This window comes from Glaciecola sp. SC05, assembly GCF_041380235.1.
Taxonomy (GTDB): domain Bacteria; phylum Pseudomonadota; class Gammaproteobacteria; order Enterobacterales; family Alteromonadaceae; genus Glaciecola.
In genome coordinates, this window is sequence record NZ_JBGIYY010000010.1 from 57672 (window position 1) to 115342 (window position 57671).

The following is a 57671-nucleotide window of genomic DNA, read 5'->3' on the forward strand; positions in this document are numbered from 1 at the left end:
CCTTGTTTAAATCGCGTGATAAAGCTGGTCAGGGTTTCAAGTACTAAATGTAACGCGGTTGCCTCCAGCGGCTCAATAAAGCCCTGAGCTAGGCCAACAGCCACGGTGTTTTTATACCAGTGCTGTTTTACTTGACCCACCTTCATATGAACATGACGAGCGTCTTCTGTGCTTGCGCTATTGCCAATGTGAGCTCTAAGCTCGGTCTCTGCGTGCTTGAAGTCACAATGGTTAGAGCTAAAAACGTAGCCATTACCTACGCGGTTGGTCAACGGTATTCGCCAAGCCCATCCATTATTTAAGGCTGTTGCTGTGGTTTCTGAATAAATCGGATGAGTATTGCTTGAGGGAAGCGCAATTGCACTGTCGTTCAACAGGTTATCACTAAACGACTCGAATCCAAGACCCAAAGTCCGCTGCATCAGTTGGCTGCGAAACCCGGAAGCATCCATAAACCATTCACCGTGCAGTATCTTTCCGTCTTCAAATAGCAAGCTAGCGATATCGCCATTAGGGTGTTGGGCAACTTCGGTTACCTTGTTGCTAATATGCCGAACCCCTTTTGCAACAGCAATATCTCTTAAATACTTGCCCAGCAAAGATGAGTCAAAATGATACGCATAGTTTAGCGGTATGTTGTTTGTGCCTGATTTAAGCTTTGGACTCAGATATGACTGCGACAGTGCAGCCGCCAAGAAGTAATGGTCTGGGTTAGTAGAAACCTGATTTCCTTTGAACTTCATATGGCAATGCATTAAAAACGCAGTTGCAGTTTGCCTGTCTGGAGATGATGGAAAGGGGTGAAAATAGCGGTTCTCAGCAAGATGCGATGTCCAATTAACAAAGCTGATACCGTTTTTATAGGTGGCGTTACAGGCCTGCATCCAATCCTGTTCAGCGATATTGAGCTCATCAAAAAACACTTTCAAATGCGGAGTGGAGCCTTCGCCAACGCCAATAGTGCCAATTTCAGGACTTTCCACCAAAAGCACTTCAAAACGATGTGGGTCAAGGTGATGCGCCAGCAAGTTTGCCGACATCCAACCTGCGGTTCCGCCACCTAAAATGATGAACTTTTGCATGGGCATTCTCCAAAATTCTTTTATATTTTATGTAGTTAATTCGATCTTACTTGGGATGCTACCGCTAATTATTTGTCGTGTATCAGTTGAACACTTATGCATATGCAGCATCAATTCCTTCGCCTCACAGTATGGTAAGTGATGTTTGCATTCAACCAGTTTTAGAAGATAAACCGCGCATTCTTGTTAACTAGATGTTTCGAAATGTTATGAATACGTATGCACATAATATTAAATCACCTGACAAGTATGTAACATCCTCAAACAGTATAAATCGGCGTATTTGTGCCATCAGTAGTAGCGCTGATAGACAAGTTAACGTCGCACTCAACACTAATGGGATACAGATATGACTAAATTCAGACCCAGCTTGATTACCGCAGCCATGCTCGCTAGTGGAATGATGTTTGGGAGCTTGCCGCTTTATGCACAGCAAAGTCCTGAAAGTTCCGCCGAAAATCAAGCTGAAGAACGTGATACAGACAACATTGAGAAAATCGAAGTTGTTGGCTTTAAAAGCAGCTTGATACGTTCACTTAATCAGAAAAGGTTCAGTGATACTGTATCTGAACAAATTTCGGCAGATGATTTAGGTGGCTTGCCAGACGTTTCAATGGCCGACGCGCTTACCCGTCTACCAGGTATATCTGCGGTGAGAACCGGTGGTCAGGCAGCAGAGATTAACATTCGAGGTCTTTCAGGTGATTTTGTATTCTCCACTTTGAATGGTCGCGAACAAGTTTCAACTAGCGGCAGTCGCTCCATTGAGTTTGACCAATATCCATCTGAGTTGATTAGTTCGGCAGCGGTATACAAATCGCCTAAAGCGTCACTTATAGAAGGTGGCGTTGCCGGTACGGTTGAATTAAAAACTGCGAGCCCTTTAGATAACGACCAGCAACATACCTTTAATGCGAATGTGCGCGGTATGTTTAACGATCGCGCAGATGAAGTTGCAGATGCCGATGAATTTGGTCATCGAATTAGCTTTTCTTACCAAGGTAAGTTTTTAGATGACACCCTAGGCGTGGCTTTAGGGTATGCACGATTGTTTCAGCCTAGCGTATCAACGCAGTTTATTGGACTGGCAAACAATCGCGAAAAAGACGTCGATTTTCGTGCAAATGATACCGACAACCTTGACCCTAACCGTCCGGCTATCGAGCAGTGTGGCGAATGTGAAAATATCACCGAAGGCTTTGAGATGCAGCACAAAGGTGGTGCTGAGACTCGTGACGGTTATATGGCAAGTCTTCAATGGGCGCCAGTCGACAATTTTGTCTTATCTGCCGACGCCTTCATTAGTAAATTTGAATCAGAAGAATTTGCTCGCGGCTTCCGTGTAAAACTCGAAGCGCCTAACGTCACAATTGCTAACCCGACTTTAGTTGGTAATGACCTTATCGGCGGTACTTTTAACCGAGACCGCGGAGCTAATACTCGCGTAGAATTGGTAAATGATGATAACCAAGACTTTGACGAAGTTCGCAGCTTAGGCCTTAACGGTGAATGGGAAATTAGTGACCAGTGGTCAATGTCTTTTGATATCGCGCATTCGTCTGCCAAGAGTGATTTCCGTAACGGTCTGTTATGGTCGCTTGTGGCTGAGGATGCCAATTCACCTACACCGGTGCTTGACGAAAATATTTCAATTAGCTTTTTACTTAATGGTTTAGATTTACCAGATTTAGGCTTTAATCAAGAAGGTGACTTTATCGATTTGGATAAAGTATTGGTGTCTAAATACGGTATCTACCCTTTCCAAAATTCGGATGAATTAGACGCCTATCGACTCGATTTTACTTACCAATTAGAAAATGACTGGGTACGCTCCATTGAGTTTGGTGCACGCTATTCAGATCGCGCTTATTCAAACGATCGCTCAGTGTTTGAATATGGAAGTGATTCAGGTTTCTCAAGAAGCCAACCACCATTGCGCCTAACTCAGGATATGGTAACAGTGGTAGACTGGGAGGGCGAGTTTGCATATTTCCCAAGCTATCTTGCCATTGATTTAGACGCTGCGCTCAACGCTTGGTTTCCAAGCGGCGTTCCTCAACCTGTGCAGAGCTGGGGCGGATTTAGCGGTGTATTGAATCCACCTGACGGTGATCCACTTAACGATACTTCATGGTCGGTATTGCAAAGCGGCGAGGTATTTGAAGAAGTCACTTCCGCTTACGTAATGGCTAATCTTGATATGGAGCTAGCGGGTATTCCGGTAACCGGTAACGTTGGCGTAAGAATGGTAGATACCAAACAGGCATCAACGTTCTTGCAAAATGTCGGCGGCGATCCAGCATCGGGTGCACAAATCATTGTTGATGATATTGGTTTAGCGGTAGACACTTTCCGTCCGGTCATACTTGAAGACACCTACACTGATTATTTGCCTTCACTTAACTTAAGCTTTCGCATGACCGACAATCAGATCTTGCGTTTTGCTGCAGCTAAAGTAATGGGACGCGCGCCAATCAATGAAATGTTTGCCAATACTGGTGTTCAAGTTTCTACCCCTAGCGCGATTCAAAACATCGATACTGGTGAAGTGACGGTAGTAGGTGATGCAAGATTGTCAGGACAAAGTGACAACAGCCCTTACCTACGTCCGTTCTACGCAAATCAGTATGACTTGTCTTACGAGTATTATTTTGAAGATTCCAACGGCGCATTCATTGCTGCACTCTACTACAAAGATATTCAGTCTTTTGTTGATAGAAGCACTACCGACCCATACGATTTCGCTGCCAATGGTTTCATTGTTCCTACCGAGCTAGATGTGCCGGTATTCACAGATGAAGAAATTGGACAGCCTGTGTTAGACGAATTGGGTGAGCAAGTGTTTGTCACCGTTCCCATTCTAAATGGCGCATATACGACAGCAGAGAACAATGCTCGGGGTGGTTATATCCGCGGTATTGAATTGGCTTATACCGATGTATTTAGTGAGCTACCCGACTTATGGGCTGGTTTAGGGATTACGGCTAGTTATTCTTATACAGAAACTGAAATCACCCGCCGAGCAAGCGCAAGTGATGGTATCTATTCTGCACAACTGCCGGGATTGAGTAAGCAAGTAGTAGCGGCTACCTTGTTCTGGGAATACGAAGGTTTTGAAACTCGGGTTAGTGCGCGATACAGAGACCCATTTGTATCCAAGCAGGTTGCTGTAAACGACCAAGTTGTAAACTTTGATTCAGAATTGGTGATTGATTATCAAGCCAGTTATGAGATCAACGAAAACCTTGGGATATTGTTCCAAGTTAACAACCTTACAGACTCCCCTACTAAAAGTTACTTCGGCAACGAAGCACAAACAGGAACGATTCAGTACTTCGGTACTCAGTACTTCTTTGGGGTGACATACTCATTATGAAATTAATTAATTTAGCCTCACTGCTTAAAAAAGGCCTCAAGTTAGGTCGCAACAAAAATATGACATTGGAGTATTCACCTATGTTTAGTCGTAAACGTGTTATCAGCTTTGCTGCTGTTATTCTGTCGGTATTCGTATTGGCAGGATGCGGTGGCTCAGATGTGGAATCGGGACAGGTTCTAACTACCTGTAACGTTCCTAATATACCTAATCCAAGCGGTCCTGGTTGTGTTCCACCGCCACCTATCGTTTGTCCCCCACCAACGGTGCCTAATGCAGCAAATGATGCCTGTGCCGTAGGATTTAATCCTGAACTGGATGATCCTGTATTTTTCCCAGGCACCGACCAAGCGGTTTTGTATTACAACAGAGCTGCAGTAGGGGCTGACAATAGTCCTAACGACCCGTCTTATGAGGGCTATCGCTTACATACATGGAGTAATGATGCATGTGATGCCTATGCCGACGCCGACACCCCCTGGGAAGATGGTCGAATTCACAACGGCATTGACCCTACCTATGGTGCATACTGGATCTTAGATCTTAAACCGGGCTATGCAGAAACACCGGGAGCATGTCATAACTTCATTATCCACATTGGAACAGATGACGCCGGCAAGGAAATGGGTGGTGGCGACTTTAAAGGTAAGCTTCAACAGCCTGATGACGAACGCTTTGCGCGCATGAATTTCACTTTCTCTGGCGTATCTACTATTTATGAATTCCCCATCGATTCTTTGGGAGAGCAACCAGTCTCTATTGATGGCGCTCAGGCCCACTGGTTAGATGCGACGACCTTGTTATGGAATGTTGACTTCGGTGTAGTGGATAGTGTGAAACTGCATTACTCTACAGATGCAAGCTTAGAAATAACACTCGAAACGGGTTTAAATGGCACTGTTGCTGATTTGACTGAAATTGATTTGACCGATGAGCAGCGAGCCATCGCGCCTCATTTATCCGACCTACCAGCCTTCGCCGGAAATTGGACAGAAGACGATGCAAAAGCTGTGCTTAAAACGCAAGCCGTATTAGGTGCATACAACAACGAAGGTAAGCTGGTTGCTGCCACTCGCATTCAAATTCCAAATGTCTTAGACCAGTTATACACAGTGGGTGAAAATGACGCAGATGAAGCGCAATTAGGCCCTGTTTATACAGATTCAGGTATTGAAGCAAGAGTATGGGCACCGACAGCAACGAATGTCGCGCTCAAACTTTATGGTGCAGACAAGCGCTTGCAGTCTACTAATGCAATGACTTACGACGCAACAACGGGTATCTGGACTTATGCGGGCTCAATGGATTTAGACCGTGCCTTGTATCGCTATGAAGTGACGGTGTTTCATCCTGAAGATGATCAAATAGAAGTATTAGACGTGACGGACCCTTATTCTGTCAGCCTAGCGCTAAACGGCCGTTTCTCTCAGTTTGTGAATCTACAAGATGAAGATCTCAAGCCAGAAGGCTGGGATACGCACATCATTCCTACTATTACAGACCCAGAAGATGCGGTGCTCTATGAAGGTCACATACGCGATTTTAGTGCGCTAGATGAGTCTACCTCTGAGGCAAATCGTGGTAAGTATCTTGCGTTTACTGAAAAAGATTCAGCGCCTATGCAGCATTTAGCAACCTTAGCTCAAAAAGGTTTAACGCATTTTCATATGTTGCCGGCTAACGACATCGCAACCATAAACGAAGACACCAACAGAACCGTCGATTTCTCAAGCACCGTTCAACAAGTATGTGCTTTAAAGCCTGCGGTAGAAATTTGTCGCGATAATACGCCACGCGATTTAACTATTGGTGAGCTTTATAATAGTTATGAAGTGTTAAGTGAGCCAGGCGCGGCACAAGCCTTGGCGCAGCAGCTACGTGATATTGATCAGTTTAATTGGGGCTACGATCCTAAACACTTTAATGCACCAGAGGGAAGCTACTCTTCCAACCCAGATGGTGTTGAGCGTATTATTGAAATGCGCGCGATGAATCAATCCTTGCATGAAATTGGTCTGCGAGTAGTACTTGATGTTGTATATAACCATACTAACGCATCTGGTTTGTTTGAAAATTCTGTGTTCGATAAAGTCGTACCGGGTTACTACCATCGATATGAAGTAGACAGCGGTTCAATTGTTCGTGAAACGTGCTGTGATGACACCGAACCTCGCAACCGTATGATGGAAAAATTCATGGAAGACTCTTTACTTCTATGGACTGAACATTACAAGTTCGATGGTTTCCGTTTTGATATTATGAGTCAAGCAACTAAAGATACGATGGTTGATTTGTATGCCAAAGTGCGCGAAATCGATGAAGACAACTACTTCTATGGAGAAGGTTGGACACGTCAAGACCGTGGTTACGAGCAGGCGAATCAAATCAATATGGCGGGAACTGAAATTGGTACCTTTAATGACAGAGTAAGAGAGGGTATTCGTCGCGGAAACATTTTCTATAACGGCACTAGAAACAGTCGTTTAGGTGCAGATGGCGAGGTTAGTTTGACCACCGCAATGAACGATCAGGACATTGTTAAAATGTCGATGGCCGGCACCTTGACCGACTTTATTCTAGAGACCTCTGGTGGTAATGCGACTGAAACAAGATCACTAGGCGGTTATGCTTTAGATCCAGCCGACATTATTAACTATGTATCAAAGCATGATAATGAGTCCTTGTGGGATCAATATAACTACAACCTCCCGTCTAACCTGACACTAGAAGAAAGAGTGCGCGCGCAAAACATAGGGATTGGTATTCCTATGTTGTCGCAGGGGATTCCGTTCTTACAAATGGGTGGCGACTTTTTGCGCTCTAAGTCTATGGACCGCAACACCTATGATTCTGGTGACTGGTTCAGCCGTATCGACCTTACCTTCGAAACTAACAATTGGAATGTAGGCTTACCACTAGCGGAAGACAACCAAGGTATGTGGGAGACCATTTCTACCTTTATGTTTTCTCCAGAGCGCGCGGCTAGCATGTCGCAAATTGAGTTTGCTAAAGAGGTGTTCCAAGAGTACTTAAGTATACGTCGCGACAGTAAACTGTTCCGATTGACCACTGCTGATGACATTAAAGCGCGCGTTGGTTTCCACAATATCGGCTCAAGACAGCAGCAAGGTTTAATTGTAATGAGCCTTGACGATGGCATAAATGCTGGCAGTGACGTCATGCTTGACGACCTTGACCCGATGAATGACGCGATCGTTGTCGTAGTAAACACAGGCTATGAAGAGAGAGCTATAGAAGTGCTTACTGCCACTGGATTTGAACTTCATGGTACGCTTATTGGTTCAGTTGACCCAGTTGTGCGTGATGCATTCTTCTCGGAAGGTTCTGACGATTCGGGTAATGGCACATTTACTGTTCCTGCGCTGACCATGGCGGTGTTTGTTAAGCCACAAGGTATGGATCGCGGCTACGGCTTGTCGTCTTTCGCGACTTCTGGTGCGCCTGATGTAGTGCCTTTTGGCGATATTGAAGTGTTTATACGCGGTCAGATGAATGACTGGGGCGAACTAGACCAAATGACCTATAAAGGTGATGGCGTCTACGAAGTTGCTATTCCGTTAACTGGTGCCACTACTTATGCATTTAAAGTAGCATCGAGTGATTGGTCATCGGTCGATTATGGCAACAATGGTGCTCCTGCAGTTATTGAAGCAACTGAGAAAGATGTATTCGCAGGTGAAGGCAACATGACCTTTACGCCAAGTGTGGATGCTACCTATGTGTTTAGCTTTAACGCAAGCGATACCAATGCAGCTACTTTGACCATCGTGAACGAAGAACCTTATGTAGGTAATCCTATCTTCCTTCGCGGCGGCATGAATGGCTGGGGACTTGATAATGAGTTCAACTACGATGGCGGACGTTTGTATTCAGTAGCGGTCACTCTAAATGCTGAAGAATATCAATTCAAAGTTGCCAACGAAGGTTGGGCTGCACCGAACCTAGGCGCCTTTAGTGAAGATGACGCTGATGATCTTATTGTTTTAGGTCAAGATTTACCGCTCACTGAAAATGGTGCCAATGTATTCATTGACGTAGCAGAAGCTGGCAACTATGTGTTTATTTTTGACAGCACAAACCTTGACGAACCTAAGATACGAGTCTTCAATGAGCAGTTCTTTGGTGCTAGTACGGTGTTTATCCGAGGGTCTTTAAATGGCTGGGGTGAAAATGACCCATTGGTCTATCAAGGTGCGGGTGTTTACAGTGTAAACATTAACTTAGATGGCTCTGACGTAGCGTTTAAAGTGGCAAGCTCAGATTGGGCGACTGTAAACTTAGGAGGCACGTCTGACGAAACCGCAGGCGTAACAATAGGCGAACCAAAAGTATTGTTCCAAGATGGCAATAGTGCGAACTTAAACATCGAAGCTCCTGCAGCTGGTATGTATCAGTTCACAGTACGAGGGCCAGATGCTAAGGCGCCTACCGTGACGGTGACACCGGTCAACTAAGCGCTTTGCCTATTGCTTTATTCAAAGCATGAATTAAAAAACCAGCGTAATATCGCTGGTTTTTTTTATTTACCATGTATGACTATTGCAAGACTTGCATCACTAATGCTGAGAACTAAGTGCACCTTTTAAATAACTAATATTATTATCAATCGCGCTGCCAATTGCGCCCGCGAGCTTTGCACGTTGGTAATAATGCAAGGATTCGTTTAAGCGTTGCTGTTTGAATTTAATCTCAGCGATTTGTAAATTGTATAGACCATTATGAGGGAGTGCATCGGCTAAAATTTGAATTGTCTTTGCCATCATAACTTGGTTATTTTCGCTTTTGTAACGGTTCAAACTGATTTCCATCATTTCCAACCATGACGTTCTACCAGCAAAAAAATCTTTTCCTAAGCGTTGTTGCCAATCCGATGGTGTGGGTAGGGAGGGCCTTTTCGGAGTCGCAGTAAAGGGATAATCAGAGGTTAAATTTAATATCGTCGCAAAGCCGTAATATTCTTCTTGGGGTAAGACCAGGCGTTCCGACCAAGCACGCTCAATACTATTTTTTACAAATGGTCTTACCTTTACATTTTCGGCGATGGCTTCATAAAATGCGTTCGAAATTACAAAATATCCTTGCAAAGTAGGGTGCAGGTGTTCAAGCATCATGCTGTTGCCGATAATCCCGTTTGGACTGCGCACTTCGAGCGCTTGCTGCGCGTCCACAAGCACAGCATCAAATTCTAAAGCGAGCCTTTGGATGATGTCGTTTATGGCTGAGGGTGCTCTAAAACGAAGTTGATCGTGCTCCACCGCTAAGCGGAAGTGCGTTTTTGCAATCTCAACTTGTTTGAGTTCGGTCGCTAGCTTTGCAATACGATAATGTAGATCCGCAGAAGTGGATTGCGACAAAATCGGTGATATTTTTTGTAAGTCTTGAACTACGCTACTTCTGTCTGTATTAGCGACAGATGAAAAAAAGGCATTTGTAATCGTCTGAAACTCGGCTTCTACCGGCAAGCTTGAAAACGGCGCTTGGTCTGCTTGGTTGCTCGCAATGGTGGATATATATACTTGAATACCAGCTGATTGATATTTGCCAAGCAATGCCGACATATTGTTTTCAAATTGCGCTAAACCTGCGTGGTATACACTTGAGTCTAATGGTATAGACTTGTTTTTAGCTACCTTTGCCATAAAAGTGCGTGAGCGCTGATTATTTTGCTGCACTTCAGTAATTTCTGCCTCGTTTGGCGATCCTTTCGATGCCTCAGGGCTAGACAGTGAAAAATAGAAACTTTGCAGAAGCTGAAAAACCCGCAGGTCTTTGAGGCTTAGAAACCAACGTGTGGTAATACCTGAGCCCATCGCCGTATAGTTTGAGCCAATCCCTAAAATACCTAAAAATTCATTGTGACCGGCATAGATCAGCACAGCATCTGGCTGCTGTTCTATAATTTCATCAGCAAAATCAAGCAAAGTGTAACTGTTTACAGCCGACATTGCGGTATTGAGTACTTCTACATGTTTACCTAGTAAGCTCGATTTAAGTCGTTGGTCGAGAGTGCCAGCAATGCTGGCCCCCAATCCATATGGAAAGCCTGCTGCAGTGCTTCCACCTTGCACAACTACTCGATAGCCGTTTTTCGGTTTTTCTTTGAGAATGAAGTTGGTTTCCATAGTAACGGAAGGCTTAGGGGCGTTCTCTGGAAAATACCGCGCCATCACATCAGGCCGCGGCAGTTGATAACTTGGATGGGCTGGATTTTCGATAAATAAAGGAAGGTCTTGCCCAAAGCCAATGATTCTTAGTGCTAACTCAAAGAATACAAAAAACAATACAGGAATACATGCAGTGATCACGTAGAAAATAATCGGACTCTTTGCAGCAGAGTGTTTATCGTTTTGCTTTTTAGTTTGTTTTTTCATTCATATTGCTTCTATTTATCTAAGCTAAGTACTGATTTGCTGCCTAATGCTTAGCGCCCTTTGATTATCTGGTTCGATTCTCAAGAGCGCGTCGAGTATCGCTATGGCATCAGGAAGGTTTCCTGACTTAAATACAATTTCAGCCAACGTGAGATAGTAATTAGCATTAATTTGAGTGCCCGGTTGCTGCACATATAGTGCTCGGCGAGCATAAAACTCTGCGAGGCCAAGCTCGTCTATTTGCAAATATAACAAGCTCGCAACTCTTGCCGCTTGAGCTTCATCTGGCAAAGCGTCGTGGAGTAAACCTGCTGCATTAGCCGCTTGTCGAATATCTCCTTGCTCTTGCAGAATGGTCAAAAGTGCTTGCTGAGTGTTGAGCCATGACTCCCCCTCAATGCGTCGTTTTGCAATTTTTTGCAGCGCGCTAGTATCTGCAGGTGCAGCAATGGCTTGCTTACTATCTGTAAAAGGATAATCAGAAGTCAGCGTTAAAATCTTGTAATCGCCCACCATTAAATCTACCTCAGATAGCGGCATGTTAACCCATGCTTTATCAATCGGTAGCGAGCGAGTTGCGCCATGGTTTTTACCCATCAAAGCATTAAATGCTTGATTATTAACTAGGCCATTGAAAAAAGCATTACCGATTAAAAAATAAGCTCGAGGTGTAGGGTGAAGATGCTCGAGCATGTGCTCGGCGCCTATTATCCGGCTGTCACTGTCTTTACGAATCTCGCCTTCGCTGTCGACTAGAAAGGTCAAGACATCTGTGTCTGCTGCCGCTTGAATGATTTTATTGAAAGCAGAGGGCGCTCTAAAGCGCAGAAGGTCGTAATCTCTACTCATGGCAAAATATGCCGCGGCTCGTTCATCCTTCTCACTGAGCATGGCTTGCGCCACCGCATAGGCGAGATCGGCTGAATGAATACCACCATCTAAGATGCGCAGGCCTTGTTGTATAATGCGTCGATTGGAGCGTACTTTTGTTTCATCTAGCAGGTCTATGACTTCGGGTGAATTATAAGACGAAAAAGGTGTAAGGTCTTTTTCATTAGACGCGATGGTCGATAAATACAAAGGCACTTGTGCCTGCATAAAAGCGAGCTGAATCCCTTGCAAGTTTTGTTCGAATTGCTGCACACCTCGCTGAAAAAGCGCAGAGCCATATTCAATTGATTTTTCTTTTGCAACAGAGGCCATCACCGTGCGAGAACTGTCACTATGGTCCACTGACTGTGCCACTCCTAAAAAGGACTGATACACAGTTTGTATCAACTGAAAAATTCGCCATTCTTTTAGTTTGAGAAACATCAAATTAGCAGCATGGCTACCTTTGGAAGCATAAACCGAACCTACTCCCATAATACCTAAATATTCATTGTGGCCCGCATACATGAGGACGGCGTCTGGTTCGATGGCAATGACCTCGTCCACAAAGTCTAAAAGTGCATAGCTATTTATACTGGCCATTGCTACCGAGATAATTTCAATATGACTGTTTGGAAACTGCGCTTTTACTTGCTGATTGAGCATCGCTGCCGGCGAGCCAAAACGACCATATGGGAAGCCTGCGGCACTGGAGCCGCCCATCAACACAATGCGAATACTGTTCGGATCTTTTTGTTTCTTGAATAAGAAGGTGTCAGGTCCTACTGGCGGAGCATATGCTGGTTGATGAAAAAACCGTTTTACGACATCTGGATTGGGCTGAAGGTATTCAGTCTTATAGTTTGATTCAATGAATAAGGGATAGCTATGTCCAAATCCTGAGACACGCAAGACGACCTCCAATGTCAGCAATAGCGCAAACGGTAATATCATGGCAATAACATAAAAAACAGGGCGTGTTTTAGCCGCATTATTGTGAGTATTGTTATTGTGTTGTTTTTTTGCCGGCATATTTGTTGTATTGCCTTTGATGACATAATTATTGCGTTTCTGGGACGTAGTTTATCCTAAAATTTGGGTAAAAATCATGTTAACGGATTGTTGCATACGTATGCGGTGGTAAAAATTCGTTATTTCATAGTTTTAGACTAGTTCAGTTGTAAAATATCAGTACACTAAATGCCGGTTTGTAAATAGAGCCATTGAAATGACAAAAATTTTAGGGATATCGGCTTTTTATCATGATAGCGCTGCGGCGTTAATCATCGATGGCGATATCCGATGCGCCGCACAAGAAGAGCGCTTTTCTCGTATTAAACACGACCCCAGCTTTCCCATTCAGGCCATCCAATATTGCCTGCAAAGTACGGACACCGACCTACAATCTATTGATGCTATCGTTTTTTACGATAAACCCCTACTAAAGTTCGAACGTTTGCTAGAAACCTACTTAGCAACGGCGCCCAAAGGGTTTTTGTCATTTTTACGCGCCATGCCTATTTGGTTAAAGGAAAAGCTCTACTTGAAGTCAGTACTGCGAACCCATCTGCGCAAGCTTATTCATCAACAGCGCGCAAAAGCAAACAGCAGTCTTTATTACGACGAAGTCACTAAAGAGAAAAAGCCCAAAGTCCCTCAACTGCTCTTTTGTGAGCATCATGAATCTCATGCCGCCGCAGCTTACTTTCCGAGTCCTTTTGATGATGCGGCCATACTTTGCTTGGACGGCGTTGGCGAGTGGGCAACTTCTTCCGCTTGGCGAGGTCAATCTGGTAATTTAAGCCCGCTATTTGAAATTCATTTTCCGCATTCCTTGGGTTTGCTGTATTCAGCCTTTACCCAATACTGTGGCTTTAAGGTCAATAGTGGTGAATACAAGCTAATGGGGTTGGCGCCTTATGGTGAGCCCATCTACACAGATTTAATTAAGCAAAAGCTCGTCAAAATCAGGGAAGACGGTAGTTTTTCTTTAGACATGGACTATTTCGATTACGCTGCTGGTAACACCATGACTAACGCGAAGTTTCACTCCTTGTTTGAAGGGCCTGCTCATCCTTTAGACGCAGACACCACGCAAAAACAAATGGACTTAGCGCGTTCGATTCAAGTGGTCACAGAAGAGATTGTACTAAATATTGCGCAACACCTTTATCAACAAACGGGGTGTAAAAATTTATGCTTAGCCGGCGGTGTTGCGCTTAATTGCGTATCAAATGGACGTTTAAAGAGAGAAGGTCCGTTTAAAAATATCTGGGTCCAACCTGCTGCTGGTGATGCGGGTAGTGCTATTGGCGCAGCGTTACAGGTTTGGCATAAATATTTTCAAAATCCCAAAACATCACTTGTTAGCACCGATGAAGACCCAGAATTTGGCGCCCTAGATCATATGAAAGGAGGATACCTAGGCTCGAGCTTTACGAGTCAAGACGTCATTAAAGCATGTGAAAGCAAAACTTTGGTTTTCTCAGTAGAAAGTGACGACAATTTATATACGCAAGTGGCTAGCTATCTTGACCAAGGTAAAGTGCTAGGTTGGTTTCAAGACGCTATGGAGTTTGGCCCACGTGCTTTAGGTAATCGCTCAATTCTTGGAGATGCACGCAATACACAGATGCAGTCACAAATGAACCTAAAAATTAAACAACGCGAGTCCTTTCGACCCTTCGCCCCTGCGGTTTTAAGCGAAGATGCGGGTAAATGGTTTGATTTAGACGTGCCAAGTCCTTACATGCTATTGGTAGCCAATGTGAAAGAGGAGCATTGTATTAAGCTTCAAGGAGAAAGTGCGAGTGGCTTAGAAAAGCTACATCAAATTCGCAGCAGCGTGCCTGCCATTACGCACGTAGATTACTCGGCGCGGGTGCAAACAGTTCATCGAGCGAGCAATCCCAAATTTCATCGACTTATCAGCGAATTTAAGAACCTCAGTGGCCTTGGTATGGTAATTAACACCTCGTTTAATGTGCGAGGAGAGCCGCCAGTGTGCAGTCCAGATGATGCTATTCGCTGTTTTCTTGCGACCGACATGGATGTGTTGGTAATGCAAAATGTGGTTTTGCTTAAGTCAGAGCAACCCGCTGACCAGATTGAGTTAGCTAAAACCGTCCGCTTTGAGAAGGACTAATACACATGATAAAGCTCTTACAAAAAATAATATTACCTTTGGCTAGCAAAGACGACGTAGAGGCTCTGCGCTCATTTGCACGCCTCATGTCATTGGCTTTTCCCATTATTTTTATGCTCCTCTTGCCATGGTTATTTGGCCCTAACTTGCCGTATTGGCCGCTGGCAGTTCCTATAGTATTGATGTCGCTTCATGTGTTCTATCCAAAAGGCATTTATTATCCCTATTATGCGTGGATGGTCATCGCGTCAGTTCTCGGTTGGTTTAACACCTCGCTGATTTTGGGTTTGGTGTTTTATATCATAATCACGCCAATTGGGGTTATTATGGCCATGTTGGGTAAACTGCAATATAAAAAGCGTGTTACAAGCAAAAGTAACTGGGTAAAGAAGGAAAATACAGATGCTAACAAAGACAAAAAACGTTTAGAGGAACCATTTTAGCGTGATTGAATTTTTACAAGACTTATGGCGTTTTTTGCGAGTGCGCAAAAAGCTTTGGCTTTTACCTATAATTGTCATTCTTGCGCTGTTAGGCGCGATCGTAGTAGCTACTCAGCAGTCATCGCTTGCTACATTTATTTACACCTTATTTTAGCAACTAGCATGTATCATGCTTTGAATGCCTCAAAACACTTTGCAACAAGGTCTGCAAGGTTAGGGATTTAAGTAGTAGAAAAACTCAGTTTGCACCGCATGAACGTCGAATAACTAGTTCAGGCTGCATTAAGATATCGACGACCGACTCATTATGAATCAGTTTCAGTAGGTTGGTGACCAATAATTGACCCGCTAATACTGTGTTTTGCTGCACAGTCGTAATCGCGGGAGTAGAGAAACTGCTGGCAGGAATGTTGTCATAACCCACTACCGCAAAATCCTTTGGAACTTGCATACCACGATCATTAATCGCTCTTATTGCACCTATGGCCATCAAATCAGAGGCACAAACAATAGCTTGTGGTTTTTTATCACCCACAAATTCATCTAATAATTGTAAAGTTGCCAAATAGCCATCAGATTCGGTAGAGATAGCATCAACATGTTGCAACATCGCGGAACCTAGCTTGGCTTCGTGCAATGCGCTCATACAACCCTCATATCTGGCTTTGAGCTCTGGTGCGCTGGCACCAATATCGCCAATAAAGGCAAAGCGTTTATGTCCATTAGCTAACAAATGTTGAGTGATCATGTAACCACCTTTGAAATTGTCTGAGCCAATAGAAATATTAGGGTGATTTTTGTCGGGTGCGCCCCACCTCAAAAAGTGAGTTTCTTGTTCTTCAAGCTGAGAAAGCTTGTGTTCGTAATCAGTATAATTGCCATAACCTAAAAGAATTAAACCGTCTGCTTTATTACTATCTTCATAAACCGCATGCCAATCGTCGCTTAAATTTTGAAAAGAGACTAACAAATCATAACCAGCGCTTGCAGTAGCCTTAGTAATACTGCCAAGCATACTGATAAAGAATGGGTTGATGGAGCTATCGTCAGAGGTGGGATCTTCAAACAACAAAAGGGCGAGTGTTTTACTTTTTTGCTTGCGCAAATTACTCGCGTTTTTGTCGACTTTATAGTTTAAGTCTTGCGCGATTTTCTTTATTTTCTCACGAGTTTCAGGGTTTACTAAAGGACTGTCACAAAGTGCACGCGAAACAGTTGACTGCGAAACTCCCGCAGCATATGCAATATCAAATGAAGTCGCTTTACTTTTCATGAAACACATCTAAAAACTCATAATATGTCATGTATACACCAGTAGGGCTTCTTTATTCAAGTATTAGCCATGGATTGCAACAAAAAATCTACCCTCATGGCTCAATACAGGCTGCCCATAGTGAATCACTAACTTTTACTAAAAAAGCTGCTAAACGGAGGAAGCTCAATCACGCCATTGATCAATCTACCTGAGGCGAGTTTGTGGCCGCACTGAGGCTTCATTGATTCTGCCAATACCAAATTTATGCTCTGCATCTGAGCACTTAAATTAAAACACACCAACATTTGTGAGCCATCGTACTGACGAGTAAACGCTAAAATCGGTTCAGGGCTATCAATAAATGTAATATCCCCATATAGCAATTCGGGGTATTGTTTACGCCACTGCGTGAAGTTTCTATAGCTATTTAATATTGAGTCATCCGCGTCTTCTTGCTTGCTGACCGCTAATGCCTTGTGACAATCTAGCATCGGTAACCACGGTTTTACTTGGCTAAAGCCCGCTTGCTCATCATCATGCTTCCATGGGTGCGGTGTACGGCAACCATCGCGCCCTTTAAATTGAGGCCAAAATGCAATGCCGTAAGGATCTTGAATATCTTCGTAAGCAATGTCACCTTCTGGTAAGCCGAGTTCTTCACCTTGATAACTACACACACTTCCGCGCAGTGATGCAATCATCGCAAACAACATTTTTGCAAAATCAGGAGAGCGCTCATGATTTCCTGCTTTACCCCATCGACTTACTACCCTTTGCACATCATGGTTGCTGATAGACCAGCACGGCCAGCCATCCGCCACTTTAGATTCTAGTGAGCTCACCACTTGCTTTATATACCCTGCTGTAAAGTTTTCGTTGAGTAAATCGAAGCTATACCCCATATGCAAGCGCTTATTGCCTTCGGTGTATTGTGCCATTGTCTGCAACGAGTCTTCAGATGAGATTTCACCTAGAGCAACCGTACCAGGATACTTGTTAAGCAAACTGCGAATAGACTCAATAAAGCCCAAGTTTTCATCTTGTGTGTTATTAAAATAATGATACTGGTAGGCATAAGGATTTTTTTCATCAAAACCTATGCTTTTCCTCAATGCTCTAGGTTTAGCTGGATTGTCACGAAGCTGAGCGTCATGAAAGCAAAAATTAATCGCATCTAAACGAAAGCCGTCCACGCCACGCTTTAGCCAAAACTCAACATTATCTAACACCGCTTGGCGTACATCAGGATTATGGAAGTTAAGGTCGGGCTGGCTAGTTAAGAAATTATGTAGGTAATACTGCTGACGCCGCGGCTCCCAAGTCCATCCCATGCCACCAAATATTGATAGCCAATTATTAGGTGGGGTGCCGTCTTCTTTGGCATCTGCCCACACGTACCAATCTGCTTTGTCATTTGTTTGGTCTTCGCGACTTTCAATAAACCACTGGTGTTGGTCAGAGGTATGACTGAGCACTTGGTCAATCATAATTTTTATATTTAGATGATGTGCCTTTTCAATTAAGCGATCAAAATCTTCTAAATTTCCGAAAATGGGGTCAATATCGCGATAATCACTAATATCGTAGCCAAAGTCTTTCATGGGGGATTTGAAAAATGGCGAAATCCAAATTGCATCAACGCCCAAACTAGCAATGTAATCGAGTTTATTGATGATACCGGGTAAATCACCAATACCATCATTGTTGCTGTCGTTAAAGCTGCGCGGATATACTTGATAAATTACCGCGCCACGCCACCACATTTGTTCTGTCATTGCTAAAACCTTAATTATATATTCAATCTTGATACCATCAGATATCACGCAGCTAACAATACGGAAATTAACTACTGAGGACTAGCGTCTACATACGTATTCAAAGGAGTATTTAAACAATTCGTTAACATACATTAAGCGCTACTGAATTAGCTCCCATTATAAGCGGTATGCTGCGTTACGGCTGGTTAGTCGGCGCATTTGTACTCTCTTTGGTCCTTTTTGCCATTAATCAAGCATTGACGCAAACTATGATGTCGTGGGCTTTGACGACGCAAGCTAGGCGCCTCAGCTTTCTTCGCTTTCTTTTACAAAAAATACCGAGGCGGCTGCAAAAAACATCAATACTCCAGCCAGCGCAATTATATTAATAGCTACATTATCAAAAACATATTTTAAGATTAAGCCCGCTGTGAGCGCGCTTAAAATTTGTGGCGCCGCAATAGTGAAGTTAAATATTCCCATATAAATACCGGTTTTGTCTGCCGGTAAGGAGCCTGCCAACATTGCATAGGGCATGGCCAATATGGCGGCCCAAGCAATACCAACGCCTATCATTGGAATCAGTAGATATAAGGCCCCCATTGGCACGGTGACTTGCGTAATAAACAAATTGACGTCGACCGGTGTAAAGTTTTGGAAAAACATAAAGCTGATATAGCTAATACCACCTAGTGCCAATGACGCCGAATACACAAGCTTGCGACCGAGTTTGTCGGCTAACTTAGCCAAGAAAATAGAAAATATAGCGGCGAACAAAGAATAAGCGGCAAAAATAATACCCACCCAATCTCCGGCCGCGCCTTTTGCTGCCACAATTTCTAAGGGGATACTATCAAGTGATGCCAAGTAGGCTTGATCAAACCACTTTTTATCCACACCCCAAATATGCTGGGTAATCGCGTTAGTGGTATATACCCACATAATAAATAAAGAGAACCACGAAAAGAACTGGGTTACCGCTAGGCCACGCATGGTCTTAGGCATATGAATGACTAAGCTAAAGAAGTTAGCTAAACGCTCGGTAATAGGCTTAACCTGGGCCCTTTCTTTGGCAACTGCGTCTGCATCCATCCCTTTGTAGGCATAATATTGCTTGGGAGCATACTCTTTGGTTCTAAAAACTGTCCACAGCACAGTACCCAATAATACCGTTGCACCAATATAAAACGCCCACATCACACTTTGCGCGACTTCACCGCGCTGAGCGGTGTTATCTAAACCAATAACGTTGGTCAAAATAAATGGCAATAAAGAGCCTACAACTGCCCCAACGTTGATGAGCAAGGACTGTATGGAGTAGCCTACATTGCGCTGCTTTGGCGGCACCATGTCTGAGACCAATGCCCGAAAAGGCTGAAAACACACATTAAATGATGCGTCCATAATCGCGAGCATGAGTACGCCAAATATCATTGGGGCCATAAAGGCAACAAATAAGGGCGCGTTAGGCATAAGCACCATGCCAATAGCGGCAGCAATGGCGCCGGCAAAAATGAAGGGGGTACGCCGCCCCATTCGATTCCAAGTACGGTCTGAAGCTGCACCTACAAAAGGCTGCACGATTAAGCCCATGAGCGGGGCAACAATCCAAAAGAAGGAAAGCTGATGAGGGTCTGCGCCTAGGTCAGATAATATTCGGCTAACGTTGGCGTTTTGTAGCGCAAAACCAAACTGTACCCCCAAAAATCCAAAGCTAACGTTCCATACTTGCCAGAAACTTAAGGTAGGTTGTTTGTTTGCCATTAATGCTACTCTTTTTAATTGTTAACTACTTGTAACAGATGTGATGAGTGTACCTTGACTTGTAAGCAATGACTATTTGCCTGCATACGTATTCAAGAGCTCTGCTTGTAGTTTATAAGCACAAGCAAAGCCCTCAAGAGTAAAGTATTACTGCGCTAAATCTAAGCCCACAGTCATGTCTTTTTGCAATACGCCAGACACCATCAGTTGCTGACTCTGTGTATCCCAATAAGCACCATTAGATAGCGCTAATATGCTTTGATCATCAACAGGTGAGTATGATAAATCGTTAATTTTGATAGAGGTGGGCGCACTCTGCAGGCCGTGGATGCTCAATAATATGCGGCGCTTCATAGGCGCATTATTGTATTGCCCTTGCACCGAAGCAGTAATATTCAAAGACTCAGCATTGCGTTGACTTTGAAAGCTCAAGGTCTGAAAAGCGTCATCACGAATACTGTTAGGGTCTTTGCCGTCATCCTCATACAAAGTGTAAGTGCTCGCGCCCACTGAATCATGACTATAGTGATGAACGTGCAATACTTCGGTTGAATATGCTTGGGTGTTTTGCATAGCATCCACCATTGGAATAAATGCACCAGCTTTTACCAGCACTGGAATTTCTTGGGCGGGTGTCGGCACGCTAACAATTTGTCCGCCCTGATAATATTGTGCTCGGGTTTGATTGGCATCACCAAAAAAGTTAAACCATATCCCATCGGGTAATTCAATATCTTGAGCCTTCACGCCAGCAGAAACTACCGGCGATACCAACATAGCATCTCCCCACATGTAAGCATCGCTGCGATTAATATCCGCATCTTCAAAGGCAAAAAACAGCGGACGCATCATGGGCGTACCGTACAAACTATTTTGCATGCTCAATGAATAATTATAGGGAAGCATTTGATAGCGCAACTTAACAAAAGGACGAACCAGCGCTTGGGTCGCTTCATCATGAAACACTGGCTCTGGCGGGATATGCTCCTGTGCATGGGGGCGATACACCGGCTGAAATACACCGTATTGCATCCAGCGGGTGTATAACTCTGCGTCAAATACTTCACCGCCAGCAAAACCTCCTAAATCAGAATGAATGTAGGCAAGCCCAAACAGACTCATTTGCAAGGCCAACTCAACTTGGGGTTTTAGCCCGCCCCACGAACGGTCAACATCTCCAGTCCATGGGATCATGCCATACCTTTGTGAGCCAATAAAACCCGAACGCATCATCACAAACGGACGCTCTGTGGGTCGCATTTTTAGCTGTCGTTCATAAACCATTTGCGCCCATTTATGCCCATAAGCGTTATGGATTTCATCGGCGCTTACGTATTGCTCGTTTAGCCTATGTAAGCTGTCAGCGGGGTGTACTTCTGGCTCACCTAAATCGCCCCACCACCCTGCTACGCCTTGCTCGTTTAACTTAGCATAATACTCCCAAAACCAGTCTTGAGCCTCTTCATCGAACACATCTACTAGCCCAGTATTGCCAAAATAAAAATCGAAGGTCCGTGGTTCAAATGCTAGGTTTTTTGCTAAGGCTTTATGCTCAACAGCAGAATCCCATTGCGAGGAGCTGGTTAAAATAAAAGGCTCGGTGATCAATATGGTATTTACCCCTTTGCTTTTTAGCTCCGCAATCATTTTTTCAGGCTCTGGAAAAGTAATTTTATCCCAATTCAGATTGCCCATATGTCCTTTAATGTCTGGACCAAACCAAAATAAATCCAAAATAACAGCGTCTACCGGAAAGTCTTGAGCAATAAATTTATCAATTGTATCGAGAGTTTCTTGTTGCGAGCGGTAGCCAAAACGCGAGGCGTAATTGCCCAAGGCCCAACGCGGGGGCAAGGGTTGCTTGCCAGTCACACTGACAAAATTTTGCACCACATCTTGTGCGTTATCACCGGCGCTAAATATGTAGGACGTGCGCCCTGCTGCCGCTTCAAACTGGAGTACATCTTGCTCGGTGTGCCCGATATCGAGGAAACCACTGGCGGTATTATCAAATGCAATAATGTAATGCTTGCTCGACATCACCGCAGGCAAACTGTAATACATTTGGTTTGATTCAGTGGTATAGCCATAATGTGCCTTGTTATAAAGCGGCATTCTATGACCTCGACGGTCCATACCCAGCACTCGCTGTCCGCCACCTAATATCACTTCATCATCTTGCAGAGCAAAGCGAAAGCCACGCAAAGTGTCATATACAAACAAACCCACTTCTTCTTCGGCAAGCAGTTTGTCGCCTTTCATGAAGCTGAGCTTAAAAGGCGCGCTTTGTATCAATACATCAAGCTCGGGCAACTTAAATCTATAACCCGAAGTGTGCTCTGTAAGCTCAGTCGTAAACTCGTTCTTGCTGGGCAATTGCGTATCTTCTGGAAGCGCAAAAGAAGGGAGCTGACTCAGGCCATAAGGTTGATAAAACACTTCAACCGACTCATGGTTCAAAGCGCTAATGCTGACATGACCTGCCGTGGTATCAATTTCAAGGGTATTTTCGAGCAGCTCAAGGCTGTTGATGCTAACAGCCTCGCTTGCCTGCGCGCTAAATGGCAATATGCCAAGACATAGAATAAAGCTAACAAAAGCAGAGCGTGTGTTGCTTCGCATTATTGCGGTGCTCCTAAGCTGAGTTCATACACATAGCTTCCAAGTGGCGGTAAACTTACCCTCACTGAAGCCCCACTTTGTTTTCTTGCCACCTTTAACATCGCCTGTTCGCCACCAAGTAGCTCAAGCATCGCATACTCGCCTTCATCAAGCCCCCACTTAGTAATTAAGTCTATGGGCAATTGAATATCGCTTTGAATAGCTTCATCGCTAAAATTACTCAGCACTAACAAAGCCTTATTTTGTGTATATCGAACAAAGGCAAACTGCTGTTCAGAATAAGCTGAGCCTGCATCAAGGTTAAGACGATGGAGGTTCTGATATTGCCCGCTCATGGCTGGGTGATGTGCAGAGATTCTCATTACATCAATATAAAACTGACGTAGCGCTTTTTCAGAATCACTTAACAATCCACCATCAAACTTACCGCCGTTCATCCAGCGTTGATGCGCAGGTACACCCGCATAATCAAAAATAGTGGTGCGAGTAGGCTTACCAAAGCCCATATCTTCACTGCCGTCTTCACCTAGCTCTTGACCAAAATATAGCATGGTAGGTGAACGACTTATCAATGCCGATACCACCATGGCAGGCTTACCTTTTTCAGCGCTGCCAGCAAAAGCGTCACTGGCAATACGCTGCTCATCATGGTTTTCAAGAAAATGTAGCATATGCGCTTCAATATCAGCCATATCTTGTTGAATATCTGCAATGGCAGACATAGGGCCATGGCCTTGCATTACCAATTTAAGCGAGTCGTAAAATTCGACCTTGTCATATAAATAATCCATTTTTCCAAGCTGCAAATAATCACGATACAAATGCGGTTGATACACTTCCGCTAACAGAAGAGTGTCGGCGCGTTCACTTTTTATAGACGCGTTTAAAAATGACCAGAACTCAACAGGCACCATTTCTGCCATATCAAATCTGAAACCATCCACACCTTTGTCCATCCAAAAATGCACAATAGCTTCAAACTTGTACCATGAGTCAGGCAAATCGCGCTCTGCCCAAAAGGCATGATGGGCCTTATAATCTAAGCTTCGATACTCTTCGGGCAAGCTATCAAAGTCGTAGCTTCCGTCGGGACGCACGCCATAGTTAATTCTCACCGTTTCATACCAGTCATCTATGTTCGGTTGCGCCACGCGCGCCCCATTGCCTGTCCATTTAGCGGGGCTTTCAGTAAATAAGCCATCGGCCAAGGGATGTGCTTCGCCGCCAAGTGGTGCATAGCCATCGGCTTGAGGGACTTTAAAATCTTCACCAATTACATAATAGAAATTATTATCGCGAGCATATTCAACGCTGGTGTTATCGCTTTGCCCAAAATCTTCTTGGCCTTGGGGCTTATTCAATGATTGATAATTTCGTGCAACATGATTAGGCACAATGTCAATAATGACCTTCATGCCATGTTTATGCGTGCGGGCAATTAGGGCTTCAAATTCTTCCATACGATTGTTTACGTTTACCGCAAGATCAGGGTTAACGTTGTAGTAGTCTCTCACTGCGTAAGGAGAGCCCGCGCGTCCTTTTATCACATCAGGATCGTCTAGGCTGATGCCATAGTCACTATAATCATTTATTACGCCATGATGCGGAACACCGGTGTACCATATATAAGATGTTCCAAGCTCTTTAATGCCTAACAAGGCTTGGTCTGTGAAATCGTTAAATTTACCCACGCCGTTTTGTTCAATACTGCCCCAAGGAATATTGTTTTCATTGGTATTGCCAAATAATCTGGTAAACACCTGATAAATAATAGGTTTACCTTCACCTTGAGTCGAGTGTCCGAAGGCGTTGATGTTTGATGCATTCACATTTGAGGGATTAATCATTGGCACTGTGCTTTGTTGAAGCTCTTCTGTTTTGGGCACTTGAGACGGCCCCTCTGAACAAGCGCTAATAAGTATTGTGCAGAGCACAAGGGCGAAAATACTTAATGATGTTAAAGAACTGCGTGAGCTACAGCTTGCAGGTAGTGGCGCAAACTTCAGGTTTAACACTTTATTTTGTTTCATATGCTCAAGTCTTTATAGAATATAGATTCAATTTGGCGTGAGCATAAACGTTAACAAACTGTTAATAAAGATACATACGTATTCAACAAGCTTACTTGGCTTTAAATTGACACCTTCATAACAACTTGATTTATAGTCATCATATTGTCAATTGCCGCTGTTAAAGTTTGGTATATACGTCGGGAAATATAATGAAAACCATAAACAAGCCTTTCTCCTTTGCCACAATATCGCTTGCCATGCTTGTGGCGCTTTTGATATCTGCTTGCTCACCGGCCAATAAAACAGAGCCACTCGAGCAGACTCAAACAGCGCCTGATGCAAATAACAATGGGCTTGTTGCTGAGCAAGGCCTTCCCTTTTTGAGCCGCAACATTCAAGACGAAATTTTCTATTTTGTTATGCCAGATCGCTTTCACAACGCAAAGCCTGAAAACGACAATGGCGATCCGGCCCGTCCAATTTCCTATGGCGGTCTAGACGTAAGCTCTAAATGGGCCTTTCATGGGGGCGATATTGCAGGGCTTGAAGCTAAACTCGACTACATTCAAAACCTGGGAGTGACTTCTATTTGGATGACGCCAATTTTACGCAATAGAGCCGTGCAGCCCGACGGCTTTGCTCACCATGGTTATTGGGTAGTCGATTTTACTGAAATTGACCCACATTTTGGTACTAACGACGATTTAAAAAGCTTAATTGACGCAGCGCATAAACGCGATATCAAAATTTTCTTTGACATTATTACCAACCATACCGCCGACGTCATCAAATATAAAGAATGCCACGATGCAAACGGCAAGTTTTTAAACAGCGAACAAAAAGGCTGTCCTTTTATCGCTAGCGATGAACTTGCCCAAGGTAAACAATACACCCCGTTTATTTTACCCGGTGAAGAAAATGTAAAGATGCCGGCGTGGCTTAACGACCCGAGTTTATATAACAATCAAGGTGACTCGTTTTGGCAAGGCGAAAGCGTAATAAAAGGTGACTTTGCCGGCTTAGACGATATCGATACCAGCAAGCCAGAAGTTTTAGAAGGCATGACTGAAATCTTCAAAAACCTGATCACTGAATTTAAACCCGACGGTTTTAGAATCGATACCGTAAAACACGTAGATCTTGAATTTTGGCAGTCATTTGGGCCAGATATCATTGCACATGCTAAATCTATTGGCATTCCAGAGTTCTTTATATTTGGCGAAGTTTACGACGGTAATCCAGCAGGTTTAAGTAAGTACACTAATGCAGGTAAACTTCCCTCAGTCCTCGACTTTGGCTTTGCCTTTAATGTAAAAGACGTGGTGTTTACCGACAAAAACGTAAGCCAGCTTGCAAATTTAATCGACAATGATGATTACTATCGTGACGCCGATTCCGGTCCAAACGAGTTACTTAACTTTTTAGGTAACCACGATATGGGACGTGTAGGCCAGTTTATTGCGCAAGGTCTTCCCGATATAAGCGAGCAAGAAAAGCTTGCGCGCAGTAAGCTTGCTCATGCATTTATGTACCTTTCTCGAGGAGTACCGGTGGTGTATTACGGCGACGAGCAAGGCTTTACCAGCGACAGTGGAGATGTTGACGCAAGGGAAAATATGGACCCATCTAAAGTAGACAGCTACAACGACAATAACCTAATCGGTACCAGCAAAACCACCGCCGATGATAACTTTGATACTAGCCATCCCCTTTACCAAGCAATTGCCAAATTAGCTAAATTGAGACAAGCACATAAAGCGCTGCGCAGAGGCGAACAAATCAATCGATTTATTGACGAACAAAAGCGGGTTTATGCATTTAGTCGAATTGTGCCAAACACTTTGCATGACTACATGGCGGTATTTAACTTCTCAAATGAGAGCCAAAAAGTAAGTATGCCCAAAAGTGCAGTGCCTTATTCAGTGCTAAGCGAATCGGCATCGTCCATGACTCAAACACAAGAGCAGTTTATGTTTGAATTAGCACCTTTAAGCTACATACTTGTACGTTCGCAAGACCCACTCCCAGCGAGTAATATACAAGAGATAAACATGCTTGCTAAGTATGAAGAAAATGAGCGAATATTCTTACCCATTGAATTGAGTTTTGCGCCCTCACAAGAATTTAATATTGCGCATATTAAGTTTTATGCCATTAAAAACTCAGGCAGTGGCGATGTATCAGAAACACTTATCGCTTACGACACAAGCTTTCCATACCGCGCAGTGTTAATGCCCCAGCAACTAGAAAACGTACAACAAATAAAGGTGCTTGCTACAAACTCAGCCGGTCAAGTAATGACACGTACCTTTGAACTCTAAAAGCACAAATGAGAGGTTTATAAAAAAGAGAATATGGTTAATCTGTTCATGTTTGATGTAGGCCCGCTCAATCATATGCTGGGCAGCAGTTATAAAGAGATTAAGCAACAAAACTATGATCTCTCTGTTTATAACTATGGGGGCTATGTGACAAAACACTTTGTACAACACGCGCTCACTGCCATTGGCGTTGACCCAAGGTATTCATGGAATGACGCGCGCGCCGAAATCGAATAACACCCCTCCACCTAAAACTCACGCCAGCAAGTAGCCGTTTACAACAACAACTGTGCCTGCACTGGCTGCTCTTGCTCATATAAACGCGATAATAAATCAAATATTTGATGCTGATGCAGGGGTTTACTTAACACGTGGTCGATGCCGGCCTGTATGTAGGCCTCGTCGGTGTGGGCTTCGGTATCGGCGCTAATACTGATAATTTGGCAGGGTAACTGACCTTTTAGCATCTGCATTTCGCGAATGCGTCGTGTGGCCTCAAAACCGTCCATTTCGGGCATAACTATATCCATGAAAATTACGTCTATATCATGTAATTTGGCAGCATCAATCGCTTGACGACCCGACTCTGCTACCAGTATTTCAGCCTTAGTTGCGACCAACATTTGACTCAAAATTTGATGATTAATAGCGTTATCGTCCACCACCAAAATAGTTTTACCCTTCAATTTTGGCGCAACAATTTGTTTTTCGTTACTGCTCGAAGGCTCTCGATAGTTGATGAGCTGCACTGGTAACTGTATGGTAAAGCAGCTGCCTTGGCTTATCTGGCTTTTTACGCTCAAGGTGCCCTTCATCAACTGCAACAGTTGATTAGAGATGGTTAGGCCCAATCCGGCGCCCTCAATTTGGCAAATTTGATTTGAACCCGACTGCACAAAGCCTTTGAATATTTGCTGATAGTGCTCCGGCAATATACCAATGCCCGTGTCTTTCACTTCTATTTCTAAACTGCTCTTTACACCATGGGTTTTGCAAGGCTTGCTGCTAATGTGCACAAATACGTCAACGTCACCTACTTCCGTAAATTTGATTGCATTTTCAACAAGATGATGAACAATTTGTTGCACTCTAATGCTATCGGCACTGATCCAAACTTTAGCGCTATCAGAGATATGCAGCGAAAGTTTTAACTGCTTGTCGATTGCCGCGGCTTGATTACGCTCAATGGTTTCGATAAGCATATGTGGTAAGTCAAAGGGATGCTTTGAAATCCTCAATTTATGACTTTCGATTTTCGATAAATCGAGTATATCGTTTAAAATTCGCAGCAAACCGGTTGCCGATTGTCTAATAATGTTTGCATATTTAGCTTGATAGTCGCTGAGCCTGCTTGCTACCAACAAATCCGCGGCCCCCACCACGCCGTTCATTGGCGTGCGAATTTCATGGCTCATACCTGCTAAAAATTCAGTTTTTGCGCGAGTGGCGGTTTCAGCTTCTAAACGCTCGGCTTCTAGCAGGTGTTCATGTTCAACTTGATCTGTAATATCGCTCAGTGTACCGAGCATTCGATCTGGTAATTTATTGTCATCAAGGACAATTTCTGCATGCAGCGAAAAGTGTTTTATTCGGCCATTGTCAAGTCTCACTCGATATTCGGTATTAACCGATTGTCTGCGGCCTATAGCATGCAGTAACTTGCGCTCTAACTCGATTCGATCGTCTTCATAAACTAATGTGAGCCATGTATCTAAATTAAAGCTATGCAGATTACTATGGATATTGTGATGTCTTTGCATCCACTCATTCCAATATACGTGCTTTGAGCCTAAGTCGTATTCCCAGATCCCAATTTGCGCCGACGATGTGGCTAAATCAAGACGCTCATTAATCGCCAACAAATGAGATTTAGAGCGCGTTAACTTTCTTTTTTGTTTATTTAAGACGGCATTCCAACGCAAGGTAAAAATCATCACAAAAACCAACATCAACACCACAAAAAGCGATGAAAATGATGTGAAAGTGAACATCCTAAACACGTTTTCAGGGCGATTGACTATTTGACTATCTGCAGGCAAAGTCGCTGGATCAATATTGTGTATTTCTAGGGCAGGGTAGTTATAAATATATTGGTAAATACGCCTTGAAGAAAAACGCATATTACTACCATTGATCACACTGATCCCTGCATTAGCAAGCTCCTGGGCAACGCTTTGTGCAGAAATGACGAGGCCACCCATTGCATTACCACGGATCATGGTATCCCAATGCACAAAAATAGGTACTTTAGACTGCTCCGACAGCAGTGAAACAATTTGATTTGGGTACAAATGAGTGTCGTCGAGCGAAAGATAAAAGGGTGACAACATTACAATACTGTTTTTAGGTAAGCCCTGTAACTGACTTTTTGCATCGGCCAATGAGGCAATCGGCAAAAACCTAACATCGATAGCAAAGTCATGTTGGGCGATGATTTTTTTAATCCCGGGGACGTCTATCAAGTCATTGTTACTGTCTTGATGATGCATCACATAGGCGTTACTGGCATTCGTAACTGAGGCTGCGTGCTCAATAGCCGAAATAAAGTCGGGCGCTAGGTTAAAGACTTTTCGAATGGGGGTTTCACGTAACTTTTGATCTTGTTCCCATCTAATAATAACCTTTGGCGTTCGGCCAAGAAAAGCAAAAGTTTCGCTCTCAAATTCGAGATCGGCATTACCGTCAACAACCGCAAAGTCAAAATAAATGTCTTTATATTTTATTCTCAGTTGCTCAAACTTAAGCGAGACATAAGCTGTGTCGTTAAATCGTACTGCATCGACATACTCTACAAATATATTGGCGTTCGGAAAGCTCTCTTTTACTCTAGCGATATAAGCAGTTTTAAAAGCCTGATTCCAAGGTAATTCACCATGTTCGTACAATAGCACCATCATATTAGGTGCCTGTAGACTTTTACTGTGCACATACTTAGGGCTAGCAAAACCGCAAAACAGCAAAGCAATGAGCAGCATCAATACTGCAGATTGTTTATGAGGACCGAGACTAATCATGTCGTTTCTGCCCTATGATTTAGCTGCTGATTTAAGGTGAAATAAAGCGCGTTACGGTCAATCGGTTTAGTCAAATATACATCCATACCTGCCGATAGGCATTTTTCTTTGTCGCCGTTTAAAGCATGTGCAGTCAGGCTGACAACCGGGCAATGTGGTCTATTAGTTTGCTCTTCTAGCGTACGAATCGCCTTAGTCGCCTCGTAGCCATCCATGACCGGCATCAATACATCCATCAGAATTAAGTCATAGTGTTTTTGTGCATATGCATCGACCGCTTGTTCGCCGTTATGCGCAAAGTCCAATTGGGCATTGCAGTCTTTTAGCATTTGCCCGACTATTTCGCGATTGATCTCAATATCCTCAACCACCAAAATATTCTTTTGACTAAAGTCGGGAGGTGACATTTGACGATGCGAGTGGCTGATATCTGAACTCGCCATTACCGCAATGTCAGGCAATGTAAGCGAAAACGAAGAACCTTTACCCGAGGTTGAGTCTAACTTTAGCAAGCCGTTCATTAAGGAGGCTAACTTTTTAGAAATACTGAGTCCTAGGCCTGATCCGCCATATTTGCGAACGGTTGTGTCGTCATATTGCTCAAAACTGTCAAAGATACGTGATTGGGCCTCCTCACTGATCCCGACACCGGTATCTGAAACAACAATAGAAAGTTCACCACACTCACGCTGGGCAGCGTGGTTAGGTATAAAATCGACGGTTATTTGAACATAACCCTCATCGGTAAACTTAACGGCGTTACCGACTAAGTTAAACAGCACCTGCTTGACTCTTTGACCGTCTAGTAACAGGGTGTCTGGCACGGATTCTGGATAGATAATTTTTAACTTGATGTTTTTGCGTTTAACTTCCAATGCAAAACTGGCCATCGTTTGCTGCACGATAGTACGTAACTTTGACGGGTTTTTCCGAATTTTTAGCTCTCCCAATTCTATCTTAGATAAGTCTAAAATATCGTCGAGAATATGCAACAAACCCATTGCAGAGGATTTAATCATATTCGTATATTTTGCCTGCTCTCTGTTGAGCTTCGCTTTCGACAAAATATCCGCAGCTCCAACCACGCCATTCATTGGCGTGCGTATTTCGTGGCTCATATTGGCTAAAAATGCGGTTTTAGCGTTACGCGCATGCTCTGCCTTTTCATGTTCTTGACGCAGATGCTTTTCATTTTTTACCGACTCAGAGACATCAATTACCGTGCCCGTAATCTTACGGATATTGCCTTGAGGATCTAAAATTCGCTCGCCGCGAATACGGTGTACATAAGCATTACCGACATGGTCCATACACCGATAGTCAAACGAAAAATCTGCCGAATGAGCGCCTTGTTCAGTAAGTATTCTCTTGATAAAGAGTTGGTCGTTTTTATCAATCAAGCTTAACCAAAGGTCGACATTGACTGAAATCCCCATAATATCTAGGCCATGCAAACGATACATGATCGCATCCCAGTCGAGGCGCTGCTGCTCTACGTCATACTCCCAAATACCAATATTTGCCGAACTGGTGGCAATATCAATACGCTGATTCAGTTTTTTAAGCTGGCCTTGTGAATCAAGCAATTCTTGCTTTTGCTTATTTAATAGCCGCCAGCGAGAAGTATTGACAAAAATCACTAGGGTCAGTAATAAAACGATAATAGCGGCCGCCACCACTTCAGTTAAAAACATTCCTAACAAGCTAGGAGGCTTGTTAATGACGACCGTGCTGTTTGGCAAATCAGGCAAACTTAACTTATTAAGAGACGCTGCTCGGTAATTCACCACATACTGATAAAAGTCTCGTTCATTGATTTTCATAGGGCGGCCACTTAGTAGCTCGGCACCCGCATGCGCCACTTGCTCACCCACTAATTTGGGCGATATTACATAACCACCAAATACATCCGAGCCAACCATCGAACCAAGCGGAACAAGTAAAGGCTGATGAATGAGTTTGGCTAACTGATTTGAGACTTCAGAGGGGCTGAAAAAGGTTTTATTGCTTTGTGTATAAAACGGCGTAACAAAAACTGCCGAATTGTTGTCTGCGTCTCTAAGTGACTCAACAATGTCGCTGAAGCTATTCACTTCTACTAAGGTGATATTGAACTTAAGTTGCTCTGCTTTTGCAAGTTGATTGAGTTCAGCTAAATTCACTAAAAAATTATGTTCATTGCTATCCACAACCACTTTTATATCTGAACGTCCGGTTAGCTCATATACCGCCTGCATAAGTTTCGGATAGTCAGGTGCAATCGAATAGGTATAGGTATTTGGCCCTAATGACTGCATAACCTCATTTCCTTGAAGCTGGATAATCTTTATTGTGCTATTTGAAAAAGTACGTCTGTAGTCAAGCATATTTGCGGCAAACAAGCTGTCAAATACCACCAAATCCATAGGGATATTGCTATATTTTTGATTGAGCATAAGCTTAGTTGCTGCCAGCGTGTCAGGATCATTAAACCGCTTTATATCTAAAAACTCATCGTAAATAACAGCTTCTGGGCGCTGTTCCCGCAGGGTATTGGTAAAACTACTCTTAAATACTAAATCAAACGCTTCGTCTAAATTGCCATACGATACGAACAATACGTTTGGCGTTTCGATGGGCTCTTCAGAGTCCGCATATACGGCTGCTGTGAATACCATTAGGATCAGCATGCAAAGACTGGACGTGAGCGATATCTTAAACATAAGCTAAATGGGTACTCGGTCCATGTCCAAACGGTAATGTTCAGGCAAGGTGGGTTTTACAATTTGAAATTTACAGCCTTTGACAGATAAATCGATGGTCTTGGGCTCCACATATTCACCATGGGAAATCGAGTAAAACATTTTAACTTTTGGTTTTAAGGCATCGTTTTGTTTGACCTTCGTGACAATCGCGATGTGTTTGTTGTTTAAAATTACTAAGCTCCCCACCGGATATACACCCATGCAGCGAATAAACTGCAGCGCGAGCTTTAAATCATAACCATAATCTTTGTTGGCGATTAACTTTAGTGCAGAAGCCGGACTGGTTTTCTTTTGAAAGGGTCGATTTGTCGTCATTGCATCATAACAATCAACAATCGCCAACATCCGGCTAAACTTGTGGATGTCTTCACCCTGCAGTTGATTTGGATAGCCATTGCCATCTAGACGCTCATGATGCTGCTCTATAGCTAGCAGTAGCTCATTGTCGATATTTAAGGGCTCTAGTATGTCAATTGAGTACTTTACATGCGCTTGAATAATCATCTGCTCTTCAACAGACGGCTTTTCTTGGCTATTTAATATCTCTTTAGGGACTCTTACCATACCAATATCAAAAAAGTAGCCTAACAGTGCGAGGCGTTTACAATCGGTCTCTGACATCCCTAAGTATCGCGCAAAATGACAAAGTAAAATTGCTACATGCATTGCGTGGTTACTGAGATATTCGCCCTCATTTCTGATCATACTCAGGCATAACAGTGCATCTGGATTGTGCATCAAACCATGGTGCATTTCTGAAACTAGTGATTTGGCAGCGCTCAAGTCTATTTTGACTTCATTTTCGATATCGATTCGTAAGCGCTGATGTAAATTTTTACAATCAATCACGAGTTGTTCAGCGGCCTCTAACTGTTTTGAAGAGCTCACCGCTTTGTCGAGCGCCACGGGCGGAAAGTCATCTGTGGTTTCTTCGATATGGATGGTGTCTAAACTAACCACCGTGGAGCCTACAATGCTATCGTCATTTGCAGCTTGAAGTCCGATAAAATCATCGATTTCGGGGAGCTCGGGAGCAATGGCAGGCAACACAGGTTTTGTCTTGCTCGGAAGCTTGAAAGCGCGATTAGACGATGGCAAAGGCTTTGGCATTTCAACTACCACAGTCGATACGCCACACGCTATGAGTTGGTCAATCACACCTTTGTGGCGAATTTTACCTTTACTTTTCACCATCAAACGCCCGGACTGCTGCGCAATGCTATGCACAATCATGCCCAGTTTGAGGTCTTGTACTGAAAGAGTTTTAAGTAGCGACGCCGTCATACCAATGGAAATAAGGAAACCATAGGTATAGATATCGGCAACGGTAATAAAAACTCTACTGATAATCCTGATTAAATATGTTTTTCTAAAACTAAAACGCCGAGCAATGCTCGGCGTTTTTTTATACGTTTTTTCTAAGTCAAAATTTCGACCTAGTGGATAGCAGAAAGCATCCGTGGATCAGTTACTAACTGACGCACACCGTGACCTTCTTTTTCGTCAAATTCGTTGCTCTCACACCAATTAGCAATAGTATTAATATCTACTTTCGCGCAATGTGGACGTACTGACCAGCTAACCTGAAGCGGTGAGCATTTCATCGCATCGTCAAACGAAGGACCAGTAGTTGAGCCTAAAAACTCAACTGGTGCGCCAGTCGTCATCGGAATAGATTTAGCTTGATGATAGCCGTTTACCATATTGCCATCGTAATCCATGTCATTAAAATCCATTGCATTAGAGTCGTTAACAAGTGTAAATACTTGCGTCTCAACGCGAAGGTTTGGATTAGCACACTGAGGTGATAAGCAGCTACCTAGACCTGGGCCTGGTGCAACATCACACGAAGTATGAACCCAATGCATTTCGATAGTATCGCCTGGCTTTAAATCACCGCACACTTTTCCTGATGGCGCTTTAAGTTCAGCTGCAGTCAGGTTTTGACTCATGCCACACATAAAGCCTTTGCCTTCTGTTGCTGGAACCGAAAAGTCTTTTGCTTTGTGTTCAGCATTCTTGTGGAAGTGAATGTTACAAAGGTTCATTTGCGACGCTGGTGGCGCCATAGAAAATACGACTTTGTTTGTTCCTTCGCGTGAATCAATGTCTCGACCAGTTTGTGGTCCATAGCCTTCGCAAACGTCTGCGGCAAAAACCGACACACTGGCCATTGTTAACAATCCACCAATTAATAGCTTTTTCATTTGTTGTTTTCCTTGAAGCAAAAGTTAATAAAACTTAAGTAATGTTATTACCACTATGAATTTACGCGAAATGTAAGCGAAAGTTTGCAAAGATCTATAACTATTACGCATAAATGTTCTTTATTTTTGTTGTTTTAGGTATATGGTGATTTAAAATACCACTTAATCAAAGTAGTCTGAAATCATAAATTTAGCAAATAAAAACAAGTATTTAGATTAAGTTAGCTGGTAAGAGGATGGGTATGCTTAAGTCTTTGTAAGATAAACACTGACAAGAATGTCGGATAAAGCGATCATAGTTTTGGACTGAAAACGGACTGATTTGGAATCGGATTTAACGAAACTCCCTCGTCTTATGCTAGTTTTAAAAAAATAAAAGCCAGCATATGCTGGCTTTTTTATTCTTTTATCAAACGCTTAGCTTAGCCTTTTTTCATCCAAGCAGAGCACCATCCATCGGCTGCCACTACCTTGCCGGGGAAAATACCGCATGGACGCCAGTCAGCGCCGTCTTCACCTTGAATATACATACAGTTGTGACAATATGCACCTTCAACCGCTGATTCGTGAACATATTTCAGCGCAACTGCGGTTGGATCGTCTAGCGCAAGCTTTTCTTGTGCACTAGCACGAAGTGCAACCCCACCCAAAGTAACACCAATTAAGGTACTGCCTGACAATTTTAAGAAGTCACGACGGTCAAGTTTTTTCATAGCTATTCCTTTTGATTCCAATAATAATGATAATTATTCTTTTTTACGCTAGCCCAATACGACAAAGGCCCACCGCGAGGGTGAGCCTTTGACATATTATTAGTAGTTATACTTATACACTATTCAATTAGATCTACCAAATCTGTTTTCGTTCCATTTGATCTACATTAAATTTATTATTCTTTATTCGTCTGGCCCCTTTTGCTGTTCATCATCTTCAAGAGGTAGCTTAATCAATAGCCAAACAATGCCCGCGACCACCGCAATCGCAATGCCGCAGACTATCAGTAATTGGTCTAGGTTAGGGATCATGATTGGGCTTTCCAAATTGAAGTTAAACTCGTATCCGGCTGTGCATAGCTAAATCGGTCAATACGCTGAGCGCGGTGGTAGCTGTCTAGTCCAGAAACGGCGACTGATCCAGCCATTTCAATATCTACATAGCCATCGCTGTTCACATAACCATTTTCAGTTAGTACGCTCATAATCTCGCCTATCACCAGCTCAGTTTGGTTGATTTGTAATACCTGTATTTCTCTTACCTCTACTGCAAGCTTGACCCTACTTTCGGCTACGAAGGGAGCTGCAAAGCCGCCGGAATATTGCTCGCTCAGACCGGTCTCAATAAATTCGTTTTGTTCTGGAGTGTAACGCGCTGAACATTGATGAGCGTGCGCGGCAATGTCGGCGTGCACATGATTGATGGTGTAATACCCAGTGTCCTTGATATTTTGCAAGGTATCTCGTACCACTGTGTGCGGCCGCATTATCATGCCAATAAGCGGCGGGTTTGCACCAACATGAAAAACGCTGCTAATAAGTGCTAAATTAGGTACACCGTTTGTGCCTTTGCTGCCAATAAGATTGGCGCTTTTAAATCCCGACAAGCTGTTGATGAAATTTGCTCGTTGAAACTTGTTCATCTGCGCGATAGCCTGACGGTCAAAGCAATGATTCATAGCTACTCATCATCTCGTTTAGCAATGATTTCTAGTCCAAAGCCGTTATCTGTAATGAGCACCTCTATTGGTGAACAGCAGATTTGACAATCTACTATTTGTTGTTGACCAATATCGTTGTCTTCGTCAACTTCAATGTCGTTGTAGGTCATACAATACGGACATTCAAATTTCTCAGCGCGCGTTAAGCTCATAACCGCCTCGTTTACTTCCAGTTGATAGTGATTACTGAAAAAATACCAAGGTGGTTCTTTTATTTACGAATAAAATGGAGAACTCGCAATATCAGGCGTCACTTAAAGGCAACACGCGCAATTACGTTTATGTTTGCTCATTTTTCCTACGCCAGGGTTAAAGCTATTGGTAGGGTCCAGCGTTTGATAAAATTTTTGCAGAGGCGCATCAGCTTTATACAGATGCCCTACATTATGCTCAGCTGGATATTTTGCGCCGCGTCCATCAAGCACTTCTAACATCGCAGACTTGACCGCGTGTGCGTCTGCACCTTTTTTAAGCACGTAGTCTTGATGAAAAACATGGCAAAAAAAGTGACCATAATAGAGCGACACATCAATTTGGTCTTGAATATGTTGAGGAAGTTGTTCCACCCAATTGACCTCATTGCGCTTAAGCGCAATGTCCAAGGCAAGAATGTCACCGACTTTCTTGCTATACAGCGTATGGTATCGAACGGCGGCTCCGGCAGCAGCAAAGCGATGTAAAAAAGCACTTGTTGCTTCTTCACTATTACACTCAAAGTAATCACCCTGATTCGACTCATCAGCGAAAAAGTCTTTCAAAAATGATTGAGCTTCAGCGATACCTTCATCGCTCATTTTTAGAATCAGGTGATGCTCATAGTCGCTATGATATTGCATCATTCGCTTCGGTAGATGTTGAGGAAAACACTTTGCGACAAGCTGCATGATACGATCACACATGTAGTTAGGTAGAAACCCAATTTTATTGAGTATCGCATCGGCTCTGCCTTTTATGGCGAACAATTTGGGCATTGCGTCGGTGCCTAAATGTTTGACACTTAAAAAGGTATCTTTGCCATATTTCTCTGCAATGCTAAAGATATCGCGATGCATATATTCGCCCACTTCAGGCAAATTTTTAAAATTACTGAGCATTTCTCTGCGAAGCTTGGTCAGCACCAGTGGGTCGTTGGTGCCGATATAAAATGCTTGTTCTTGCTTTGGTACATCAAATGTATCGAGCCGTACAGCGAATACTGCCACTTTACCGGCACAGCCACTGGCTTCAAATAGTCGAGTTTCATCAGCATTAAACCGACTTGGTGTATCGGCATCGACATCTCTCAATAAATCAGGATAGTCGGAGGCAGACGCCTTTGCGCTTGTACTTAAATCATTTAAGTCAAAGTTTCCGCTTTGCAAATTTTTCAGTATGGTTTCAGGGCTATCACCTAAATCAATCCCCAAGTGATTCACCAGCGACAGTTCGCCTTGTTCATTTACCCATGCATACACCGATAATTCAGTATAGGCTGGACCACGCTTAACTAACGCGCCACCTGAGTTGTTTGCCACTCCACCCACCATTGACGCGCCTAAACTAGACGAACCGATGACTGAATGAGGGGCTCTATTCAGTGGTTTTAAGGTTTTTTCGAGCTTGTGTAAGGTAGTGCCCGGAAAACCTATCACTTGCTCACCTTTACCTAGTATAACGAGATCGTCCATCGCTAAGGTGTTGATTACGACCACTTCACGGTCGTAATCATTACCACTGGGGGTTGAGCCTTCAGTGAGACCTGTATTTGCAGCCTGCATGATCATAATGCAGTCGTGTTCAACGCAAATTTCGAGTAACTGCCAAAATGCTAGCAAGGACTTAGGGAACAAAACTGCCAAGGCAGAGCCGCCGCCTGAACGCCAGCCCGTGCGATAGTACTCGGTCTTTTTAAGGCCTACCGCGACATTTTGTTTCCCTATAACATCGGCAAATTTTGCAATTAGTGCATCGCTGCTCATGTTTGTCCTCACTTCTTATGTGGTGCTAACGCAACACCATGCTGCGTGTCAATCAAAGGTACTATTAACCTACAAAACCGATTAATGGGTCTGTCAATGTCAGACCGTAACCTGCTAGCAAGGCAATAGCGCCTGCAAAAATAACATAATAAATAGTCGGTAGCGCCGTTTTACGAAGCGTGGCTCCCTCTTGTCCAAGCAGGCCAACCGTAGCCGATGCAGCAACCACATTATGAATTGCTATCATATTACCGGCTGCTGCTCCCACTGCTTGTGCAGCAACAATTAATGCCGGTGATAAGCTTAATGCCATTGCTGCTTCGAACTGGAACTGGCTAAACATCATATTAGATACTGTATTGGAGCCGGCAATAAACGCGCCTAAAGCACCAATCGTCGGACTGATCAATGGGAATGCAGTGCCAAAAACGTCAGCAAATAATGCCGCTCCTGCCATCGGCATACTGGGCACATCTGATAAATTCACACCAGAGTTAATGAATAAGCGCACCATTGGGATGGTGAATATCAACACAAAGCCAGCACCAATGATGGTTTTACTTGAGTCAACAAAGGCAGATTTAAATACCTGTGTTTTGTTGCCTGATTTAGCCTGCAGAAATAGCGCGGTCAATGCGGCGATAACTAACAAACCCCCAGGTAAGTATAGCGGGCTAAACGCAGCCGATACGCCAGCTTCACCGAGGATATTCGAAAATGACAAGGTCACCGCGTTTAATAAGGCTTTAAATTCGCCAAATACTCTTGAACACACCAACAATATCGCCACGATTAAATAGGGAACCCAAGCTACAAAAGGAGAAACCGTTGTTGGCGCATTAATATCGTCTTGCTTTATTTCAAGCGAACCCATCCATCCGGGTAACCAGCTAGATTTAGCAGGGAAATCCCAGTTAGTTTTAGGCATCAAGAACCCACGTTTTGCTGCAAACACCACAACTGCCATACTGACTAATCCACCGAGTAAAGACGGGAACTCAGGGCCTAAGAACATGCCTGTTAACGCATAAGGTATGGTAAATGAAAGTCCGGCAAAAATCGCGAAAGGCATAATTGCAAGTCCTTCTTTCCACGATTTATTCGCACCAAAGAAACGGGTCAACATCATTGCCATAATCACAGGCATAAACGTGCCGATTACAGCATGAATGATTGCGACCTGCGTTGTAATCAACTGTAAATATTCAGCCCATGTCCAACCCTGAGAAGCTAACTGAACGCCAATCGCCGTGGTATCTAAGCCGTTATTGACGCCAATGATAATAGGGGTGCCTACCGCTCCAAACGAGACCGGCGTGCTTTGGATCAACATTCCCATAAGCACTGCTGCGAGGGCTGGGAATCCAATTGCTACGAGTAGTGGTGCTGCGATGGCAGCCGGCGTTCCAAATCCAGATGCACCTTCTATAAAGGTACCGAAACACCATGCAATGATAATCGCTTGTACACGTCTATCGGGCGATACATTTGTGAAACCGCGGCGAATAGTTTGAATTGCGCCAGTGTGTTGTAAGGTATTGAGCAAAAATATCGCGCCAAATACGATCCACAGCACCGAACCGGTGATCACAACCCCTTGCAGCATGGAAGCAAGTACCCTAGTGGTAGACATGTCCCATACAAACACTGCCAACAGTGTTGTGACAATCAATACCACCGGCATTGCTCGCTTGGCTGGCCATTGCAGCCCAAGCAATAAAACACCTGCAGTTATAATCGGTAAAAGCGCTAAAACGCCCAAAACAGCAATATTCATTTGTCTACCCCATTGAATGTGAATGGTTGTTGAGTGGTTGCTATCTTGTTTTAAAAATGTAAACAGTGTGTTAGATAGCGAAGGTAAGCCACTGTACTGTGCTGGCTTTTGCTGATATATATAGAAATATAACTATATTATTTCCTTTTTTGACATAATGAGGCCTCATGGCTAAAGCTGACGATATCTTTCTTTTTGTGAATGTTGTGGAAGAAGGTTCCTTTTCTAAGGTCGCTGATAAATTAGAATTAACCAACTCTGTGGTCAGTAAACGCATCAGTCGTTTAGAAGACGCGTTAAACGTGCAGCTCCTATATCGTACTACTCGTCGACTCAATCTTACTGAGGCCGGAAGCGCGCTTTATGAGCAAGCTAAGCTAGCAAAAACCATGTTAGAAAACGCCCAAAGCAATGTCACATCTTACTCAAATGAAATCAAGGGCAAGCTAAAAATCACCGCGCCTGCGGTTTCTGTAAGATTGGTCTTAAGTGCCGCCCTTGCTGAGTTTTGCAAGATATATCCCGATGTAGAAATCGAGCTTTCGGTTAGTAATCGCTTTGTGGATTTAGTTGCTGATGGTTTTGATTTAGCGATCCGCACAGCCGACTTAGCTGACTCATCTTTAGTCGCAAGACGACTGATAGATTCTCAATGGATTGTTTGTGCAACGCCGAAATATTTGCATGATCATGGTGCGATTTTGACGCCTAAAGACCTTCAACAACATCAATGTTTAATTTATAAAAATGAAGGGAGCGGACCTGAAACATGGAAATTTCACACCAAGGGGTTTGAAACAAATGTACAGGTTAAGGGACGTTTTCACACCAATAATTTGGATTCTCTGCGCCAAGCGGCTCTATCAGACTTTGGTATTGCTTACGTGCCTAGAGCACTCGTTCATGATGAATTGGTGAATGGAAAGTTAATAAATTTGCTGCAAAATTATGTTTCTAAGCATTTGGGGATCTATGCTGTGTACCCTAAATCTAAACAACCAGATAAAAAGCTTAAATGCCTCATCGAGCACTTAAAAGAGGCGTTTGAAGATAAGAAAGAATACTTCTATTAGCGTAGCGTGTGTATGCGGCGCAAGTGGGCCTAATTAGGCATATGGGACTTATGATATTAACACAACACTCACAACTGCTGCGTGCCCTGCCTTGCGACATCCTTCAGTAATATCATATATATCGCACTGTTAACGACAACTAGTAACCTAAGCTTGCCAATAAAGAAAGGACTAAACAAACCAGAGCTAGCTGACCAATTTTTGTGGCAAAGTCAGTCACTATGTCCATGATTTCTATAGATGTTTTATTAGATTGCTGCATATTCATCTCCGTAGTAATGATTCATTCCATGTGCTCCTTACATGGATACTTCATCGGCAATACTAATGATAAGTGAATCTAAGGCAATGGCTTTTTACGACCAAAATATGCAAGCAATTGTCTAGTAAAGGAATTTAATAATTGCACCATCTTTTTAACAACTATTTTTTTAATTGAAGGAGTTTTATACATCTTGCTTAATGTTAAGCAAAAAAAAGCCAGCAAAACGCTGGCTTCAAGTTACGACTGAAAATAACATCTAACAACTCATTTAGAAGGTCATTTTGGCTGAAAATTGTAGATAGTTTGAGTCGATTGCATCAAGTGCTGCGTCATCAATCGCATAATTACCAAACTCTAGCCCAACTTCTAAGTCTTCGTTAATATTCTCTAAGATATTAACCCCCCAATGAGAGCGATCACGATCTAAAATATCGGTCTGTGCAGCACCATAAAACACAGTAGAGCGCATGGTATCTGTCCAAAAATGACGATAGGAAACGGCATAGGCAATGGTACTTTCTACTTCGACTTCATCATTATCAGGGTTGGTTACAATATCAGGCGTCATGCCTGCTGCGACGTAGCGACCAGGGTCACCTACCGATACTTGGAAACGGAAGTCATCTTTACCCGATAGTTTTATTTTTGCAGCAATATTCCCAGCAATCGCCATTTCGTCTAAGCCGCCTTGGTCGACTTTACGCACTAATACACCCGCTGAAGCGACACCCCAGTCTCCACTTGCATTGTAACGAACAACAAAATCTGGAACAGATTCATCAGGATCCGCTTCTGCCCCGCTTAAACCGACTGCGCTAGCAGGTGTGCCACTATCGCCATCACCGTTAGTTTCTGGGTTTTCAATAGCAAACTGCCAGTTGCCGTACGTGTAGCGAATCTGCACATCACGCACGAACACTTCACCAACATGCGGTCCACCAAAATCTAGGGCCTCTGGAAGGGCATGAAGGGGCATAAATGTGCTCCAATTTTGACCAACCATCCAGTTTTTGTATTGAATATAGAATAAGCGTAAGCGGGGGTTAGAGGAGTTACTGATAACTTCGTTACCGCCGCCGCCGTACATATCTAATTCAAAAAAACCGCTCACGTCGCCGTGCGTAATTTTAAAGTTTAGACGCGACTCACGTATGTTAAAGCCCGTTTTATTAGTTTCAATAGCCTGCCCACCAGGTAAGTTGGCTACCCAATAGTCTTGATAACCAATGTCCCCATTTACATGTCTTACATCGACTTTTACATACCCGCCAATAGCAACCTTAGTGGTTTTATCGTCAACGGTAGAAGAAAAGATTTCTACTGCTTGCGCGCTTGTCGCACCCAAGCCAGAGATTACTGCTAGTGCGGCAATTGTTTTGCGAAATGTGTTGTTCATATGTCGTCCTATGTGTGTTGTGTGGAACTAAGCAATTGCGACTCAATGTAAAGAGGAGGACTGGCTTAATGAATAGGAGAAATAGAAAGAGTGTTTTTCCAAATCTCGTATGAGATTTTAGTATTACAACCATCGTCTAAGCATTTAAATTTAATTAAATTCATATATTTCAGATAGTTAAATTAATTAAAGATAAAAATCAGCGGTTTTTCTTTGAATGCAAACAAGATGTAAATTCCTTTTTACAGAATTGTTGATCGACCAAAGTCTCAGAGCTAAATGCCTGAAACCAAGCCAATTTCACGGAAACTAAACGACTTTCGACAGTATAAAGTGGGAATTAATCGTTTGTAGCATGTATCAATCTTCGCTGATCTCGTGCTTTGCGACCATCGTTTAATACCCTATGAACAGCGAAAAGCCGTACACAAAAAACTATCCTCGCAGACCCCGCCAAGGTTGCTGCGATTTTTGCAGGCGAACGATAGATTTGACCTTTCATCATCTGATCCCAAAAAAGATGCATCGGCGCACTTTTTTTAAGAAAAACTTTAATAAAGAAATCCTCGCTCAGGGCATCGACATTTGTCGCCTATGCCATGATGGCATTCATAGCACCTATACAGAAATGGAGCTGGCTAAACATTTTTGTACATTTGATCAACTCCAAAATGATCCAAAGCTTCGCTGTCATTTTGAGTGGGTTAGCAAGCAAAGAGTAAGCAAGTAGGCACTAATATAACAATGTTGCTCATTGCGCGAAATAAGTACTCGATTCAAGAAAAATTTAGACAACACGACTATTAACAAGCGTTTTTGCAAATATAACGAGCCGCCAATTTAATACTGTATTTTTAAACAGCAATTTCATACACTAAGCCGACTAAATTATTCACCTTTAAAAAGGTCAGCCGATGCGAAAGCTGCCTACATTTTACTATTTAACGCACTTTTACGAGTTTTTAGAATTTGTTGAGGGCCCTTGTGCGTCGCTATTGCACCCTCAACATCACGCTTTTTTAAATGCTTTTCATCAGGCAACGAAAGCACAACAGTGCACGCTGGTTAGATGCATCAATCGAAAAACCTCGGCAGTAAAAATTAGCTCCTTACGCTTTGCCGAATTACCCAACATTGCTGAGCTTATCGAGCAGTTAATTGACTTGGGCTGGCTAGCACACCCTGCGATAGAAGACATGCCTGACTGGTTGAACTGCCTGACGAAAGATGAACTTTACGAGGTATATTGCGAATCTGCGCAGACAGATACTCCCACGATCAACAAAAGCGCAGCCAAATCGACACTGCTTAGAGCATTTGATCATCTTCCGGAAGACGCATATGCACAATCAATGGCGGTGAATAGCTTCGTGATGCGCAAAGTCGATCCAATCATCGATTATTTTTTGTTCCTATATTTTGGCAATACAAAATCTCGATTAAATCAGTTCTCGCTGCGCGATCTTGGGGTAATGAATACACGCGAAGAGCAGGCCCAAATGCAAGCTAGGTTTGATTGTAAAGATGCGGCATTAAGCAGTTTTATGCTTTCTAAGTATTTATCGAAAGTCCGGCGTCAACCCCTCGATTCCTATCACATAGTCGAAGGTTTGCTTGCTCAACTTCCAAAAGCCCAAGGCGCAGCAGCACAAGAAAAACACAATGCAGCAGTTTACGAACTAGCCACCGGCATGTTGGACTTTAATCAAACAAAAGCGCTCAGTTTGTTAAAAGAAACGGAGTCTGAACAAGCGCAAGAAAAATGGTGTCGAGAAGCCTATAAAGTTCTCGATCCGAAGCTTGTGCAAACCCATTTAGAAAAAATTATCGACAATCCCATCAGTGACCGCCTGCTGGCCTTTGCTGAAGACTTTTTGGCGCGTAAATACCAACAAAAACGCACGAGTATACTCACCGATATGCTAAGAGAGGGAAATCAACATCTGCAACTAGATGAGGTACATAAAGGCGGGGTTGAGCGCGGCGTAATAGCATACTATGCACAACAAGAGATCACTGCTTACCGAACCGAGAATACGCTCTGGCGAAGCTTATTCGGCCTGGTCTTTTGGCAGGAACTTTTTGAGACCCCAGGCCTAGGACTCGCCACAGAGTTTGACGTCATGCCGATGTGTCTAAAGAAAAATAACTTTTATCAAGCTGCAGGCGAGGCAATACATCTCAAGCTAGATAGTCTCAAACAACCCAATGCATTGATGCGCTTGCTTCACAAAAACGCGACCCAATACTACGGCAAAAGACAGGGAATATTCCACTGGCGCAGTGACATGTTAGCGCAGCTGTCGATATTGGTTGAGCACCTTTCACCGAGTGCCATAATGGCTCAACTGCTGCGTATGAGCCAAGATTGGCAGGCCAGTCATGACGGGTTTCCAGATATCATGGTACTTGAAGCGGGCAAATTGCGGTTTGAAGAAATCAAGGGTGAAGGCGATGTACTGAGGCGAAATCAGCTAAGCTGCATCAAATCTTTACGCGACTGCGGATTTGATGTTCGTATCACCACCGTCGATTTTATTATTGACCCTAATCAGCCTTATGTTGTTGTAGACATTGAGACGACTGGCGGCCGAGCAGGTAATCATAAAATTACCGAAATTGGCATGGTAAAGATGCAGGCGGGCAAAATTATAGAGCGCTGGCAAAGCTTGATTAACCCTCAGCGCCGCATACCCTCAAATATTACGGCACTAACCGGCATCGATAATGACATGGTCAAAGATGCACCCATATTTGCTGACGTTGCTGATGAGGTAGAGAAGTTCACTCAAGACTGCATTTTTGTGGCTCATAATGTGAACTTTGATTACGGCTTTATCAAACAAGAGTTTGCGCAGCTAGAACGCTTTTGGAGGCGTCCAAAGCTGTGTACGGTTCAGCAAATGCGAAAATATTATAAAGGCATTAAATCATATTCATTAGCCAACCTTACACGGCATTTTGAGATTGATATGGAGCGTCATCATCGAGCTATGTCAGATGCAGTAGCCGCCAGCGAGCTTCTAAATTTAATTAACGAAAAACGATTTAGCCACATCAATCAAGCAAACATGAAAGGCTCTGTAAAGCAGGCTGTATAAGATCAAATACATAAATTGACCTTATGGGTAATCTGAATACGGCCGTTTGCGTAACAACTATTGATATCACTAATCAACAATAACTTGCACACCCTGAGGAAGCATGACAGACAAGCTCGCATTAAGCGAAACAGACAAATCTCGTGTGATTGAGATGGCTTGGGAAGACAGAACGCCCTTTGAAGCAATCGAGAGACTATATGGTTTGAGCGAGCCTCAGGTAATAGCGTTAATGCGCTCAAGTATAAAGCGCAAAACCTTCAACAACTGGCGCGAACGCGTCTCTGGCCGCAAAACAAAACACGGTAAACTTCGCAGCCCCGATGTATCTAGAGGCTATTGCTCTACTCAGTACAAGCCCGCACGAAAGCGCTAAACAGCAGCTACTTTATCCACCTGTAGCAATTATTTTCCAAAACACATATTAAAAAAAATTCTTTTGATCCCTTGCATTACATTTTAATGTAAATGACAATGATTGTTATTCGCATATATATTCAATAAGGGAGAATTAGATGTTTACACATACAACTATCGCAACGAGCATTGCGGCGGTCTTACTTATCAACTCGTTTTACACTAGCGCCGCAGTGCAGGCTGATCCTCAGCAAAGCGATATAGAGCGTATCGAAATTAAGGGCGACTCGGTCGCTAATCAGCCCTTTCCGTTCAATATCAGCGCCATCGAAGACGGAAAGATTTTAGCTGGTAAAAAAGTATCGGTAATTGATTTGCAACTGCAGCCTACTTTTGTTGAGCCTAACCTGCGTCAGGTTTTTTCTCGCTTGCCCGGCTTGTTTGTCTCCGACCAAAAAATTCCTAGTATCTACAATGTCAACTATCGTGGTTTAGGCAATCCACACGAGTCCGAGTTTGTCGCGTTTTACCAAAATGGCATTCCATTAGCGTCAGATATGTTCGGTTATGCAACTATTTATTACTTACCGCCTGCTCAGCGCATTCAAAGAGCGGAGTTTGTCAGAGGCGGTGCTGGCCTGCTTTATGGCCCGCAAATTGGACCAACTATTAACTTAGTCACCACCCGCGCGAGCGCCGACATTACAAACAGTGCATCGACTGAACACAGCATTGGTAGTGAGGGGTTTTACAGCACCTATAATGAAGTACGTTTTGCTCAAGGCGACTTTGGCTTTATGGCAAGTTTCGATCATCGCTCAGCAGATGGACCGCGCACCAATGAGGACTATGAAGTTAACTCAGGCTATATCGGTCTCGCTTACAAAGGATTTGAAGATGTCCGTATAGGCTTTGATTTGGACATTTATCAATCTGATTCAGGTGAAGCTGGTCGTCTAAGCTCTGCAGAATTTGCTGCAAATCGCAATTTGGTCAATACACCTTTTAACCGCATAGAAATAGATCGCGTCATCGCATCATTAACTTATGACCAGCAGCTAAGCCGCGATGCAACGTTAAATGGCAAGCTATGGTATTCATACCAAGACCGCTTCAGCCGACGCTCCGCTGAATTTATCGACCCGGCTGATGAGCCCACATCCACCAATATTGATCAGCAAGAATTTACCACGGTAGGCTTTGATCTTAGATATGCGCAAGCATGGGGTGCTGACCATATATTTACCCTTGGCACAACTTTGTATCGTGACGACAGTCCGCGTACTCGCTACGTAAGCAATACCATTCGTTCAAATGAACAACGACCGCAAGACTTGTTGTTTGACCAAGACAGGGTCATGACCTACTCAGCTATTTTTGTCGAAAACTTGTTTCGATTTGGCGATTTCAGCATTGCGCCCACCTTGCGATACGAGCGTGTCAATTATGACTTATTCGAACCACTCAAACGCGCTAGTTTGCAGCGCGACGCCATTGATATTGACCAAACAAACAATGAACTTTTATACGGTATTGGTGCCACCTATCGTCTGAATAGCTCAACTGAACTGTATGCCAACGTTTCAGAGTCTTATCGACCGCAGCGTTTTGATGATCTGGCTAATCCAAATGCGGAGCTTACCGGTGATAATGGTCCCGATATCTCAAGAGCACAAAATATCGAGGTTGGCTTTCGCTCAATGGTCATAGAAGGGCTCAATCTTGACCTCAGTTTATTTAGAATCGACTTTGAAGATAAAGTAGAGCAGATTCAGGTCAATATTGCAGACGTGCAGCGCATTAACACGGGTAATTCGCGTCATCAAGGCATCGAATTTAGCGCAGAATACGACTTCTTTCATCAGCAGGATAACGGCAACAGCTTCATCGCATTTGTAAATGGCTCACTGCTCGACGCTAGCATCACGCAAAGTAGCAACGCCACCCTCGTTGGCAACACACCAGGCTTTGCCCCCGACTACTTGCTGCGTGCAGGCTTTATTTATAATCAAGATAAGGTAAACGTGGCTTTAACGGCGACCTTGGTTGATGAGCAATTTTGGCAAGATTCGAATCTGTCGCGCGGCACAGGTTTTGAGCAAATCGATGCTGAAATACCGGCCTACCAAGTACTCGATTTGAGTGCCGATTATGCAATTAATCAATCATGGTCAATACAGGCTGGAATAAACAATCTTTTAGATGACAACTATTTTAGCCGGATCAGAAATGACGGGATTGAGCCGGCGGCAGAGCGCACGATTTATTTGGGCTTCAGGTACCAAATGTAACTGTGATTTAGCTGGATAAACACAATAAAAACTGAAGGCACAGAGCTTTGCGCTGTGCCTTCAGTGGCTTTGTCACCATCCAGTTTTAAGCGAATACAATTTTCTTATATTCCGCCAACCATCGTGCTTCGCTAACATAAGTTTTTGTTTAAGCGCAAGCGTTTACTTAACTAATTCGTCTAGGATCCCAATAAGCAGTTTTGTTCCGGTACCAGAAGCAATCGCATCAAACACGTCTTCTTCGTTTTGCCCATGTTGACCACCGGCAAGGTCACTGACTGAACGAATGATCAACCAGTCAACCTCGTTAACAAAACATACCATTGCCACTGCCGCAGACTCCATTTCTGTCACCTGCGCGCTATACACAGCTTCCAACCAAAGTCGATATTGTGCGTTATCTGCAAACACCGAACCGGTGACGCCATTTCCACCAATGGCAACCTTAATCGCTTTTCCCGAAGGCATTTGAATGGGTGGCATGTTCTTTACAGCATTGCGAGCATGCCTCAGCAAAGGCTCTGATGCGGTAAAATAGGGGGTTTTTCTTGGCTTGTCCCAGCCCTTCTTTACAATAGAAACTTCGTCTGGAAACAACCATCCAAAATTTTGATATTTAGGCGCATGAGGATCTATTCTCTCTCTTGCTTTATATCTTTCTAGGGCAGCAATATAATCGCCCGGCAATACATATTGATTATTTTCGCTAAGAATAGGCTGCGCTGGCCCAGACTTATTATTTGCTGGGTTCGGGGCCGGATTAACATACACAGACTCGTCATGAAAATACCATCGCTCTGGGATAGCAATATCGCCTGGTTCGAATATAGGGTTTATTGCGCCTGCAACCCCCATCATTAAGACCGTGTCGATCGGAAAGTAATCCAGTGCCATCTGCATTGTCATAGCCGCATTGGGCACACTAATGCCCGTGGTAAAAATGATGATGGGCTTGTCTTTGTATGTACCAAGCTGATAGCGAATACCTTTAATATTCATTACTCTATCAATACTGGCATCGGGCATCGCAGAAAACGCGCTATCAATTGCCTTAATTTCAGGCTCATAAGCGGTGACGATTGCCGTCCATTTTTTTTGACCTGTAAAATCTCTGGGGCCGAAATCCTGCGCGCTGGCCTGATAAGTGCTGAATAAAAGACTCAGACATACGCCAAATATTAAAGCAAAGCGCCAAAAAAGAGCGGGTACTCGATGCATTTTCAGTTATCCTTGTGCATTAAAATATCTACGCCGTTAAGCATATCACTACTGAAAGCAAAAATACTTAGGACTGAGCATGATAGAGCGCTTCTTAGAACGCACATTTTCCCTCTCGCTTCACAACACCACTATCAAAACAGAGGTGATTGCTGGCTTAACCACCTTCGCGGCAATGTCGTATATCTTAATTGTTAACCCCAGTATTTTAGGTTTGAGCGGCATGCCCGTCGCTGGCCTAATTACCGTAACTGCACTTGCAGCCTGTTTAGGCACTTTATTAATGGCCTGGCGCACGAACTATCCCATCGCAATGGCACCCGGTATGGGCCTAAACGCCTTTTTCGCATTTACCATTTGCATGGCAAGAGAAATCCCTTGGGAAGCAGCGTTAGGCATTGTGTTTTACAATGGTGTGTTGTTTTTACTGTTGACGCTCTCTGGCCTGCGACAAAAAATTGCAGGTGCCATTCCAGCGGCCTTAAAAATCGGCGTACAGTGTGGAATAGGTTTGTTCATTGCTTTTATTGGCTTAAAAAATGCAGGCTTAATTGTGGCCAACCCTGCTACGTTTGTGGCACTCGGTGATTTGTCTGAGCCCGCCGTATTACTTGCGTTCATAGGCATTATTGTCACTTTGGTATTGGTGTCAAAAAACGTGACCGGGGCTGTCCTCATTTCTATTGTACTGCTCAGTGTAGCGGGTATTTTTATAAGTACTGAGAGCGGACAGCTTACGCCGATCCCCAGCGCTATTGTTGGTCTTCCTGCACCTATATCAGAGACCTTTTTTGCTATGGATTTGCTCTATCCCATTGTTAACTTTGCTACCACGTGGGATCTTATTTTTGCACTAATGTTCGTGAATATGTTCGATACGATTGGCACGCTGATTGGGGTGTCTAAGCGCGCTAATTTGGTTGACGATAAGGGCAACCTACCTAAGCTCGGGCAAGCAATGAGTGCTGACGCGTCTGCTGGTGTGATTGGCGCAGCACTGGGAACCTCACCTGTGACTAGCTACGTAGAATCTGCCGCAGGCGTTGCTGCCGGCGGGCGTACTGGATTAACCGCGGTGGTCGTGGCGATATGCTTTTTACTTGCACTGTTTTTATCGCCATTGATGCAAGCGGTGCCGCTAATGGCCACTACTCCGGCACTGGTCATGGTGGGTATTTTTATGATGGATGCAATCAAAGAACTCGATTTTGATGACTTCCCCAGCGTTGCCACGGCTACGGTTGCATTAATTGCGATGCCGCTTACCTTTAGTATTAGCGAAGGGATCGCTTTGGGCTTTATCGTCTATGTTGGGATGCGTGTTGGCATAGGAGAATATAAAAAGGTCAGCATGCTCACGTACTTAATGGCCTTTGTGTTTCTCGCTCGTTATTTATTTGATTTAAAATAAAATTACCGAGGTCAAATCTACTCGCCAATTATTACTTTACGTAATAATGAATAGTACCTTGAGCCCGTTTGAGCACTACTCTAAAGACCGGCACCATAAATAAATGGTTCGGATGCTATGAACAGCTTAAAACTGCAAATTGTGAGACCGATATCAAGACGAAGAAGTGTTAGGCAAGATACTATAGACAGCAATACTATCGTCGACATAAAAAAGGGATGCGCATTAGAATGGCATCCCTTTTTTATTATTGTACGCTTACTCGATACTAGAAACGATAGCTAGCACCTAGGGTAATACGACGGTCTGGAAGACCTACAAAACATAGTAAGGTATTATCAGCAACGCAGTATTGGTCAATGCGCTCTTCGGTTAGGTTGACCGCTTCAATACCAATATTTAACTGCTCATTTACGTCATAATTAATACTTGCGTTAAGTTGCCCTCTGTCGGCTGTAACCGCAGGGAAACTAAGCGTACTACTTCCACTGGTGTTAGCGCCGCCTGCGAAATCTTGCGTGCGGAAGGCCTCACGCCATGTATAACGCATACGCGCTGAAATACCATATTTCTCGTAGTACAAGGTAAAGTTGTAAGCCGTTTCTGAGAAGTCTAGTAAGCCGCGCTCAATGCTAACATCGCCTAACACGGTTAGGCCGCGACCTGAGGTAGTATCAACAATCGAACCACCAGAGAAATCTTGAATAGTATAGTTTGCTACCACACCAAAACCAGATGCCCAACCTAAGTCATCTTCAAAACCTGAAAGGTCATACTGAACAGCCATTTCAATACCGGTTTGAGTCGTTGTTTCTGGGTCGTTACCCGGAGTAGACTTGTCTACACACAAACCAAGAGTATTAGGATCGCCTAATACATTTGGCACTACAATCGGATTAAAGATACCGCCGCCAGGACAATTAGGATCTGTTTCACGATTGAAACCACCCGAGCCATTAGGAGTCAATAGCGCGCCCTCAAAATCATTGCCAAAGATGTTCGTACGCTCTTTTCTAAAGTAACCAACACTGACAACTGCAGCCTCAGCAAAGTACCATTCAACACCAATGTCAAAAGAAGTCACTTCTTCTGGCTCTAAACCAGGGTTACCTAGTGCAATTGCAGAGTTTTCTTGAGTATCTCTAGTAAAGCCGGTGCCCAGCTGATTAAAACCAGGACGTCTAACATCCATGCCATAACCGATACGAACCAATACATCATCATGAGGGGTTACCACGACGTTAATTCTAGGAAGGATAAAATCGTAACTTCCACTAGTGGTTTCAAGCGCACCTTCAGGATTAAAGCCAGTCGAGTCAATGTCAGTTTCAATATAACGTACGCCAAAGTTACCGCGCACCATTTCGCCAAATTCAAAATTTGCTTGGGCATAAAGTGCAGTGGTGGTTTCGTCAATTGAACGGAAAGCCGTATCATTTGAACGCAAGTTTAAAATATCGGGGCTGTCTGGGTCATGCGCAATGACCGCATTTTGTAGTATATCGATCACGCCCTGAGGATCGCTAAATGCGCGGTCTGGATCTATAAGTAAGAAATCTGAAATAAATAAGCTTCTACCGTCTCCGTCGCCAAAGTTGTTTGGACCTCTAACAAGCAGCTCTGAAAATAGCGCGCCATTTGGGCTATCAACCATTTGACTGAACCCACCAATATTATCTGCTACATCTTGAAATTCATGTGAAGATTTGTTGTAACGCACACCGAAATCAATCGAATTAATATAATCAATTTGGTCAACGAAATATTCAAAGTCAACCCGCAATGCATTCTCTTTGTTATCGGTGGTGTCACGACCCACAATCACCTGGTCTAACACAACATTATTAGGGTTTGTTAAATCTTCTGGGGCGGGTGCAAATGGTGAATCAAAGTTGATGCCAAATGCCAGTGAATTACCCGACAAATCATATCTAAAGGGTACACAGTTATCGTTACTTGATGCGTCTAGCGGGCAACCAGGGTTGATAAAGTTTAATGTAGTACTCAGATTGGGGTTAACTGTATCAGCGCTAGAAGAAGAGATTTCAGCGCTGATCTTTAAATTGTCGCCCTGCCATTCACCACCTAGCACAAACACTTCGCTGTCTGTAACGCGTGCACCAGTATCGCTTGAGAAACGTAAATTTGGATCATCATCATCAAGGTCTAAGTCTGGCTCAATGTTGCCGATAAGGGCCGCTTGAAAAGAGCCGATATTTGTACCACCAATGGTGCCATAATTAATCGTTTCGAAAGCAGAGGGAATGCTGCCTGGAGCGTTTCGCAGCTCAGCCACACCAGATGCTTGCAGTCGGTAAGCGTCTTGGCTACGTTCTTGTTTGTTGATAATCGCATCGAAGTAAAACTTCATGTTATCGTTGGGCGCAAACTCGAAGGTGGTTGCAAGGTTAGTTGTCTCGTAGTCATTGTTTTCTTGCTCTTGTACTAAGAACTGAATGCCTTGAAATTGGCTACCATCCGGGAGCGTTGCTAGATTGTCACGGTCAGCACGAGGGCGAAATGAAACCGCTTCTTGTTCAGTATAACTTCCGCTGATAACAAAACCGAATCGACCTGCATCCGTTTCCCAGTTGTCGCCGAAAGCGCCAGAAAAACGGGGTGATGCGCTTTCAGTACTCAAGCTACTGTCTTCATATTGCACGCGAATCTTTGCAAGTGAGTCGGTCAGTTCAAGTGGGCGTATAGTACGCAAGTTGATGGTACCACCTACAGAGCCTTCAATTGTGCTAGCTTCTGGCGCTTTGGTCACTTCAACTGCAGCAATAATTGCGGGGTTAATGTCTTCAAAGCTTATGCCGTTACGACCAGCACCTGAACCTACCGTGGATACACCGTTAATTTCGACACGGTTAGCGTTTGAACCACGTATTTGCACACCCGTGCCAACACCGGCGGTACGAGTAATTTGAATACCGGTAATATTTTCAAGTACTTCTGCTAAGTTTTGGTCAGGAAGCTTACCAATATCATCTGCGATGATAATTTCGGTTAAGTTGTCAGTATTGCGTTTTTCATTAAGGGCACTTACTAATGATGAACGAATACCAGACACTTCTATAATTTCAGTGCCCGCATCTGCTGCCGGCGCTTCTTGAGCATTTACCGTGGCAGTATAGTTTATTGCCGATGCAGACAGCAGCGCCAAGGTTATTTTAGAAAGTTTGTGTCCCATTGGTTTTCCCCGTGTGTGTTGTGTTGTGTGTTCTCTCATAACCCTTTGAACATCGACGATTATCGGGTCTGTTGTGACTACAATCTCCGATTAATTGTAAAATGTTGGTAAGTTTTATGTTAAAGCCAGTAATTAATATAAACATACTACAATTTAATTGGTAATGCCACTTTGCCATATTACCAATCTATGTATCTCGAACTTTTGACCACTAAATTTAATTTTTACTAAACAAATGTGAGCAATAATTAACCTTAGTTTTACAATTAAATCGCCAGAGGTCAACCTTTTGGTTTATCAATTTACCTTAAATCTTCCACATTAAGTTATTACCAATATGTAATTCAAACTAAAACTGCCTATATAACGGCTAAAATCAATCAAGATTTTTTCTGATAATTTATAATGTTTAGGAATTTATCTATATGATATAAAAGCACTTAAAATTGGTTAACCAATATAATTTTAAATTATATACTGAAAAATAAAATTAAATGCTTGGACGAGGGATGATTAATAGAAGAAAAAATGAAAGGGGTCTTCAAACACCTACCACCATGCTCTTTTTTAAATCCATTATGAATAATTTAGTCAATCAATTTCTGGTTACGAGGCAACCACAAAATTATTTCAGATATAGAAGCGACTCGCGCGCTCATAAACCAACAGGTAAAAGTATCGGCGTAAATATCAATATCGCCGACATCATATTCATAAAGACACCCATACATAGCAAAATCAAATTGATGATTAACAAGGTAATCATTGGGCTATTGCTTATGAGTGCTTTAGTAAAAGTTTGTGAGATATTTTTTTAGTCCATGGACCAGCTTAATCTCAACTGGCTTTTGATGTGAACAACTCAGTGAAAAAGGACAGAGTGCTGAAATGACAACACTGCAAAAAGTGCCGCTAGAAGGCGGCTTAAACAGCGTTAATGCCCTAAGCGTCCAATGTTTCAATGAGTGCAAGGGGCTGCTTTATCTCACGTAATGCTGATAAGTAACGTGTTACCAAAGCAATGCAGAGGATGTTTTGTGACAAGCTCTCGTCAAAAACAGCTTGTAGTTGAAACACCTCTTTTACCCATGTACCTACGTCATGTTGATGTTGGATTGCCAAGCCTGCTAATTCAGTACTCAGCGGGTCTTTAACGGTAATCTGTTCGCCGTTTAAACCAACTCCTGAAGTATACTGAATCCAAGCAGCAATAATCACCGCTATCCGATTAATCCCCCCTGCGCCTGCTAACTGTGAGCGCAGCGGATTAAGTAATCGTTGTGGTAATTTTTGTGAACCGTCCATCGCTATTTGATAAGTTTGGTGATGTAAATGTGGATTCAAGAAACGTGCAATCAATTGTTCGCAATATACGGTTAAATCCATACCTGGAGGAACCTCTAAACTCGGGATAATCTCATCATGCATAAGGCCTCGAATGAACATCTGGTAGCTGGGCAGTCGCATTACCTCTGCGACCGTTTTTAAACCACCTAAATAGCCTAAGTAAGCAATCGCGGAATGACTACCATTGAGCAAACGTAGCTTCATGGTCTCAAATACATGCACATTGCTCACCAATAGAGCACCAACGCCTTCCCAATCAGGGCGACCATTTACAAAATCATCTTCTATCACCCACTGACTGAAACACTCAGTAAGCACTAAAGCTTGATCGCTATATCCAAGTGTCTTCGCCCAATCACTCACTACTTCATCTGTAACAGCAGGCACTATTCTATCGACCATGCTGCTTGGAAAAGAATATTGCTGTTGAATATTTGTTGCCAAAGTGGGGCTGACTTGCTCAGCAAAAGCAAGTACCAAGTGGCGTAATAGTTGCCCGTTGTTTGGCAGATTATCGCAACTCATCACAGTAAATGGGGCTAGGCGCTCACTAATTCTTTGTTGCATTGCGCTAACTAAAAAACCCAAGGCGCTGCGAGGCGAGGCGAGGTTTTGCAGATCGTGTTGAATATCAGGATGCGAAAGATTCAAACCGCCCGATGCACCGTCATGGCAATAGCCCTTCTCGGTAATCGTGAGAGACACGATACGCGTAGATTTATCGCATAGTTGCTGCAAAACCCGCTGTGGGTCTTGGGGCGCGACTAATACTTTATCTACAACACTGATAAGAGTATGTGAACTTGAGTCGGCATTTTGCTCAACGAGCGTATATAAGCCATCTTGCGGATTAAGTTGCTGAGCCACTGTTTCACTTCGCAAACTAACGCCGGTGATACGCCAATCACCACCACTTTTGAGCATCGCATTTTGTGTATACCATGCTTGATGAGCCCGATGAAACGCCCCGATACCAATATGCACAATGCCTAAACGCTTATTGTTACTATCATTGTCATCACAACAACCTAAGCTAAGTGCTAGCGGCTTATTTGCCGCGTAAGCCATGCTCAAACGCGTATCTTTTGCGCCACTCAAAGCTTGTATGCCTTTTTTGCTAAGCGATAGCTTAAGTCATGAGCAAGCTCAAATGCCTCGTCTTCTTCCAGACGGTGCTCGGCAACCAATTGAGACAGAAAATTACAATCCATTCGCCGTGCCACATCGTGACGCGCGGGGATAGATAGAAAAGCGCGAGTATCATCGTTAAAGCCCACGGTATTATAAAACCCTGCCGTTTCAGTAACCTGCTCCCTAAATCGGCGCATGCCCTCTGGACTGTCATGGAACCACCAAGCTGGACCTAATTTCAATGCTGGATAATGCCCAGCCAACGGTGCTAATTCGCGACTGTAAACTGTCTCATCCAGGGTGAATAAGATAATGGTGAGCTTTGCTTCATTACCATACTTATTGAGCAAGGGAGCTAATGCTTTAACATATTCGGTTTGCAAAGGAATATCGGCGCCTTTGTCACGCCCAAATTGTTGAAACAGCATTGGGTTA

The 57671-nt window shown here is 43.5% G+C and carries 35 protein-coding genes and 2 pseudogenes (2 of these 37 cut by a window edge); 12 read left to right on the forward strand and 25 right to left on the reverse strand.

Annotated elements, in window-relative coordinates; translation table 11 throughout:
• Nucleotides 1-1082: the 5' portion of a tryptophan halogenase family protein gene (locus AB9H30_RS10780; protein WP_371194673.1), read on the reverse strand. The gene continues 415 nt to the left of window position 1, outside the view; the window shows 1082 of its 1497 coding nt (coding positions 1-1082); it begins with the start codon at nucleotides 1080-1082; its stop codon lies off the left edge, out of view.
• Nucleotides 1083-1431: 349 nt separating this feature from the next.
• On the opposite strand from AB9H30_RS10780, the gene AB9H30_RS10785 reads away from it, so the two are divergent.
• Both AB9H30_RS10785 and pulA read left to right on the forward strand, forming a co-directional pair.
• A complete protein-coding gene (locus AB9H30_RS10785; protein WP_371194674.1) occupies nucleotides 1432-4458 on the forward strand; it encodes a TonB-dependent receptor in 3027 nt (1008 codons plus the stop codon).
• Nucleotides 4459-4538: 80 nt separating this feature from the next.
• Complete coding sequence (gene pulA / locus AB9H30_RS10790) at nucleotides 4539-8933, forward strand: pullulanase-type alpha-1,6-glucosidase (RefSeq protein ID WP_371194756.1); 4395 nt, start codon at nucleotides 4539-4541, stop codon at nucleotides 8931-8933.
• A 102-nt stretch (nucleotides 8934-9035) separates the two neighbouring features.
• Here pulA and AB9H30_RS10795 read toward each other — a convergent pair whose 3' ends face one another.
• Both AB9H30_RS10795 and AB9H30_RS10800 read right to left on the reverse strand, forming a co-directional pair.
• Nucleotides 9036-10850: a hypothetical protein gene (locus AB9H30_RS10795; RefSeq protein ID WP_371194675.1), complete on the reverse strand. Its 1815-nt coding sequence runs from the start codon at nucleotides 10848-10850 to the stop codon at nucleotides 9036-9038.
• Between the two features lie 24 nt (nucleotides 10851-10874).
• Complete coding sequence (locus AB9H30_RS10800) at nucleotides 10875-12752, reverse strand: hypothetical protein (RefSeq protein WP_371194676.1); 1878 nt, start codon at nucleotides 12750-12752, stop codon at nucleotides 10875-10877.
• A 196-nt stretch (nucleotides 12753-12948) separates the two neighbouring features.
• Here AB9H30_RS10800 and AB9H30_RS10805 point away from each other — a divergent pair, with 196 nt between their 5' ends.
• From AB9H30_RS10805 to AB9H30_RS10815, 3 genes are read left to right on the forward strand one after another with little or no spacing between them, the layout of a single operon-like run.
• Entirely contained in the window at nucleotides 12949-14865 is a 1917-nt protein-coding gene (locus tag AB9H30_RS10805) for a carbamoyltransferase (RefSeq protein WP_371194677.1), read from the forward strand.
• A gap of 5 nt (nucleotides 14866-14870) precedes the next feature.
• Entirely contained in the window at nucleotides 14871-15308 is a 438-nt protein-coding gene (locus AB9H30_RS10810) for an SxtJ family membrane protein (protein ID WP_371194678.1), read from the forward strand.
• A gap of 1 nt (nucleotide 15309) precedes the next feature.
• Nucleotides 15310-15462 carry a DUF5989 family protein gene (locus AB9H30_RS10815; protein WP_371194679.1) on the forward strand — a complete coding sequence of 51 codons (153 nt, stop codon included), beginning with the start codon at nucleotides 15310-15312 and terminating at the stop codon, nucleotides 15460-15462.
• Between the two features lie 84 nt (nucleotides 15463-15546).
• Here AB9H30_RS10815 and AB9H30_RS10820 read toward each other — a convergent pair whose 3' ends face one another.
• From AB9H30_RS10820 to AB9H30_RS10840, 5 genes are all read right to left on the reverse strand, one after another.
• A complete protein-coding gene (locus AB9H30_RS10820) occupies nucleotides 15547-16581 on the reverse strand; it encodes a LacI family DNA-binding transcriptional regulator (protein WP_371194680.1) in 1035 nt (344 codons plus the stop codon).
• 128 nt (nucleotides 16582-16709) lie between these two features.
• Nucleotides 16710-18338, reverse strand: a complete 1629-nt coding sequence (locus AB9H30_RS10825; protein ID WP_371194681.1) for an alpha-glucosidase family protein — start codon at nucleotides 18336-18338, stop codon at nucleotides 16710-16712.
• Between the two features lie 288 nt (nucleotides 18339-18626).
• On the reverse strand, nucleotides 18627-20084 hold the full coding sequence (locus AB9H30_RS10830; protein ID WP_371194682.1) for an MFS transporter: 1458 nt from the start codon (nucleotides 20082-20084) through the stop codon (nucleotides 18627-18629).
• A gap of 147 nt (nucleotides 20085-20231) precedes the next feature.
• On the reverse strand, nucleotides 20232-22706 hold the full coding sequence (locus AB9H30_RS10835) for a TIM-barrel domain-containing protein (protein WP_371194683.1): 2475 nt from the start codon (nucleotides 22704-22706) through the stop codon (nucleotides 20232-20234).
• Nucleotides 22706-24736, reverse strand: a complete 2031-nt coding sequence (locus tag AB9H30_RS10840) for an alpha-amylase family glycosyl hydrolase (RefSeq protein ID WP_371194684.1) — start codon at nucleotides 24734-24736, stop codon at nucleotides 22706-22708. The genes AB9H30_RS10835 and AB9H30_RS10840 overlap by 1 nt, the downstream gene beginning before the upstream one ends.
• Nucleotides 24737-24927: 191 nt before the next feature.
• Between AB9H30_RS10840 and AB9H30_RS10845 the strand changes: the two genes are divergently transcribed.
• On the forward strand, nucleotides 24928-27039 hold the full coding sequence (locus AB9H30_RS10845) for an alpha-amylase family glycosyl hydrolase (protein WP_371194685.1): 2112 nt from the start codon (nucleotides 24928-24930) through the stop codon (nucleotides 27037-27039).
• An 18-nt stretch (nucleotides 27040-27057) separates the two neighbouring features.
• A pseudogene (locus AB9H30_RS10850) lies at nucleotides 27058-27273 on the forward strand (AAA family ATPase); the annotation flags it as partial.
• 41 nt (nucleotides 27274-27314) lie between these two features.
• On the opposite strand, the gene AB9H30_RS10855 reads toward AB9H30_RS10850, so the two are convergent.
• From AB9H30_RS10855 to AB9H30_RS10900, 10 genes are all read right to left on the reverse strand, one after another.
• Nucleotides 27315-30053, reverse strand: coding sequence for an ATP-binding protein (locus AB9H30_RS10855; protein WP_371194686.1), 2739 nt, complete (start codon nucleotides 30051-30053; stop codon nucleotides 27315-27317).
• Entirely contained in the window at nucleotides 30050-32710 is a 2661-nt protein-coding gene (locus AB9H30_RS10860; protein WP_371194687.1) for an ATP-binding protein, read from the reverse strand. The genes AB9H30_RS10855 and AB9H30_RS10860 overlap by 4 nt, the downstream gene beginning before the upstream one ends.
• Nucleotides 32711-32758: 48 nt before the next feature.
• The gene (locus AB9H30_RS10865) at nucleotides 32759-34081 is read right to left on the reverse strand and encodes an HD-GYP domain-containing protein (RefSeq protein WP_371194688.1); all 1323 of its coding nucleotides are present in this window, start codon (nucleotides 34079-34081) and stop codon (nucleotides 32759-32761) included.
• Nucleotides 34082-34233: 152 nt separating this feature from the next.
• On the reverse strand, nucleotides 34234-35004 hold the full coding sequence (locus AB9H30_RS10870; protein WP_371194689.1) for a delta-class carbonic anhydrase: 771 nt from the start codon (nucleotides 35002-35004) through the stop codon (nucleotides 34234-34236).
• Nucleotides 35005-35426: 422 nt separating this feature from the next.
• Nucleotides 35427-35717, reverse strand: coding sequence for a high-potential iron-sulfur protein (locus AB9H30_RS10875; RefSeq protein WP_371194690.1), 291 nt, complete (start codon nucleotides 35715-35717; stop codon nucleotides 35427-35429).
• 183 nt (nucleotides 35718-35900) lie between these two features.
• Nucleotides 35901-36029, reverse strand: a complete 129-nt coding sequence (locus AB9H30_RS10880) for a hypothetical protein (RefSeq protein ID WP_371194691.1) — start codon at nucleotides 36027-36029, stop codon at nucleotides 35901-35903.
• The gene (locus AB9H30_RS10885) at nucleotides 36026-36676 is read right to left on the reverse strand and encodes a flavin reductase family protein (protein WP_371194692.1); all 651 of its coding nucleotides are present in this window, start codon (nucleotides 36674-36676) and stop codon (nucleotides 36026-36028) included. Before AB9H30_RS10885 ends, AB9H30_RS10880 begins: the two co-directional genes overlap by 4 nt.
• Before the next feature lie 2 nt (nucleotides 36677-36678).
• The gene (locus AB9H30_RS10890; protein ID WP_371194693.1) at nucleotides 36679-36870 is read right to left on the reverse strand and encodes a CPXCG motif-containing cysteine-rich protein; all 192 of its coding nucleotides are present in this window, start codon (nucleotides 36868-36870) and stop codon (nucleotides 36679-36681) included.
• A 102-nt stretch (nucleotides 36871-36972) separates the two neighbouring features.
• A complete protein-coding gene (gene dld, locus AB9H30_RS10895; protein ID WP_371194694.1) occupies nucleotides 36973-38676 on the reverse strand; it encodes a D-lactate dehydrogenase in 1704 nt (567 codons plus the stop codon).
• Nucleotides 38677-38740: 64 nt separating this feature from the next.
• A complete protein-coding gene (locus AB9H30_RS10900) occupies nucleotides 38741-40453 on the reverse strand; it encodes an L-lactate permease (RefSeq protein ID WP_371194695.1) in 1713 nt (570 codons plus the stop codon).
• 167 nt (nucleotides 40454-40620) lie between these two features.
• Here AB9H30_RS10900 and AB9H30_RS10905 point away from each other — a divergent pair, with 167 nt between their 5' ends.
• Nucleotides 40621-41526: a LysR family transcriptional regulator gene (locus AB9H30_RS10905; protein WP_371194696.1), complete on the forward strand. Its 906-nt coding sequence runs from the start codon at nucleotides 40621-40623 to the stop codon at nucleotides 41524-41526.
• Between the two features lie 139 nt (nucleotides 41527-41665).
• On the opposite strand, the gene AB9H30_RS10910 is transcribed toward AB9H30_RS10905, so the two are convergent.
• Together AB9H30_RS10910 and AB9H30_RS10915 are read right to left on the reverse strand one after the other, a co-directional pair.
• Nucleotides 41666-41788 carry a hypothetical protein gene (locus AB9H30_RS10910; RefSeq protein WP_371194697.1) on the reverse strand — a complete coding sequence of 41 codons (123 nt, stop codon included), beginning with the start codon at nucleotides 41786-41788 and terminating at the stop codon, nucleotides 41666-41668.
• Nucleotides 41789-42059: 271 nt separating this feature from the next.
• Entirely contained in the window at nucleotides 42060-43187 is a 1128-nt protein-coding gene (locus AB9H30_RS10915) for a DcaP family trimeric outer membrane transporter (RefSeq protein ID WP_371194698.1), read from the reverse strand.
• Nucleotides 43188-44101: 914 nt separating this feature from the next.
• On the opposite strand from AB9H30_RS10915, the gene AB9H30_RS10920 reads away from it, so the two are divergent.
• The 3 genes from AB9H30_RS10920 (at nucleotide 44102) to AB9H30_RS10930 (ending at nucleotide 48936) form a co-directional block, all read left to right on the forward strand.
• Complete coding sequence (locus tag AB9H30_RS10920) at nucleotides 44102-46288, forward strand: exonuclease domain-containing protein (protein ID WP_371194699.1); 2187 nt, start codon at nucleotides 44102-44104, stop codon at nucleotides 46286-46288.
• Between the two features lie 103 nt (nucleotides 46289-46391).
• On the forward strand, nucleotides 46392-46664 hold the full coding sequence (locus tag AB9H30_RS10925) for a TIGR03643 family protein (RefSeq protein ID WP_371194700.1): 273 nt from the start codon (nucleotides 46392-46394) through the stop codon (nucleotides 46662-46664).
• A gap of 139 nt (nucleotides 46665-46803) precedes the next feature.
• Nucleotides 46804-48936: a TonB-dependent receptor family protein gene (locus AB9H30_RS10930; protein WP_371194701.1), complete on the forward strand. Its 2133-nt coding sequence runs from the start codon at nucleotides 46804-46806 to the stop codon at nucleotides 48934-48936.
• Between the two features lie 162 nt (nucleotides 48937-49098).
• On the opposite strand, the gene AB9H30_RS10935 is transcribed toward AB9H30_RS10930, so the two are convergent.
• Entirely contained in the window at nucleotides 49099-50154 is a 1056-nt protein-coding gene (locus AB9H30_RS10935) for a purine phosphorylase (protein WP_371194702.1), read from the reverse strand.
• 79 nt (nucleotides 50155-50233) lie between these two features.
• Between AB9H30_RS10935 and AB9H30_RS10940 the strand changes: the two genes are divergently transcribed.
• Nucleotides 50234-51565: an NCS2 family permease gene (locus AB9H30_RS10940; protein ID WP_371194703.1), complete on the forward strand. Its 1332-nt coding sequence runs from the start codon at nucleotides 50234-50236 to the stop codon at nucleotides 51563-51565.
• 268 nt (nucleotides 51566-51833) lie between these two features.
• Here the strand turns inward: AB9H30_RS10940 and AB9H30_RS10945 are convergent, their stop codons facing one another.
• The 4 genes and pseudogenes from AB9H30_RS10945 to uxaC all read right to left on the reverse strand — a co-directional run.
• Nucleotides 51834-54758 carry a TonB-dependent receptor gene (locus tag AB9H30_RS10945; protein ID WP_371194704.1) on the reverse strand — a complete coding sequence of 975 codons (2925 nt, stop codon included), beginning with the start codon at nucleotides 54756-54758 and terminating at the stop codon, nucleotides 51834-51836.
• Between the two features lie 658 nt (nucleotides 54759-55416).
• Nucleotides 55417-55566, reverse strand: a pseudogene (locus AB9H30_RS10950) (TRAP transporter large permease subunit); the annotation flags it as partial.
• Between the two features lie 134 nt (nucleotides 55567-55700).
• On the reverse strand, nucleotides 55701-57203 hold the full coding sequence (locus tag AB9H30_RS10955; protein WP_371194705.1) for a mannitol dehydrogenase family protein: 1503 nt from the start codon (nucleotides 57201-57203) through the stop codon (nucleotides 55701-55703).
• Nucleotides 57200-57671, reverse strand: the final stretch of a protein-coding gene (uxaC, locus tag AB9H30_RS10960) for a glucuronate isomerase (RefSeq protein WP_371194706.1). The gene runs 944 nt beyond the window's last position; 472 of the gene's 1416 nt are visible here — the last part of the coding sequence; the start codon falls outside the window, past its right edge; the stop codon is at nucleotides 57200-57202. Before uxaC ends, AB9H30_RS10955 begins: the two co-directional genes overlap by 4 nt.

What these genes read in the sequence shown, in the direction of transcription:
- AB9H30_RS10925 (WP_371194700.1), top strand. Translation starts at nt 46,392, where the DNA reads ATGACAGACAAGCTCGCATTAAGCGAAACAGACAAATCTCGTGTGATT.
- AB9H30_RS10940 (WP_371194703.1), top strand. Translation starts at nt 50,234, where the DNA reads ATGATAGAGCGCTTCTTAGAACGCACATTTTCCCTCTCGCTTCACAAC.
- AB9H30_RS10840 (WP_371194684.1), bottom strand. Translation starts at nt 24,736, where the DNA reads ATGAAACAAAATAAAGTGTTAAACCTGAAGTTTGCGCCACTACCTGCA.
- AB9H30_RS10910 (WP_371194697.1), bottom strand. Translation starts at nt 41,788, where the DNA reads ATGCAGCAATCTAATAAAACATCTATAGAAATCATGGACATAGTGACT.
- AB9H30_RS10830 (WP_371194682.1), bottom strand. Translation starts at nt 20,084, where the DNA reads ATGGCAAACAAACAACCTACCTTAAGTTTCTGGCAAGTATGGAACGTT.
- AB9H30_RS10835 (WP_371194683.1), bottom strand. Translation starts at nt 22,706, where the DNA reads ATGCGAAGCAACACACGCTCTGCTTTTGTTAGCTTTATTCTATGTCTT.
- AB9H30_RS10905 (WP_371194696.1), top strand. Translation starts at nt 40,621, where the DNA reads ATGGCTAAAGCTGACGATATCTTTCTTTTTGTGAATGTTGTGGAAGAA.
- AB9H30_RS10860 (WP_371194687.1), bottom strand. Translation starts at nt 32,710, where the DNA reads ATGGTATTCACAGCAGCCGTATATGCGGACTCTGAAGAGCCCATCGAA.
- AB9H30_RS10920 (WP_371194699.1), top strand. Translation starts at nt 44,102, where the DNA reads ATGCGAAAGCTGCCTACATTTTACTATTTAACGCACTTTTACGAGTTT.
- AB9H30_RS10795 (WP_371194675.1), bottom strand. Translation starts at nt 10,850, where the DNA reads ATGAAAAAACAAACTAAAAAGCAAAACGATAAACACTCTGCTGCAAAG.
- AB9H30_RS10875 (WP_371194690.1), bottom strand. Translation starts at nt 35,717, where the DNA reads ATGAAAAAACTTGACCGTCGTGACTTCTTAAAATTGTCAGGCAGTACC.
- AB9H30_RS10930 (WP_371194701.1), top strand. Translation starts at nt 46,804, where the DNA reads ATGTTTACACATACAACTATCGCAACGAGCATTGCGGCGGTCTTACTT.
- AB9H30_RS10915 (WP_371194698.1), bottom strand. Translation starts at nt 43,187, where the DNA reads ATGAACAACACATTTCGCAAAACAATTGCCGCACTAGCAGTAATCTCT.
- AB9H30_RS10845 (WP_371194685.1), top strand. Translation starts at nt 24,928, where the DNA reads ATGAAAACCATAAACAAGCCTTTCTCCTTTGCCACAATATCGCTTGCC.
- AB9H30_RS10880 (WP_371194691.1), bottom strand. Translation starts at nt 36,029, where the DNA reads ATGATCCCTAACCTAGACCAATTACTGATAGTCTGCGGCATTGCGATT.
- AB9H30_RS10855 (WP_371194686.1), bottom strand. Translation starts at nt 30,053, where the DNA reads ATGATTAGTCTCGGTCCTCATAAACAATCTGCAGTATTGATGCTGCTC.
- AB9H30_RS10870 (WP_371194689.1), bottom strand. Translation starts at nt 35,004, where the DNA reads ATGAAAAAGCTATTAATTGGTGGATTGTTAACAATGGCCAGTGTGTCG.
- AB9H30_RS10890 (WP_371194693.1), bottom strand. Translation starts at nt 36,870, where the DNA reads ATGAGCTTAACGCGCGCTGAGAAATTTGAATGTCCGTATTGTATGACC.
- AB9H30_RS10935 (WP_371194702.1), bottom strand. Translation starts at nt 50,154, where the DNA reads ATGCATCGAGTACCCGCTCTTTTTTGGCGCTTTGCTTTAATATTTGGC.
- AB9H30_RS10800 (WP_371194676.1), bottom strand. Translation starts at nt 12,752, where the DNA reads ATGCCGGCAAAAAAACAACACAATAACAATACTCACAATAATGCGGCT.
- AB9H30_RS10885 (WP_371194692.1), bottom strand. Translation starts at nt 36,676, where the DNA reads ATGAATCATTGCTTTGACCGTCAGGCTATCGCGCAGATGAACAAGTTT.
- AB9H30_RS10865 (WP_371194688.1), bottom strand. Translation starts at nt 34,081, where the DNA reads ATGACGGCGTCGCTACTTAAAACTCTTTCAGTACAAGACCTCAAACTG.
- pulA (WP_371194756.1), top strand. Translation starts at nt 4,539, where the DNA reads ATGTTTAGTCGTAAACGTGTTATCAGCTTTGCTGCTGTTATTCTGTCG.
- AB9H30_RS10785 (WP_371194674.1), top strand. Translation starts at nt 1,432, where the DNA reads ATGACTAAATTCAGACCCAGCTTGATTACCGCAGCCATGCTCGCTAGT.
- dld (WP_371194694.1), bottom strand. Translation starts at nt 38,676, where the DNA reads ATGAGCAGCGATGCACTAATTGCAAAATTTGCCGATGTTATAGGGAAA.
- AB9H30_RS10900 (WP_371194695.1), bottom strand. Translation starts at nt 40,453, where the DNA reads ATGAATATTGCTGTTTTGGGCGTTTTAGCGCTTTTACCGATTATAACT.
- AB9H30_RS10825 (WP_371194681.1), bottom strand. Translation starts at nt 18,338, where the DNA reads ATGACAGAACAAATGTGGTGGCGTGGCGCGGTAATTTATCAAGTATAT.
- AB9H30_RS10810 (WP_371194678.1), top strand. Translation starts at nt 14,871, where the DNA reads ATGATAAAGCTCTTACAAAAAATAATATTACCTTTGGCTAGCAAAGAC.
- AB9H30_RS10820 (WP_371194680.1), bottom strand. Translation starts at nt 16,581, where the DNA reads ATGAAAAGTAAAGCGACTTCATTTGATATTGCATATGCTGCGGGAGTT.
- AB9H30_RS10805 (WP_371194677.1), top strand. Translation starts at nt 12,949, where the DNA reads ATGACAAAAATTTTAGGGATATCGGCTTTTTATCATGATAGCGCTGCG.
- AB9H30_RS10945 (WP_371194704.1), bottom strand. Translation starts at nt 54,758, where the DNA reads ATGGGACACAAACTTTCTAAAATAACCTTGGCGCTGCTGTCTGCATCG.